This is a genomic window from Kitasatospora sp. NPDC058965, from assembly GCF_042741245.1.
In the GTDB taxonomy this organism is placed as follows: Bacteria; Actinomycetota; Actinomycetes; order Streptomycetales; family Streptomycetaceae; genus Kitasatospora.
Genome location: NZ_JBHYKG010000037.1, coordinates 1 through 40,381, shown reverse-complemented (window position 1 = coordinate 40,381; position 40,381 = coordinate 1). Strand labels below are relative to the sequence as shown.

Sequence of the window (40,381 nt, the reverse complement as noted above, 5' to 3'; positions counted from 1 at the left end):
GATGTGTATAAGAGACAGGTCCTGTCCTGTCCCACCTGCGGCGGCAGCGGGGTCGGTCAGCAGATCGGCCACGGCGCGGTCACCAGGGCGGAAGGCTCCGCGTCGGCCTGGGCGAGCAGCGCGGTGGAGACGCGCTCCCGGCTGCCGGCGGCGGCTCGTCCGCAGCCGGCTGTAGGTCCCGTTTCAGGAGCCGAACTGCTCGGGCAGGTCCGTCCACGGCGTCCCGGTGCGGTACGTGAACGCGATCGCGTGGATGACCCGCCGGTGATCACGCCGCCGCCCACGCTCCGACTGCGGTTCCGGGCGATCCTGCGGTTGGAGCGGCTGCCACCTAAGGGAACTGACGAGACGTCAGTTGATGAACATGGCAATGTCGTTGTTGTAGGCGGCTGCCGGCAGGCGGCCGGCGAAGCCCTGGTTGATCGGGATCCCGCAGCTCATGTTGGTCGGGGCCGGCGCAGGAACGCAGATGTTCCAGGAGTAGGAGGTGTTGTTCACGGCGGCGGCCGCGTTCTTGTAGACGGTCCGGCCGTAGCCCGAGCCGTTGTTGCCCCAGTTCCGGAAGGAGAACTGGCTCAAGTCGCTGTACGAACCGGGGCTCCAGTGCTCGAAGGACCCCCAGCCCAGGCTGGGCGAGTTGTAGTAGAGGCAGAACGACCCGCTGGGGCAGGCCTCGGCACCGGTCGGCGGTGCGTCGGCATTGGCGGGGCCGGCCAGGCTGAGTACGGTCGTTGCCGCGACGGCGCAGACCAGCCAGCCGGAGAGCTTGCGGTTCATCGGTCCTCCAAGGGGTTATCGGATGTGGCGCCAGGAGCCGGTGGTGGGGCGGGCAGTGGTGAATGCCGGTCAGCCCGCACGGGTGAGGGCGTTCTCGTGGGTGCGGACGGTGGCGGGCAAGGGGGTCGATCCGGTCTGGGGCGATGAGAGAGCAGGCCGGGCTGACGCGAACCGTCCTCGTGGAGTCCGGCTCGGTCAGCCGCGGTGGAAGGCGCCGCTCCCTCAGTTGCACATGCCGATCTGGCCCCGGGTGTCGGCGGGCTCGTAGATGAGGGCGCAGATCTTGTGCCCCGGACCGTCATACCACCAGTCGGAGCCGGCGCCGTTGGAGCTCCAGAGGAGCGCGCCGTTGTCCGTCAGGATGAACGTGCACTGGCCGTTGTCGGTAACGGTCGGGTTGAGCTCCTGCTCGTCGTGCCAGGCACCGTTGACCCACTTCAGTTGGATCTCCTGATCGGCGACGCAGTTCGGGGTGTGGAACCAGTGGTCGCCCTCGTTGGCGGCCAGAGCAGGCGTTGACGTGGAGATGGCGATGGCGAGGCCGAAACCGAGGACCGCCACGGCGGATCGTAGGGGCGAACGGCGAGGCGGTACGGGCATGGAGGGTTCCTTCCGGGGCGATGTTCCGACGGCATACGGGCGTGTCGCAGCGGCGCCGGCCAAGGCCGGAACACGGCCCGGCCGGTCGCTGCGCGCAGTGACAAGACCAGAGTTACTGTCTGTGCGTGTTGGTGCGAGTTTCCCGTACGAGCCCGTACACCCCGTCCGGGGAGCAGCGTCGGCACGTAGTGAGAAGTCGAAGCCGATCCCGGCACGGCCGAGGATCTGGCTGTCGACGTCGCCCGGGTCGGTCAGGGACCGCCGCCTCCGGCGTCCACTGCCACCATGTTCCGCGGGCTCACAACTCCACCGCCGGTCGGGGCGGGACCGAGTCCGCCCCCATGAAGGTCTTCGAACCACTCCCTCAACTCCCGGCCCGGCGGAACCGGGCCCGCGAACTGCGTTGGGAGGAGCAGGTCCTGGAGCTCCTGCATGGCCTGCCGCTCCGGGGCCGAGCCAGGCGCGGAACCACGGCCCGGATGCGAACGCGACCCGCTCAGGTGGCGGACTGCAGGTTCAGCACCAACCGTCATTCGGGGCGGCCCAGGAGGTGCCGGCGCCGTAGTACCAGTAGGTGCTCACCGCTCCGGACAGAGGGCACGGCGTGAGAGTCGCATCAGCTGTCCACGCGTCCGGACTGGCGTGGTGGATCTCGATCCCAGGAGAGGAGTAGGCATCCTTGGTCGCCTCGGAGTACCACTGGTCACCAGCGCGCTGGTAGTACGGGGAGAACACCGAGACATGAACCACCCAGCCCGAATAGTTCTGCTGGAAGCTGCCGGCCCACTGGAAGTGGGCACGGACGTTGGTGATACCCCCGCCACATGACTGGTACTGCTGCTCAACCTGCCCAACGTAGGTTTGCTTCGAGTTGATCCTGAGGTTGGCGGGCGAGCCGACGTCGTGCCAGGCAGCCCCGCAGTCACCGTCCGCGTGAGCCAGGGGCGCGACAGTCATGCCTGCCAACGCGGTACCCGCGACCACCACGGCGGACAGCGCCTTGCGTATGTTCATGGTTCCCCCGGTGAACGGGCCCCTGGGCTGGGCCAACTGGTGTAGACCGTAGAGTGGGGGTAGCGGGCTCGACAGGTCAGAACTGGCCATTCGGACACGATGCACCCGTGAACCTGAGCTCGGACGCGCTTGCGGAGATCTGACGCTTTTGGGTGGTCGAGTGACTCGTAGATCCCCGGTGCGCGACGCCGGCCCAGACGGTGAGGCTTTCCTGCATCCTCCTCGGCACTGCCGGTGCCGTCCGCCAACTCCCGGGCGAACGCGGCGATCAGGTCGTGGAATCGGTAGGTTCCCGCGGGGGAGTCGAGCAGGTGGACCGCCGCGTATCGCGCTTCGGTGTGCCCGAGGGCCTCGCGCGGCGTCAGGTCCAGCAGGACGTCAGCGGCCGACGTGGTCAGAAACTGCCCCGGCCATCGGGCCGGCCGACGGAAGCTACGGGCGGGGGAGCCGGAAGGCGGTCATCACTCATCGCGAATGCGGCGCGCACGCTCCGCTCCTCGACACCGAGTTCGTCCGGTCGCCGCTGCTGTGCTCACCATGCCTCGGCGAGGGTGCCCATCGTGCTACCCGGCTCGCAGACGAGCCGGCCGGCCTCGGCGGCAGGACCGGCCGGGACCAGGCCTACGCGTTGCCCCGCACGATGATCTTTCCGGTGTTCTCGCCGTGCAGCATGCCCACGAACGCGTCGACGATGTTCTCGAACCCGTCCACCACCGTCTCGTCCAGCGCGAGCCGGCCGCTCTGCAGATGGGGGACCGCGAACGCGTACAGCTCGTCCTGCAGGTCGCGGTAGTTGCGGACCAGGAAGCCCTCCATGCGCAGGCTCTTCTCCACGATGTCCGAGTAGTTGACGTTCGGCGCGGGCGCGTCCGGGGTGTTGTACTCGCTGATGGTGCCGACCCGGACGATGCGCCCGAACTCGCGCAGTGCGCCCACCGCGGCGGCCAGTTGCTCGCCGCCGACGTTGTCGACGAAGACGTCTATGCCGTCCGGTGCGGCCTCGGCGAGCAGGTCGGCGGCGGGGCCGTCGTGGTAGTCGAACGCCGCGTCGTAGCCCACCTCCCGGGTCAGGTGGTCGACCTTGGCCGCCGAGCCCGCGCTGCCCACGAGCCGGCCGGCGCCCAGCAACCGGGCGAACCGGCCGGTGGCCGTGCCGACGCCGCCGGCCGCGGCGGAGACGAAGAGGTCGTCGCCCTCCCGCAGCCGGGCGATGCGGGTGAGCCCCACGTAGGCGGTCAGTCCGGTGCCGCCGAGGACGCTCAGGTAGGCCGTCAGGGGGACCCCGTCGAAGCGGGGGAGTGCGCGGATCTCCTCGGGTCGGACCACGGCGTGCGTGCGCCAGCCCTTTCGGTGGAAGACGATCTCTCCCTCGGTCAGCTCCGGCGTCCGCGAGGCGACGACGCGCCCGAGGGTGCGGCCCTCCAGCGGCGCGTGGAGCGCGAAGCCGCCGGGCACGTCGTCCATCATCTCGCGGTGGTACGGGTCGACGGACCAGTAGAGGTTCTCCACGAGCGCGGTACCGATCGCAGGGCCCGGAATCGGGGATTCGACGAAGGCGAAGTCCCCGGTGGTGGGGAAGCCGTGGGGGCGGGCGGTCTGCTGGACGGTGATCGCGTTCTCGGTCATGGCGTGACCGTAGGACGGGAATGGGACCCTCGGGCAGGCGGTTGGGCTCATGTGACGCCCCGTTCCATGAATAGTTCTCATACCCCGAGGTGAGCGCCCTGTGACCCGCCCGACCGACACCGATCTCGCTCCGCACGAACTGCGCATCCTGGTCGCGGTCGCAGACGCCGGCGGCTTCTCGGCCGGGGCGGCGGCGCTCGGCCTCACGCAGTCCGCAGTCTCCCACTCGGTGCGCGGCAGCGAGCGCAAGATCGGCGCCGTCCTGTTCGAACGCGGTCGCAGCGGTGCGCGACCCACTGCGGCGGGGGAGAAGGCCGTGGCGCACGCGCGCCGCATCCTGCGCCTGCTGGACGTGCTCGTCGCCGAGGCGCGGGGAGCCGACCGGCCCGACGCGTCGCAGGGGCCGCAGGGCCCGCTGCGGATCGCGGCCTTCCGCAGCACCGCGCTGCACCTGCTGCCGCCGGTGCTGCAGCGGCTGTGCGCGAGGTATCCCGGGATCGAGCCGCAGGTGCGGATCGTGCGCGAGCTCGGGCGCGGCACGGCGGGCGAGGTCGCCGACGGGAGGGCCGATCTCGCCATCGCCACCTTGGACGGAGCGCAGCTGCCCGCGGGGCTGGTGGCGAGCGGGCTCTTCGAGGAGAGCTACTCCTTGGTGCATCCGGCCGGGCACCCGGCACCGCGCTCGCTGCCGCTCGTCGACTGGGCCGAGAACTGCGGCTCGTACACCCGCGCCTGGTGGGGCGCGCAGGACTGGATCCCGAGGGCCACGATCGAGGCCGAGGACGACGGCGCCGTGCTGTCGCTGGTGGGCAGCGGGCACGGCATGGCGATCATGCCCGCGCTCTCCCTGGTCGGGGCACCGGACTCGATCGAGATCACCGATCTCGGCCCGGAACGACCGACGCGCCGGGTCGGCTACGTGACCACCCCCGAACTGGCCGGCTCCGCCGTCGTGCGCGCGCTGGTGCGGGAACTGCGGGCGGCCGGCTCCGTCGGCTCCGCCGTCTGACGGGCAGTCGGCGCTCAGGGCGCGCTCGCGCAGGACGCGGACCACCACCCCGATCGCGTTGGCGCGGGCGGCGCATCCCCCGTGCGAGCTACCGGAGCTGTCCCTGCACGGGTGATCCACGGAGGTCGGCGGATTCCTAGCCTGGTCGTCAGGTCGCCGCAGGTAACGACCACGACAAGGGAGGCCACCATGGGTACGACATCCGTCACCCCGCAGGACACCGGCTCCGGCTCCGCGTCCGGCTTGGACAAGGACCGCGACGGACGCGACGGACGCGATGAGCGGGGCGGCCGGCTCGGGCGTCTCGCCCGCTCTCCGCTTGGCTGGATGCTGACGGGGATGGTCAGCGTCGGGCTGCTCTCGGCCCTGACGGCCACCGGCCCCGGCCCGGTGCCGGCGCTGGGTGCGGCGGCCGCGGTGGCCGCCTACTGGTGGGTCATGAACCGTGTGGCGCGGCGCCCCACCCCGGAGATCGCGCTGCGCGGGGCCGGCCGGGCGACGCTGCTCGGCAGCGGTGTCGGACTGGGCTTCGTCATCGTCTCGGTCCTGCTGATCACGGTGTTCGGGGGCTACTCGTTCTCCTGGGCGGGTCACAACGTCGTGCCGGTCGTCCTGAGCGCGGTCATGGTGCAGATCGGCGCCTCGGTCACCGAGGAGTTGCTGTTCCGCGCGCTCGCCCTCCAGGCCCTGGAGCAGCTGTGGGGCAGCCGGGCCGCCATCGTGATCACCTCGCTGTTCTTCGGCGTCGCCCACCTGGGCACCCCGGGAGCCAACGCGTGGAGCGCACCGGCGATCGCCCTGGAAGCGGGCGTCCTGCTCGGGGCCGCGTTCCTGTGGCGGCGTAGCATCTGGTTCGTCACGGGTCTGCACTTCACCTGGAACACCGCGGAGCAACTGCTCGGCGTCCCGGTCTCCGGACACGCCCCCGAGGGCCTGTTCACCGTCCGCACCCATGGTTCCGCCCTCCTGACCGGAGGCAGCTTCGGCCTGGAGGCGTCGTTGATACCCATCCTCATCGCGCTGGCCCTCGCCGCCCCGATGCTCGTCCTCGCGCACCGGAACGGCGGGATGAAGACCCGCCTGCGCGCGGCCCACTGAGACGGACCCACGGGAGGACACGGAAGTGACGGAACGTCAGGAGCCCGGGAGCCGTCCGCTGCTCCGGGCGCCGCTCGACCGGTGGCGGGATCGGGACGGGCTCCTGGGCAGCACTCTCCTCAGGAGCACCGTTCTCAGGAGCACCCTCCTCAGGAGCACCCTCCTCAGGGACGGGGTCCTCGCCCTGGTGCTCACCCTGGCGGCCCTCGTCCCGACCCTGTCCGGCATCGGTGCGCAGATCGGTGACCTGCCCGAGCGGCCGGCGAACCTGCTGAGCGCCGGGCTGGTCCTGGCCCACACCCTGCCGCTGGCCGTGCGCCGCCGGTGGCCCGCGGCCTGCCTGACCGTCGTCGCGGGCGCGTTCGCCGTGCACCAGGCGCTGGGCTTCGCGACGACCTTCGCGAGCATGGGGTTGTACCTGGCCCTGTACTCCGCCGGCGCCCATCAGGTCCGCTTCCGCCACGGCCTGGCCGCCGCGGCGAGTGCGGGCTTCGCCCTGCTGGCCGTCGTGCTGCACCGCTCCGGGTCGCCGCAGTCGGTGGCGGACTACCTCGCGTTCTTCCTCGTCCTGGCCGCGGTCTGGCTGTTCGGCAGCATGGTACGCACCCGGCGGGCGGCGGAGGAGCAGCGGCGGCGGCTGGTGGCCGCGGCGGCCACCGACGCCGAACGGGCGCGGATCGCCCGCGAGTTGCACGACGTGGTCACCCACCACGTGACCGCCATGGTGGTCCAGGCCGACGCGGCGCAGTTCCTGCTCGCGTCCGCGCCGGACCGCGTCGCAGAGGGGCTGACCGCCGTCAGCGACACCGGCCGCCGGGCGCTGACCGAACTGCGGTACCTGCTCGGCGTCCTGGAGGCGACCGGCGAGTCGGCGGCAGCGGACCCGGCACGTGCGGACCCGGCAGGTACGGACCGGGCACCCGCCCTGGGACGGGTGGCGGACCTGGTCGAGCGGGCCCGCAGGTCGGGCCAGCCGGTCGAGTTGAGCGAGCAGGGCGAGCGGCGGCCGCAGAGCGTGGACGCGGAGCTGGCCGCGTACCGGGTGGTGCAGGAGGCGCTCACCAACGCCATGAAGCACGCGGCCGGAGAGCCGACCCGGGTCCTGCTCCGGTACGGTGACTCGCACATCGGGATCGAGGTCGCCACGGACGGACCCGTCGCCGTACCGGCCGCGCGGAGAGCGGGCCCTGCGGGCGGGCGAGGCCTGGCCGGGCTGCGTGCCCGGGTGCGGATGCTCGATGGTGAACTGGAGGCCGGTCCCCGGCCCGAGGGCGGGTTCGAGGTCCGGGCCACGATTCCGTCCGAGCCCCTTCAGGAGTGACCCCGTGAGCGATGCACGGCCACCGATCCGCGTGCTCGTCTGCGACGACCAGGCGCTCGTGCGGACGGGCTACGTCACCATCTTCTCGGCGCAGCCCGACATGGAAGTCGTCGGCGAGGCCGAGAACGGCCACGAGGCGGTCCAGGCCGCCCGGCGGCTGCGCCCCGACGTGGTGGTGATGGACATTCGGATGCCCCTGCTCGACGGCATCCGGGCGACGCAGCAACTGGCCGGTCCCGATGTCGAGGACGCACCGAAGGTCCTGGTCGTCACCACCTTCAACGTCGACGCCTACGTCTACGACGCGCTGCGCGCCGGAGCGAGCGGCTTCCTCCTCAAGGACGCGCCTCCGGTGGAGCTGGTCAACGGCATCCGGACCGTCGCCCGGGGCGAGGCCCTGCTGGCACCTGCGGTCACCCGCCACCTCATCGGCCACTTCGCCGAGCACCTGCGGCCGGCCGACACCTCCCGGCCGGCCGGGCAGGACGTCGTACGCGTGCTGACCCCCCGTGAGCTGGAAGTGCTCCGGCTGATCGCCGAGGGACTGTCGAACGCGGAGATCGCCGCGGCGATGTTCATCATGCCCGAGACCGTCAAGACCTACGTGTCGCGCATCCTGGCGAAACTCGGCCTGCGCGACCGCGTCCAGGCGGTCGTCCTCGCCTACCGCGCCGGACTGGTGCCCGGCACGGCGTGAACCGACCTGGCCCGGGCTTGCTCGGTCAGGGTGCTGTGCATGCGACGCGGTGGTCCGGTGGCCCGCGTCGGCGGGCCATCGGACTCGCCTCACGGGCGAAGGACGCCGTCAGGATCGGCGAGCGCACTCTCGGCGAACTCGTGGAAGTCCACGTTCGCGATCGACAGGTTCGCATGCACGCCGTGCACCGCAGCCGGGGTGGAGCGGAACTCCCGGGCCGGTGGGGAGTCGATCAACTCCTGGTAGTACATCGGGTCGAGGTCCTCGTCCTCGTGGCAGAGATCGAGGGCGAGGAGGGCGTGGTGGGCGGACTTCATCGTGGTGTCGTCGGCGATGAAGACCACGCTGAGATCCTCGTCCCGCTTCACTGCGGCGATGACCGCCTCGGCCGTAGCCCCGGCCCAGACCGGATCGTCCACCAGGTGGATCTCGGCCTCGTAGTCCCCGCCGAGCCCCGACGGCCGGGATGCCTCCTCCACCACCGCCCGCCACGCGGCCGCGTCCTCGTAGTCGGTTCTGACGATCAGAACAGCGAACTCGTCCCGTCCGATGATCTCGGGCAGCTCGGTCATGTGTACCGCTCCTCACTTCGGCCTTCGGCCCGTGCTCAGGGATCAGCAGTCCTAGCGGTGGATCGTGGGCCAGTCGGGCCAGTCACGGCAGACGAAGACGTAGATGCCACCGCCGTCGCCCATGACCATCCCGTGGCTGTTCTCCTGCGGGGCTTCGGACACCTCCCGGCCGGAGTCGGGAGGTGTCCGTTCCTCCATCGGCAGCCATCGTCCGCACGACTCGCTCGCCGAGACCGTCAGAAGGTGCTCCATCCGTTCGCCGCAGACGCACTCGGGCCACCTTGGCTCCCGGGACCAGCCGGGATAACCGCCGACCTTGCTCTGCCGGGTGGTGAACGCGTCGAAGTAGGAGAGGCCTGTGCTTTCCTCAATCTCCTCGCTCCACTCGCCGACGCGCTCCGCCAGATCGTCCGGCAGGTCCCAGTTCGGGTACTCGTCGGCCTCGGTCGGGTGGACAACGCAGGGTCGGGGCAGGTACTCGTCGTCGCACTCGTACGGTTGCGGCACGTCTGCACGCAGTTGGCCGGACGCGGCTTCCGCGGCGGATCGCCAACGCAACGTAGGCACGGGCGACCAGTGGTCGTGCTCGGAGTGGATCAACGGGCACCAGAGCACCTGGAGCACGTCGGCGCCGGCCGGAAACTCCAGGGCCGGAACATCCTTGGCGAACAGTTGGACCACGGGAACCATGGCCACGGGGTCCGGCCCGACCGCCGCACGGCCGCGCGCAGGGTTGTAGTGGTCCGCCGCGGCACACATCGGCCACGGCTCGGCAGTCGGCCACAGGGGCGGCCCGCCGAGCGAGCTCTCCCACCGACCAGGGGTACCTGCACGCGGGTACAGCAGAGTGGTGGATCGGGCATGTGGCACCAGGTCCGGGAAGTGCTTCGCCGGATCGAGGGGCGGCGGCGGAACGGTGAAACTCATCAGGCCTCCAAACCGCCGCATGGTAGCGCGGGCCACGGACAGCACTTGGCGGAGGATCGGCCCTGGCCACTCACGGGCTGACGCTCACCGTCCCGAGCGGTGGCTCCACAGCCGTTGCATGCGTTGATCTCGCCTTCTCTGCTGCTCAGGGCCCGACGGTTGACGGGCTGCCGACCGGTGCGGTGCTGTCCCGGACGACCAGTTCGGGGCGGAGCAGGTGGAGCGAGTTGACCGGGATCTCCGAGCTGGTGAGGGAGCGCAGGAGCAACTGGACTGCCTCCCGGGCCATTTCCCGCCGGGGGACGGCCACGGTGGTGAGTGCCGGTCGGGCGAGGTCGATCTCCGGGCTGTCGTCGTGGCCGACGATCGACAGGTCCTGTGGGACGGAGCGTCCCGCGGTCCGGGCTGCCTCCAGGGCGCCCAGAGCCAGGACGTCGTGGGTGGCGAAGAGGGCGGTGGTGCCGGGGTCGGCCGCCAGGGCTGCGGTCGCGGCGGTGCAGCCGCCCGCGAGCGTGGGCTCGGGTGCCAGGTGGACGGCTGCCTCCGGAACGGTCAGGCCGTCGGCGGCGAAGGCGCGCCGGAAGCCCGCCACGCGCGGGGTGTGGTCGGGGCTGGCGAGCACGGCGACGCGCTCGTGGCCGAGCTCGCGCAGGTGGCGCCCGGCCAGGTAGCCGGCGCGCTCGTAGTCGATGGTGACCACCGGGAAGCGATCGGGGGCATCGGTCTCCCAGGCGCACAGGGCGACCGGGAAGGTCGCCTCGGCCAGCAGCGGCAGGTGGTCGATCAGGTCGCGGTCGCCGGCGATCAGCAGGGCGTCGACCGAGCGGCTGGTCAGGCTCGCCAGGTGGCGCCTGGCGCGCTCGCCGTCGAGGCGGGTGGTGCACAGCAGCAGGTGGTAGCCGTTCGCGTCGAGGACGTCCTCGGCCTCCTCGACGATGTCGGAGTAGAAGGCGCCGGTGACGGTGGGGACGAACAGCCCGACCATCCTGGTGGCTCCGGTGGCCAGGGAGCGGGCCACCAGGTTGGGGGTGTAACCCAGTTCCGCGATGGCGGCGCGCACCCGGTCCGCGGTTGCCGGGCTGACGGCGCCGCGGCTCCTGATGACGTTGGAGACCGTCTGCTTCGTGACGCCGGCGCGCTCGGCCACGTCCTGCATCGTCACCATGAGGGCGATCCTTCGCGTTTACCGGTCAACGTGCGCTCTCCGAAACGTAGATCACTGCCCCTGGGCCGTCAAGGCGGTCGATCGGCGGCACTTTGCGCCACGGGAAGTCAGGGGGCAGGTGTCGTGAGGCAGTGTTCGAGTGTGGTGGATTCTGATGGATCTCTCTTGATTTACCGGTCAACTGGGCTCTAGGGTTCCCCATCAGTCAGCAAGGCACCACCCCGGGGCTCCTGTTGACGGCTCGTCCGCGTGGCTCGTCGCACCTCCGGGCGGACCACTGGTCGGCCGGCTGACTCGGCAGTCCGCTCTCCCCCCCCGGGCGCCACACCCCACAGACCACTGCCCGAGATCCGCACTACCCCTACGGCGAGGGGTGCACGGCACCCCGCCACGGATAAGGATTCCCAGTGTCCGCTTCCCCCAGAAGGCTCGTCAGCGCCTTCACCGCCACCGCGCTCGCCGTCCTCGGCACCGGCGCGGTCACGGCCGCCCCCGCATCCGCCGCCACACCCCCTCCCAGCTACCGCGTCTCCCTCGGGTCCACCGGCTCGTTCGCCTACCCCGACGACACACCGGCCAACGGCTACACCGACAAGGACGGCACGTTCTACTTCCAGGAGGCGCTGGCCGGCTACGGCGCGAACGACTCGCGCCACTGGAGCTTCTTCTCCGGCAGCGACTTCGACACCGCCACCTTCAACAGCACGCTCAGCCACGCGGTGAACCCGGCCAACCCCCAGGACCGCAACGACGACACCACCTGGCGGTGCAACAACAGTCCGACCGGTCTGCAGGCCAGCTACGCGCCGGCGGGCTCGAGCTCCTCGCAGAAGAACTTCTGCGACCTGTCGAGCGTCTGGGTCGACCCGGACACCGGCAGCTGGTACGGCTTGGTGCACAACGAGTTCACCTCCCAGCCGTTCGGCGACGGCATCCACTACGACGCGATCGACTACGCGGTCTCCACCGACCAGGGCAGGACCTGGACCATCAAGGACCACGCGCTCACCTCGCCGTACAGCACCACCCGCGGCGACACCACCGCGTTCCCGCAGCAGACCTACTACTACGGCGACGGTGACCAGCGGCTCTTCGTCGACACCGCCTCCGGTTACTTCTACGTCTTCTACGGCTCCCGGATCGTCGACAAGGGCGGCAGCTGGGGCGACTTCCTGGAGCACGTGGCGCGGGCCCCGATCTCGGCCAAGATGGCGCCGGGCAGTTGGCAGAAGTGGTACGACGGCTCCTGGTCGCAGCCGGGTCAGGGGGGCCTGGAGAGCGACATGATGCCCGCCGACTCCGCCAACCCGACGGGGTACCTGCCGCCCGCCAAGGAGTACAACCCCGCGAACCCGGGCACCGTCAGCCAGCAGGTCGCGGCCGGCACGCTCGCCCCGACCTCGCCGCTGTTCGTCATGAACGTCAGCTACGACGCCTACCTGGGCCTGTACATCGGCACTCCGCAGGCTGTCGACCAGAGCGGCAACGCCCCGCAGCAGATCTACGCCACCAAGGACCTGACCACCCAGAAGTGGACCCTGCTCGGCGACACCGGCAGCTACCACACCGCCTCCTGGTACCGCTGGCTGGTCGACGGCGTCAACAAGACCGACTCCACCATCGTGGGCCGGACTTTCCGGACGTACTGCGCGGGCGCCTGTTCCAACGGCTCGGACGGCGAGTACGTGGACACCACCATCGGTTCGTCCGAGCCGGCCGCCGCGCCGGTCGACCTGGCGAAGACGTACCGGATCCGGAACACGGACGGGCGCGTCCTCGCCCAGGCGACCGGCGGTTCCGCGGCCACCTCCCTGGCGCACGGCACCCACTCCGCGCTGGAGTCGTGGAGCTTCCTGTCCGACGGCGACGGCTCCTACCGGATCGTCAACGCGGGCACCGGCCAACTGCTGGGCGTCGACTCCGGCTCGACGGCCGGCCGGGCCTGGGGCTCGGGCCTGACCGTCACCGGTACCGCAGGCGGGAACGCCGCGGTCGGCCAGCAGTGGTTCGTCCTCCCCGGCGCCGCGAAGCAGCACGGCGGCTATCAGCTGGTCAACCGCTACAGCGGCCTGGTGATCGGCATGTCCGGCGACTCGAGCCGGCTCGCCGAGACCACGCCCGCCCGGTCCTGGACCGACACGACCGGCACCGCGGTCGGCGGCGGGCGCACCGCCGCCGAGCAGACCCTCGAGTTCACCCCGACCGGGAAGGCCCCCGAGGCGGTCGTGGTCACCGGCCCCGGCGACCAGTCCGGTGCCGCCGGCAAGGCCGTCTCGGTGCAGCTGACCGCGACCGACAACACCGGCAAGCCGCTGACCTTCTCGGCGACCGGCCTGCCCGCCGGGCTGTCGATCAGCCCCTCGGGCCTGATCTCGGGCACGCCGACCGCGGTCGGCCCCGCCACCGTCACGGTCACCGCCTCGTCCGGCACGGCCGGCGCGTCGGTCACGTTCGGCTGGACCGTCGCCGCCGACCTCAGCGGGACCCACACGCTGACCACGGGCGGCAAGGCCCTTGACGACGCCGACCACAGCACCGCCGCCGGCCACCAGCTCATCACCTGGAGCGCGAACGGCGGCAGCAACCAGGCTTGGCAGTTCGTCCGGCAGACCGACGGCTCGTACGAGCTGGTCAACGGCCTGTCACAGATGTGCGCCGACGTCAGCGGCGGCTCCACCGACGCCGGTGCCCAGGTGATCCAGTGGCCGTGCAGCGGGGCCGCCAACCAGCACTGGACCGTCACGCAACTGCCGGACGGGTCCTACACCGTCACGTCGGCCAGGAGCGGACTGCTCCTCACCACCGCCTCGGCCTCCGACGGCGCCTTGGTGACGCAGCAGCCGGACACCGGCTCGCCGCTCCAGCGGTGGTCGCTCGGCTGAGCCGGACCCGGCGGCGCGGGGCGCGGGCCTGACACCGGGCCCCGGGCCCGCAGCCGGGACCCGGGCCGCTGACGGCCCGCCGCCTCGTCACAGCCGAAGGGCCGCACCGCTCCGGCGGGTGCGGCTCTTCGGCACGCTCGGGGACGGCCTGCGGGATCCCGCGGACCGGGAGCGTCGTGGGGGACCGCTCCCGGGCGGCGGGGTCCGGTCCGCTCAGTCGTGGAGGGTGATCGCGTACGCCTTGCGCAGGGTCTCGTGGACGGTCCAGGTCGTGCGGTCGCCCTCGTGCAGCACGCCCAGGTCGCCGGGGCCGACTTCGAGCGTCGGGCCGCCCTCGATCGCGATGGTGGCGCGGCCGCTGATCACGACGAACAGTTCGTCGGCCTCGGTGTCGGTGGCCGTGCCGGGGGTGATCTGCCAGATGCCGCGGATCCGGCGGCCGTCCTCGGACTCCCAGAGGACCTTGCCGGAGACCTCCGGGCGGCCGGCCAGGATCCGGTCGGGGTCGAGCGGGTCCGGCTCCAACTCGACGTCGGGTATGTGCAGGGCGAAGCTCTCGGTCATGTTCCGTTTCCCATCGCAATGGTGACTGTGTGTCAGCTGTCGAAGCCCAGGCCGAGGCGGTCCAGGGTCCTGAGCCAGAGGTTGCGGCGCCCGGCATTCGCGTCGGCGCGGGTGAGCGACCACTGGGTGATCCCGATCCCCACGGAGCGGATCGGCTCGGGCGGGAAGGGGAGCGGCTTGCGGCGGACCATCTCCAGCGCGGTGCGTTCGGTGCGCTCGCCGGCCAGGAGATCGAGCATCACCTCGGCGCCGAAGCGGGTCGCCCCCACGCCGAGGCCGGTGTACCCGGCGGCGTAGGCGACCCTGCCGCCGTGCGAGAGGTCGAAGAAGGCGCTGAAGCGGGTGCAGGTGTCGATGGCGCCGCCCCAGGCGTGACTGAAGCGCACACCCGCCAGCTGCGGGAACGTCTGGAAGAAGTGCCGCGCCAGGGTGGCGAAGGTCTCCGGCCGCTGGTCGCGTTCGGCCCGGACCCGGCCGCCGTAGCGGTAGTCGACGTCGTAGCCGCCCCAGAGGATGCGGTTGTCGGCCGACAGCCGCACGTAGTGGAAGTGGTTGGCGCTGTCGGCGAAGCCCTGGCGGTTGCGCCAGCCGATCGAGGCGAGCTGGGCGTCCGTGAGGGGTTCGGTCATCAGCGCGTAGTCGTAGACCGGGACGGTGTAGGGGCGGTGGCGGCGCAGCAGCGACGGGAAGGCGTTGGTGGCGAGGGCGACGTGTCGCGCCGTCACCCGCCCGTACGTGGTCCGGACCGCGATCCCGGCTCCGGCCCCGGTCCCGGACTCGGTGAGGCCGGTGGCCGCGGTGCGCTCGTGGATGCGCACGCCCAGGTCCAGGCAGGCCTGTTTGAGACCCCAGGCGAGACGGGCGGGGTTGACCATCGCGACGCCGTCCCGGTCCCAGGCTCCGCCGAGGAAGGTCGGTGAGTCGATCTCGGCGCGTACGGCCTCCGCGTCCAGCAGCGTCAACCCGCCGCCGTAGCGGGCGGCGAGAGCGGCCAGCTCGTGCAGGCCGTCGACCTGGTACGGCTCGGTGGCGACGACCAGGGAACCGGTGCGCTCCCAGTCGCAGGCGATGCGGTGGCGCTTGATGGTGTCCTCGATGGCCTGGAGGTTCAGCGCTCCGAGGCGCTCCAGGGTGGCGAGCTCGGCGGGCCAGCGCTGGTGGCCGTTGCCGAGGCCGTGCGTGAGGCTGGCCTCGCAGAAGCCTCCGTTGCGGCCGGACGCCGCCCAGCCGATCTCCTGCGCCTCGACCAGCAGGACGTCGAGGGAGGGGTCGCGTTCCTTGGCGATCAGGGCGGTCCACAGGCCGCTGTAGCCGCCGCCGACCACCAGGAGGTCGCACCGGGTGTCGCCGATCAGGGCGGAGGCGGCATCGGGGCGGCCGGGGTCGTCGAGCCAGAAGGGCGCGGGCTTGGCGTCCTGGAGCGAGCGAACGGGATCGACCATGGCGGGAGGGCTCCTTCGGTGCAGGGGGTGGGCCTCCGGGTGTCGTCATGAGACCTGCGGGTACCGAGGAACGTCAATGCTGTTGTCATAAGCGCTCGCGGTGCCGACGCTCTCGATCACCCGTTGCGGGGGAGGCGTCAGGAACCCTGCGGGCGGACACGAGCGGGTCGGCGGGGTGGGCGTCAGGCATCCTCGCCCGTCGCCTGCGGCAGGCGGGCGGCGATGGCGTCGAGCAGCAGCTCCAGCGCGAACGGGTAGCCGCTGCGGGGCATGTCGGCGGCGAGCAGGTGGGCGGTGGCCGCGATGTTGGGGTGGGTGCTGGGGTCGAGTCGTCCGTAACTGGCCAGCCACACCTGGTTGTCGGCGGCCTGCGCCGCGGCGGGCAGGGCCAGGGCGGCCGCGTCCAGGGCCGCGAACCCGAGGGCCTGGTCCACGAAGGCGTGGTAGATCCGGACCGCCTCGGGATCGGGGAGCCCCGTCGCGCGGAGCACCGCGAGGATCGCCTCGACGATGCGGGTCTCCTGGACGCGTCCGGTGGTCCGGTGGGCCGCGAGCAGGGCCGCCTGCGGGTGTGCCCGGTAGAGCGCGTGGACGCGCAGGCCGATGTCGCGCAGGTCCGCGCGCCAAGCGCCGGTGGGCCGCCAGCCCTGCTGGGCGCGTCCGATCAGCTCGTCGGTGAGGGCGAGGAGCAGGTCGTCGGAGCTGCGGAAGTACCGGTAGACCGCGCTCGGGTCGGCGCCGAGCGCTGCGCCCAGCCGCCGGACCGTGAGCGCCTCGGCGCCGTGCTGGCCCACCAGCCGCAGCGCGGTGTCGATGATCAACTGCTCGGAGAGCACGGTGCCTTGCTTGGTCGGTCGTCTGCGTCGGCGCTCGGACTCGGGGACCACGCGGTCGTTCATGGCGGGGACCTTATGACAACGCCATTGACGTGTAAAGCGCCGCGGGGCTTTCATGTCCGCCACGCCCCGGCCACTCGGCCGCATCCCCCACGAGCACGGCGGTGATCCTTTGGCAACCACGATCAAGGACCCTGGCAGAAGCCCCGGCGAGACCGTCGGAGCCAGTCCGGACTCGATGCACAAGTCGCTCGGAGTGGGCGGCGCGATGGTGATCGCCGCGTCGAGCACGGCGGCCACCACCAGCATCGGCATCGGCCTCGGGCTGATGGCCGGTGCGGTCGGCCTCCACCTGCCGGCGATCATGCTGGTGGCCTTCCTGCCGGTCCTGGGCATCGCCGGCGGGTACGGGCGACTCAACCGCGTCGAGCCCGACGCCGGGAGCAGCTACCGCTGGTGCCGGACCCTCAATCCCTGGTTGGGCTTCCTGACCGGCTGGGTCAACATCGTCGGCACCATCGTCTTCATGGCCTACACGACCACCGTGACCGGCTCGGCGATCATCCAGCTCCTCGGGGCGGCGACCGTCCACGGCGTCGCAGGCCTGGCCCTCGATCCGGACTCCACCGTCCAGTGCACCCTCATCGGCCTGGCCGTGCTGGTGGCTGCCGCTCTCGTCGCCGTCCGCGGGCTCGACCTGGCCGCCCGCCTCCAGAAGTACCTGCTGGTCTTCGAGTACGCCGTGCTCCTCGCCTTCTGCGGCTACGGCCTGTTCGCCGGTGACCAGCCCTTCTCGCTGGACTGGTTCAACCCCTTCGCCATCCCCTCCATGGCCGCCCTGGCCCAGGGCATGGTGCTCGCGGTGTTCTGCTACTGGGGCTTCGAGTCGGTCTTCAGCGTCGGCGAGGAGGTGCGCGACCCGCGCGACGCCACCCGGGGCGGGTACCTCGCCCTCACGGTCATGATGCTGCTCTTCGTCTTCGCCGGAACGGCCTTCCAGCGGGTCCTCCCGCTGGGCGAACTGGCCGACAACGGCGCCCAGGGACTGACCTACTTCGCCGGGAAGCTGGCCCGTCAGCCGCTGGCCGCGCTGCCGCTGGTCGCCCTGATGTTCTCGGCGGCCGCCTCGCTGCAGGCAGCCGTCATCCCCACCGCACGCGCGATGTTCGCCATGGGCCGCGACGGCACCTTCGGTCCGGTGTGGACCCGGCTGCACCCCCGCCACCGGACCCCCGCCGCGGGTACGCTGCTGATCGCCGCGTTCGCCATCGTCCTCGCCGTGCTGTCCATGGTCATCCCCACCGTGAGCCAGCTGATCTCCGGCACCGTCAACGCCATCGGCGTCGTGGTCGCCCTCTACTACGCCGTCACCGCCGTCGCCGCGGTCGTGCGCTTCCGCCAGCTGCTGCGCACGGCACCCGTCGAGGCGTTGGCAGCGGTCGTCGCACCGCTGTTGGGCGCTCTCGTCCTGCTCGCCGTCGGCGGCTACCTCGCCTGGACCTTCTACCGGTCGGCCGACCACTTCGAACTCGCTGCCGACAACGGCTGGTTCGAGCTGGCGATGGTCGTGCTGATGATCGCCTCCGGTCTGGTCGCCGCTGCCTGGGCGCGCTGGCACCGCCACGCGCCCTACTTCACGAAGCACCTCGGCCCCGATCCGGCAGGTGAGGTGCCGGCTGCCGCCTGACCCACCGTCAGGACGGCATCCCGGAAGCCCCAGTCCCCCCGGACCCCGACCCACCTGGAGCACACGCCATGACCAAGGCCGACCTGGTCTTCACCAACGGGCCGATCCACACCGGCGATCCCGCCCGCACCAGGGCGAGCAGCCTGGCCGTCGTCGGCGAGCGGATCGCCGCCGTCGGACACGACGAGGTCCGGGAGTTGACCGGGCCTGCCACCGAAGTGGTCGACCTGGCCGGCAAGCTGCTGCTGCCGGGGTTCCAGGACTCGCACATCCACGCCGTCTTCGGCGGCATGGAGCTGGCCGAGTGCGACCTGTCCGGCACGGTGGGCGTCGACGACTACCTGCGCCGGGTGCGCGAGTTCGCCGACGCGCACCCCGAGCGGACCTGGATCACCGGCGGCGGCTGGTCGCTGGAGAGCTTCGAAGGCGGGCTGCCGACGCGCCAGTTGCTGGACACTGTGGTGCCCGACCGCCCGGTCTACCTGCCGAACCGCGACCACCACGGAGCCTGGGTCAACTCCCGCGCGCTCGAACTGGCGGGCCTCACCAGGGACACGCCGGACCCGGCCGACGGCCGGATCGAGCGGGAGGGCGACGGCACGCCGAGCGGCGTGCTCCAGGAGGGCGCCACCGCCCTGGTCGCCCGGCTGGTACCGGCGAGCACGGCCACCGACCGCCTGGCCGGCCTGCTCCGGGCCCAGCAACTGCTGCACTCCCTCGGCATCACCGGCTGGCAGGACGCCCTGCTCGGCGTCTTCAACGGCCAGGCCGACCCGTCGGACGCCTACCTGGCCGCGGCCCGCGAGGGCACGCTGACCGCGCGCGTCACCGGCGCGCTCTGGTGGGACCGGAACCGCGGCGCCGAGCAGATCGCCGAACTGGTCAGCAGGCGAGCCGAGTTGAGTCACGGCCGGTTCCGCGCCGGGTCGGTCAAGATCATGCAGGACGGCATCGCGGAGAACTTCACCGCAGCCATGACCAGCCCCTACCTGGACGGCTGCGGCTGCGCGGGCACCAACAGCGGCCTGAGCTTCGTCGATCCCCAGGCGCTGTGCTCGTACGTCACCCAGCTCGACGCGCTGGACTTCCAGGTGCACTTCCACGCCCTCGGCGACCGCGCGGTGCGCGAGGCGCTGGACGCCGTGGAGGCAGCCCGCGCGGCCAACGGCCGCCGGGCCGCCCGGCACCACCTCGCCCACCTGCAGGTGGTCCACCCCGACGACCTGCCGCGCTTCGCCCGGCTCGGTGCCGTCGCCAACATCCAGCCGCTGTGGGCCGCCCACGAACCCCAGATGGACGAGCTGACCATTCCCTTCCTCGGTCCCGAGCGCGCCGCCCGGCAGTACCCGTTCGGCTCGCTGCTGCGGGCCGGCGCCACCCTAGCCGCCGGCAGCGACTGGCCGGTCAGCAGCCCCGACCCGCTCGCCGGCCTCCACGTCGCGGTCAACCGGATCCAACCCGGCGCCGCCGACAGCCGGGTCTTCCTCCCCGACCAGCGGCTCGACCTCGCCACCGCCGTCGCCGCGTACACGGCCGGCTCGGCCCACGTCAACGGCCTGGACGACACCGGGGAGCTCCGGGCGGGCCACCTCGCCGACCTGGTGCTCCTGGACCGCGACATCTTCACCGCCCCGCCGGAGGAGATCGCCGAGGCCCGCGTGCTCCAGACCTTCGTCGGCGGTGCGCGGGTGTACGCAGCCGGCTGACGCGCAGGCCCCCGCGGTGGACGTGCGGCAGTGGCCCGGGCCGGTTCGGGCCAATGCCGCATCGTTCGTCCTGTCGCGGTAGTAGGTTGTCACGATGACCGGATCCCTGCCGCCAGGCGGCGTCGTCCTCACCGAGGACGAACTGGAGGCCCGATGGGCGGACGCGTGGCGACCGGACCAGGTCGCGGTGCGGTTGAGCGGGGTCGGTACGACGTGGTGCGTCGCGGCAGGGTGGGCGCTGGACCTCTTCCGCGGGAGGCAGACGCGGCCGCACAGTGATCTGGAGATCGCGGTGCCCGCGGCGGGGTTCCCGGAGGTTCGCGCCCGTTTCCCCGAGTACGTGTTCGATGCGGCGGGTTCGGGACGGGTCTGGCCGGGGGCGGGAGCGGAGGCGCTGGCAGCCACGCACCAGACCTGGCTGCGGGATCCGGCGAGCGGTCAGTTCCTCTTCGACGTCTTCCGCGAGCCGCACGAGGGCGGGACCTGGATCTGTCGACGGGACGAGGGCCTGCGGCTGCCGTACGACGCGATCATTGCGCGGACGCCGGGTGGAATCCCGTATCTCGTACCGGAGTTGGTCCTGCTGTTCAAGGCGAAGGCGCTGCGGCCCAAGGACCAGGCGGACTTCGACAATGTGATGCCCCTGCTGACCCGGGCGCGGCGGGACGTCCTCGCCGGGTGGCTGGAGCGCGTCCACCCCGGTCATCCGTGGCTGGCTGCGCTGGCGGGTCAGCACCGCCCGGGTGCGGGGCGTCGCTGACGTGTGCGGCCGCGACCGGGCCGGGCGGCGATGGGTGGCGCCCGGCCGGGCAGGTGGTGACCTACCGGAGGCGGGTCGCCGTCCGGACGAGGTCGGCGACGGTCCTGGAGCGGCTGTGCGGGGGCCAGGCGATCACGGTGGTGACTTCCGGCGCGTCCAGGACGGGCACCGCGGCGAGGTCGGCGTTCAGTTGGGCGCGGCACGACTCCGGTGAGACGGCGCACGCCCGGCCGAGGGCGACGAGCTGCAACAGTTGGGCGTGGTCGCGGACCCGGGGGCCGGGGCCGGGTCGGTAGCTGCCGTCGGCGGCGGGCCAGCGGGGCATCGGCAGACCCGGCAGGTCGGCGAGGTCGGCCAGGTGCACGTGGGACCGGGCCGCGAGCGGGTGCCCGGCCGGGAGGACGGCCACCTGGCCCTCCACGCTGAGCACTTCGGTGTGGAGCCCGTCCGTCGAGTCGAACGGGCGGTGCAGCAGCGCCACGTCCGCCCGGCCCTCGCGCAGCATGGGTCCCTGCTCGGCCGGGCCGCACAGGATGACGTCGACGGGGACGGCGCCGGGTTCCGCGGCGTACGCGGTGAGCAGTCCGGCCAGCAGCGCGCTGGACGCGCCGGCCTTGGTGACCAGGACCAGGCCGGGTCGACCGGTGGCGGAGCGGGCGGCGCGGCGCGTCCGGCGCTCGGCGGCGTCCACCGCCTCCAGCGCCGCCCGGCCCTCGGCGAGCAGCACCGAGCCGGCCTCGGTCAGCGTGACGGTCCGGCTGGTCCGATCCAACAGCGCTGCCCCGAGCCGCCGTTCGAGCTGCTGGATGGTCCGCGACAGCGGCGGCTGGGCGATCCCGAGCCGTTGCGCGGCGCGCCCGAAGTGCAGTTCCTCGGCGACGGCGACGAAGTAGCGCAGTTCCCGGGTCTCCATCCGGCTACCGTACTCCGGATCCATACCCTGACGGTATCGATGCCGCACCGATCGGTCTTGGACCCCGGCCGGGGACCGGGGGCAGCATGGCTCGCATGAGCGAACGAACGATTGCGCTGGTCACCGGCGCGAACAAGGGCATCGGCTACGAGATCGCCGCGGGGCTGGGCGCCCTCGGTTGGAGCGTCGGCGTCGGCGCCCGCGACGACGGGCGCCGCGAGGCCGCGGTGGAGAAGCTGCGGGCGGCCGGCGTCGACGCCTTCGGGGTGCCGCTGGACGTGACCGACGCCGCGAGCGCGACCGCCGCCGCGCAGCTGATCGAGGGACGGGCCGGGCGCCTCGACGTGCTGGTCAACAACGCCGCCATCAGCGGCGGCATGCCGCAGGAGCCCACCCGGGTGGATCCGGCCACCGTCCGAACGGTCCTGGAGACCAACGTGATCGGCGTCATCCACGTCACCAACGCCATGATGCCGCTGCTGCGCCGCTCCGCCTCGCCACGGATCGTCAACATGTCCAGCGGCGTCGGCTCCCTCACCCGGCAGTCGGGCAGCGCCACCGAGCAGACGGCGGGTCCGATCGCCGTGGCGTACGCGCCGTCGAAGACGCTGCTGAACGCCGTGACCCTCCAGTACGCCCGGGAACTGAGCGGCACGAACATCCTGATCAACGTCGGCTGCCCGGGCTACGTGGCGACCGACCTCAACGGGTTCCGCGGCGTGCGCACCCCCGAACAGGGCGCCGCGATCGCCCTCAAGCTCGCGACCCTGCCCGACGACGGCCCGACCGGCCAGTTCTTCGAGGACGCCGGCGTCGTGCCCTGGTGAGGCGTGCGGGCGGCGTCCGATCCGGCCGCCGCCCCGGGGTGCGGGACCGTCAGTTCCGGGCGTCGAACCGGATGTCCTCGATGCCCTCGTCCAGGAAGGCGGCCAGCTCCCGGGCCTCCGCGTGGACGGCTTCCTGTTCCGCGCAGGTGAGGGGGCGCAGCGGGCTGACGCGGAGTCGGCCGTCCCGCGCGGTCCAGGTGGCGGCGACGCGGCCGTCGACGAGGACGGCGCGGTGTCCGGCGACGGACAGGCCGAGGTGGGGCCGGTCGATGATGCGGCTGCGGTCGTCGTACCCGAGGATCGCATTGTCGAAGGCCGGCAGGAACCGCACGGGCGCGGGCGTGTCCGGGTGCGGGCGGGGAGCGTCGGGCAGGTCGAGGAGTTCGCGGCCGCGCTCGTCGCGGAAGGAGACGAGCTCCTCGCGCACCGCCTTGACGGCGGCGGGAAGGCCGGCGAGGCCGCACCAGGCGCGCAGGTCGGCGCCGGCGGCGGGGCCGTAGGCGGCGAGGTAGCGCCGCACCAGGTGCTGCCCGACCGGATCGCCGTCAGCCATGGGCGCGGGCGCGGGCTCGGGCTCGGGATCGGGGTCCTGGTCCAGCCAGGTGGCCAGCGGCAGGTTGCGCACCCCGGCCTTGCGCTGCCAGAGCCCGCGCGGCGGGAGCTGGACCATCGGGACGAGGGCCGCGACGAGGAGCTCGCCCAGCGCGCGGCGCGGTGGGCCGGGCCAGCGGTCCTCGACCGCCCGGACCAGCTCGGTCATGGTGCGGGGCTGTTGGTCGGCCATGACCGCGCGCCCGGCCGCGGCGACCTCCTCCGGATCGACGCCGGCGAGTTCGCGGCGGTAGGTGCTGAGGACCCGCTGGCGCAGCATCGCGTCGTGGCGGGGCCGCCAGGCGAGTGCGTCGGCGGCGGTGACGAGGTGGACGGTGCGGCGCATCAGGTGCGTGCGCACCACCTGGCGGCCTGTCAGGGCATCGTCGAGCTGCCCGGGCCGGAAGCCGGCCAGGCGGGACCACAGGCCGATGAACGGCTCCTGGGGCTCCTGCGCCTGCAGGCCGCACAGCTGCGCCACGGCATCCGGGACGGTGGCGGCGCCGCGTTCGAGCAGGGACTGGCGGGCGAGGGTCGCACGGTTGAGCGCGCGTGCGTCGAGGACGGTCATCGCGTCTCGGTGGTCGCCGTGACGGACATGGGCCTGCTCCTTCGGTGCGTCAGGACGGCGGCGCTCCGCCGGAACCCCCGGCACGGCCGCCGTGGCCGGCCACGGTGTCCCGGGCGGCTCGGCAGCCACGGTGCCACCGTCACCGGACAGGTTCTGTCCTGTGGCGGCCTCGGGACCAGCTGATCGCCCCAGTTTGACTTCCTCCTCGTCCTGAAGGACGGGGATTCCCCTCAGCCTCGCGGCTGAGCCGCTGCGCGTGACGCAACGGTCGGGACGACTTCCTGCTTCACCGACGACTGCCCGCCCGGAGTACTCCGTTGAGGTCTTACACCGTCTCCACAGGCTGCAACCGCCAGTCCGGCGGCCAGGATGGTGCGGGCCGCGTTCACGTCCCGGTCATGGGACGTCCCGCAGCCGCACGTCCACTCACGGACGTTCAGCGGCATCCTGCGGCGCAAGGCGCCGCAGGTCGAGCACAACTTGGAGGAGGGGAACCAGCGGTCCACGACCACCAGGTCCCGCCCGTACCAGGCGCTCTTGTACTCCAGCATGGACCGCAACTCGGACCAGGACGCATCGGAGACGGCGCGGGCGAGCCTGCGGTTCCTGACCATGTTGCGGACCGACAGATCCTCGATCACGACCGCTTGGTTCTCACGGACGAGCCGAGTGGTGAGCTTGTGCAGGAAGTCCCTGCGCCGGTCGGCGATCCGCGCGTGCACCCGGGCGACCTTGAGTCGGGCCTTGGCGCGGTTGTTGGAGCCCCGGGCCTTGCGGGACAGCTCCCGCTGTGCCCTGGCCAGGCGCTCCCGGTCCTTGCGCTCGTGCTTCGGGTTGGCGACCTTCTCACCGGTGGAAAGAGTCACCAGGCTGGTGATCCCGGCGTCGATCCCGACAGCCGCACGGATCGGCTCGGGCACGGTCGGCCGGTCCTCGCACAGCATGGAGACGAACCAGCGGCCCGCGCTGTCCTGCGACACCGTGACCGTGGAGGGCGAGGAACCCTCCGGGAGCGGACGCGACCAGACGATGGCCAGCGGCCGGTCCATCTTCGCCAGCGTGAGCCGACCGTCCCGGAACCGGAACGCCGAGCTGGTGTACTCGGCGGACCTGCGGGACTTCTTCCGGCTCTTGAACGTCGGGTACTTCGCCCGCTTCTGCCAGAAGTTGGCGAACGCCCCTTGCAGATGCCGCAGCGTCTGCTGCAACGGAACCGACGACACCTCCGAGAGGTAGGCCAGCTCCTCGGTCTTCTTCCACACCGTCAGCATCGCCGACGTGGCACTGTAGTTGACCCGCTCCCGGCGCAGCGTCCAGGCCTCGGTACGGGCCTGCAACGCCATGTTGTACACCTTCCGCACGCACCCGAACGTGCGCGACAGCTCAGCCGCCTGCGCATCGGTCGGGTAGAAGCGGTACTTGAACGCCCGCTTCACGTGGGTGGCCACCATGGATCACACACTAACACCACTCCTTGTGACCATCTGACGGCTAATCACCTACCGCAACGCCGTACCGCCTCGACGGCGTTCCGCCTGTGCCTGACCCGCTACGCGGGAGATCCAATTCCTCCCTGGCCTGAAGGCCGGGGTTTCCTTGGAGGTATCCGATGAACGGCTGCGGCGGGCGCCGGGCGGCCGTCCGCCGCAGTCGGCGCGCCTGCCTCCGGGCACCGCGCCGCCGCCGATGCCACGGTCAGGGCTCGCCGTCCTCGCGACGCCCGGGCTCGGGGAGGCCGCCCTCGGCTGTGGTCGGGCGCCTGCCCTAGCATGCGGGGATGGAGGAGAGACGGATCGGCGGCAGTCCGCGCGATCGGCGCATCGGTTTCATCGCGCTGACGGTCGGTCTGGTCATCGCGGGCGGGCTGGGGCTGTGGGCGTGGCTGGCGGGAGACCCGTGGACCGCGCATGACCTCCGGCCGCTGGTGGCGCTGGTCGGGTCCATCCTTGCCGGGTGTTCGCTCTTGATGGCGGGTCTGTCCTTCGGCTACTCGGTCTGCGGTGCGACCCACCTGGAGACCCGGTCGGTCCTGAGGCGTCGTTCGATTCCCTGGCACGAGATCGCCGCGGTGGAAGTCGCCAGTGAGTCCGGCCGGGGCGGCACGGTGTACATGGTCCGCGTCCGCATGACGGGTGGACGAGGGTCCTTCATCGTTCCCGGCTCGCGGTCGGGGGGCGCCTCGGAGGCAGTCGCGTCGGCCCACCGCGAGACCATCGAGGCGTACCGGACCGGTGCTGCCACCGGCACGGGCACGCCCGGGGCAGGGGCCTGACAACCCTCCTAGGCCGGCCGGACGAGGCGGCTCTCGTAGGCGAAGACCACGGCCTGGATCCGGTCGCGGAGTTCGAGCTTCTGCAGGATCCGCCCGAGGTGGGACTTCACGGTCGCCTCCGCGAGGTGGAGCGTGGCCGCGATCTCGGCGTTGGACAGGCCGCAGCCCACCTGGACGAGCACCTCGCGTTCCCGGGTGCTGAGCCGGCCCAGTCGGGCGAGCCGCTCGTCGCCGTCGGTGCTGCTGCCGTCGGGGAGGTGCGGGCGCAGGTGCTCCAGCAGGCGGCGGGTGATCCGCGGCGAGACCACGGCGTCGCCCGCCGCGACGGTGCGGATCGCGGTGAGCAACTCCTCGGGCCTGGTGTTCTTCAGCAGGAAGCCCGAGGCCCCGGCGCCGAGTCCGGCGAAGGCGTACTCGTCCAGGTCGAAGGTGGTGAGGATCAGCACTCGGCTCTGCGGGGAGGTCCGGACGACCTCGCGGGTCGCCTCGATCCCGTCGATCCCGGGCATTCGGACGTCCATCAGGACGACATCGGGACGCAGTTCGCGGGCGAGGCGGACGGCCTGGACGCCGTCCTCGGCCTCGGCGACCGGTGCCATGTCGGGCTGGGCCTCCAGGACCGTGGTGAAGGCCATCCGGAGCAACGCTTCGTCGTCGGCGATCAGGATGCGGATCGTCATGCGGACGCCGCTCCGTTGCTGTCGAGGAAGAGCCGGGTGTGGACTCCCCAGCCGCCGCCCGGGAGCGGTCCGGCCCGCAACGTCCCCCCGTAGGCGGCCGCACGCTCGCGCATGCCGGGGAGGCCGTGGCCGGACGGCGCGGTGGCGGGAGGTGGCGGGCATGGGCCGCTGTCGGTGACGTCCACCGTGACGGACTCGGTCGAGCACCGGATCCGGACCGTCGCGTGCGTGCCGGCGGGGGCGTGCTTGAGGGTGTTGGTCAAGGCTTCCTGCACCAGCCTGTAGACGGTGAGTTGGGCGGTGGCGGGCACGTGGGCGCGGCCGCCGTCGAGGTGGAGGCGGGTCGGCAGCCCGGCGGCGCACATCTGGTCGGTGAGGGCCTGCAGTTGGGCGATGCCGGGCAACGGGTGGCGCTGTGCGTCCGGTTCGTCGGTCCGCAGGATGCCCAACGAGCGCCGCATGTCGGTCAGGGCCTGCCGGCCGGTCTCGGAGATCTGGAGCATGGCGGTGGTGGTCCTGGCGGGCGACCGGTGCTGCGCGTAGACGGCGGCGTCGGTGAGCGCGACCATGACGGACAGGTTGTGCGTGACGATGTCGTGCATCTCCCGGGTGATCCGGGTCCGTTCCTCGGCGACGGCCAGTCGCGCCTGCTGGTCCTGCTGCTGCTCCAGACGTGCGGCCCGCTCCTCCACGGCCGCGAGGTAGGCGCGGGTGGTCCGCACGTTCACGCCCAGCACGGCGGCGGTGACGACCAGTGCGGTCACCGCGACGAAGGGCGCCAGGAACGCACCGTCGGTCGCCCAGCGCAGGCAGGCCAGCAGGGCGCCGGCCTCCGCGACGGCCGCGGCGACGAGCGCGGCGCGCCGGCCCGCGTGTGCGGCGACCGTGTGGAGAGCCACCAACAGGGCGATGTCGGCGGGTAGTTGGACGTTCGCCAGCCACTGGGCGAAGGCCGCGGCCGCCACGGCGCCGAACACCGCGCGCGGGGCCCGGCGCCGCCACACCAGCGGCAGTGCGAGGGCAGTGGTGAGGGCCAGGGCCACCGGGAGCTCCGGCGGCGTGCGGGTGAGCACGGTGCCGAACAGGAGCAGCGCCGGCAGCAGCGACGCCCGCACCACGGGCGGCAGTCGGCGGCCCCGACGCCGGGTGGTGCCCACCGTGCGCGCCGCGTGTGCGGAGGCCGGGCCGGCGTCCCTCGTCAGTCGGAAGGCCGACCTCGCCCACCGCGGACGGTCCCGGTCCCGTACCCGGCGGGCGAGATCGGGTTCCGCGGCCGCCTCGGTCATGCCATGTCCTTGTCGATAAAGCGTCGTGGTGACCCCGGCCGGGGCCACCTCAGCCCTGCCACCGTAGGCCGTGGGTCCCACGCGGCACATGAGTCCACCGTCTGACGGCACCGGCACCGGCATGCGACTCCAGGAGGAGTCCGCCACCTCCCGTGGTCGCAGCGCGGCCGCCGGTCCGGCGCGCCCGACTGCCACTGCGGTGGCACAGGACCCTGCCTCGGCCTGCGCTCCCGGTCGGCCGCGACGGCGACCCGGGACCGATGCGGCAGCGCACGCCCGGTGCCGAGGATGAGCGGGTGACCGAGATCATCCCGGGGCTGTTCATGTCCCCCCTCGAAATCCTCGTCCTGCTGGGTGCCGTGGCACTGGTGGTGGCACGCTGGCTTCCCCCCGCCGCCCGACCGCGCGTCACCATCGCGGCGGGGGCGGTGCTCGCGATGTCCGCGTTCCCGCTGGGCCTGGCGGGGATCCGCTGGCAGCTGCTGCCGGTGCTGGCCGGCGCTGCCCTCGCGGTGCCGTTCGCCCTCGCTCCGCTGCTGCGCCGCCGCACCGGCCGGCCGGCGTGGCGGGCCCGCTGGTGGCTGGCGCTGCCGGGATCGGCGGCCTGTGCCGGCCTGATCGCCGCGGGCCCGGTGGCCGCCTGGGCCTTCCCCGTGCCCGAGTTCCCCGCGCCGACCGGCGCGTTCGCGGTCGGCACCCGGGTGGTGCAGTGGACCGATCCGCTCCGCCCCGAGACCTTCACCGCCGATCCGAACGACCGGCGCACCGTCGTGGTCCAGCTCTGGTACCCCGCGCAGCGGAGTCCTGCGGGCGCGCAGCGGGCCCAGTACCTCGGACGTACGCAGGCCGAGGCGCGCACCGTCGCCGCGGCCCTCGCCCACGGTGTCGGCCTGCCGGGCTTCCTGGTCGACGGTGTCCCGCAGGCCCGCAGCCACGCGGTCTTCGACGCCCCGGTGGCCGGCGGGGGCGAGCGGTTCCCGGTCGTGCTGTTCTCGCCCGGGTCGGGCGGCGTGCGCACCCAGAACACCGCCTGGGCCGAGGAGTTGGCCAGCCACGGCTATCTGGTCGCCGCCCTGGACCACCCGTACGACTCCGCTGCGGTCGTCCTCGCCGACGGCCGGGTGATCACCAGTGAGACCGCCTCCACCGGCGACCCGGACCAGGACGAGAAGCTGGCGGCCGACTGGACGGCCGTCCGTGCCGCCGACCTCAGCTTCGTCCTCACCCGACTGACCGGCCTGGACCGGGGCGAGACCGCCGACCCGCTGACCGGCCGCCTGGACACCGGCCGGGCCGCGGTGACCGGCCACTCCATGGGCGGCGCCGCCGCCCTGCAGGCTGCCCGGCAGGACCGCCGGTTCGCCGCCGTCATCGATCTGGACGGCTTTCCGCACGGCCCCGCCTCACCCGCCCTCGACCGGCCGACGCTCGCGCTCACCCAGGCCGTCACCCCGGCGACCGACCCGCGCTACCTGCCCCGGCTGACGGCGGCGCTCAAGGCCAACTCCGCGACGAGCTACCGGGTCACCGTCCCCGGCGCCGCACACCTCACCTTCATGGACGGCCCGCTGTACCTGCCGCCGGTGCCCTCGATCGTCGGCACCCTGGGCCGCACCGGGAGCCCGTGCGTGGTCGCCGCCGCCACCCTCGCCTTCCTGGACGCCGTCCTGCGGGGCGGGCCCGGTGACCCGGCCGGCGTTCTACCGGCGTACGGCCGGCTCACCGTCTACCCGCCGGACACCGGCCGCTGATCAGCTGCGCGGGCCAGGTGTCGGGGCCGGGGGAGGAGGTGCCGGTCAGACCAGGAGCAGGGTCTTGCCCAGCGCGGTTCGGCCCTCGATCGCGGCGTGCGCGTCCGCGGCCCGCTCCAGCGGGAAGGTCTGTCCGACGACCGGCCGCACCCGGCCCGCGACCGCCTCGGCCATCACCTGCGCGGCCCAGTCGTGCATCCGCGGCCGGAACCCGTACAGCTGCTGGATGCCGATCACCTCGACTCCGCGCTCCTGCGCCTCCTCGGGCCCGATCGCCGTCGGCCCACCGCTGGAGGCGCCGTGCACGGAGAACCGGCCGTGACGGGCGGTCAGTTCGAACGCGGCCCGGCCGATCTCCCCGCCCACGCCGTCGAACACGACGTCGACTCCCGCGCCGCCGGTCACCCGGCGGACCTGCTCGGTCCAGTCCGGGTCGGAGTAGTCGATCGCGGCCTCGGCCCCCAGGCTGCGGATCAGGTCGAGCTTGCGCGCCCCGCGGGCGATCCCGATGACCCGGGCCCCGGCCGTCCGCGCCAGCTGGACCAGCAGGCTGCCGACCCTGCCGGCCGCCGCCTCGACCAGCACCCACTCCCCGGGGGCGATCCGGGCCCCCTCGACCAGGCCGGTGGCGGTACTGCCGTCCGGGTGCAGGGCTGCGGCCTCGCGCAGGCCCAGCCCCTCGGGCACCGGGACCAGGCTCTCCGCATCGGCCGACAGCCGCTCGGCGAAGGCACCCGTCCCCCCGGCGTCGGCCAGCACGGGCCGACCGATCCAGCTCGGATCCACCGCTTCGCCGACCGCGCTCACCCGGCCGGCGACCGTGCCGCCCGGCACGTACGGCAGGTCGGGCCTGGCATGCCACTGGTCGGTCCCGCGGCGGATCTGCGTCCCGACGAACGTGAGGCCGACCACGGACACCTCGACCCTCACCTGTCCCGGTCCGACGACCGGCTCCGCCGCCTCGTGTGGAACCAGAACCTCCGGGCCCCCGAAACGCACTGCCTGCACCGTCCGCATGCTGATCACTCCCCTGTTCAGGTGGCTGCGCCTCCGACAGCACGAATCCTTCAACCTCAACCGACGTTGAGGTCAACCCGTCATCGGCGCAGCTCACGCGGGCCCCGGCGGCCTGGCCCCCGTGGGCCGGTCCGGCGTCGGCGACGGTCACGGGCCCGACGCAGCGGCTCGGCCCGCCTCGGAGCCGGGCGGCGGCGCATGGGACGATTCCGATCATGGTCATCCCGGTCGCGGAACTCACCGTCGGCGAACTCGCCGCCCGCAGCGGCGTCGCGGTGTCCGCCCTGCACTTCTACGAGGCCAAGGGCCTGATCTCCAGCCGCCGGACGGCCGGCAACCAGCGCCGGTACCGGCGTGATGCCCTGCGCAGGGTGGCGTTCGTCCGGGCTTCGCAGAACCTGGGCATCCCGCTCGCCGACATCGCTGCGGCGCTCGCCTCGTTGCCCCAGGAGCGCACACCCACCAAAGCCGACTGGGCGCGCCTGTCGGCCACCTGGCGGGAGCGGCTGAGCGCCCGGATCGAGCAGCTGGAGCGGTTGCGCGACAACCTCGACGGCTGCATCGGCTGTGGCTGCCTGTCCCTGCAGAAGTGCCGGCTGTCGAACCCCGGCGACGAACTCGGTCGCAACGGCCCCGGTCCCCGCCGCCTGCTGGGAGAGGCGTGCCGGGGTGTGCCGGGCCCGGGCCGTGCACCTGCCTGAAGGTGCTCGCATACAATCCGCGCTGGATGCCGTCATTGCTGGTCGTGCTGGAAGGAGCGCCGTGCCGCTCGTGTCTGTCGTGATGCCCGTGCACAACTCCGCGGCGACGCTCGGTGCGTCGGTGCGCTCCGTGCTCGCGCAGACCCATGCCGACGTGGAACTGCTGGTCACCGACGACGCGTCCACCGACGGCTCGATGGACCTGCTGCAGGAGCTGGCCTGCCAGGACGAGCGCGTGCGCCCGCAGGCGGCGCCCGAGCAGGGCGGCGCGGCCAGGGCCCGCAACCTGGCCATGGCGCGGGCCCAGGGGGAGTGGGTGGCGTTCCTGGACAGCGACGACATGTGGCTGCCCGGCAAGGTGGAGCAGCAGCTCGCGTTCGCCGCCGAGGGCGATGCTCCGCTGACGTTCACCTCCTACTACAAGGTCCCCGGCGACTACACGGGCGAGGCCTGCGACTTCACGCCCAACGGGCGGGTGGTCGCGGCACGCGAGCGGGTGACGTACCGCGACATGCTGGTGCAGGACCACATCGGGGCGCTGACCGCGATGTACGACCGGACGGTGCTGGGCACCCGGCTGATGCCGGACATGCCCAAGCGGCAGGACTACGCGCTGTGGTTGTCGATCATGAGGGACGGGCACCCCGCCCGGGGCCTGCAGGAACCGCTGGCGGTCTACCGGTCCGGCCGGGCGGGGTCGCTGTCCTCCAACAAGCTGTCGCTGGTGAAGCACAACTGGGCGCTGTACCGCGAGCACGAGCAACTGCCGCTGCTGCGGTCGACGTTGGCCCTGGCCGGGGCGACCGTGCACTCGGTGCGGAAGTCGCGCATCTAGGACGCGTCCGACGGACGGGGCGTCAGCGCAGGCCGCCGGACGCGAGGATGACGTCCCCGGTGACCCAGCGGGCGTCGTCGGACGCCAGGAAGGCGACCAGCGGGCCGTAGTCGTCCGGAGTGCCCGTGCGGCCCAGCGGGGTACCGGCGATCGCCTCGGCCTCCTGGGCCGAGCCGGGGAACCCCATGGCCCTGGTCCCCTCGGTGTCCGACGGTCCGGGCATGATTGCGTTGACCCGGATGCCGCGCGCGCCGAGCTCCTTGGCCGCCACGACGGTGAACGCGTTGACGGCGCTCTTGGACGCGACGTAGAGCGAGGCGTACAGCGGGTGGGTGAGCGTGCCGGCCGTCGAGACGTTGACGACCGACGCGGCGGCGATGTCGTCCTGCGCGGCCAGGGCCTGCGTGGTGAGGATCGTCCCCAGCACGTTCGTGGTCATCTCGCGCTGGAACTCCTCCTCGGTGATGGCCGAGAGCGGCGCGAAGACGGCGACGGCCGCGTTGTTCACGAGCACGTCGACCGGTCCGAACTCCTCGCGCGCACGATCGAACAGATGCCGCACGTCCTCGCTGCGCGATACGTCCGCCCGGACCGCCACCGCCCGGCCGCCCTTGGCGGTGATGCCCGCGACGACCCGCTCGGCGCCCTGCGCGTCCTCCCGGTAGTTCACCACGACGGCCGCGCCGGTCCCGGCCAGCGCCTCGGCGATCCCCGCACCGATGCCCTTCGACGCGCCCGTGACGATCGCCGTACGTGCGTTGTTCTTGCTGCTCACAGTGGCTCCTCGAACGTTGGTGCTTCCGGAACTCACCGTAGGAGAGCCGATTACTAGTTGGAAGTACCTACTTTTTTGTAAGCTCCTGCCGTGATGGAAACTCAGCACCTCGCGACGGCCGCCCGGCTCCTGGCCCACGACACCTTCGACAACAAGTGCGCGCTCCGGCCGATCATGGACCGGACGACGAGCCGCTGGGCGACACTGATCATCTCGGCCCTCGTCGCCGGCCCGCACCGGTTCGCGCAGCTGCACCAGCGCGTCGGTGGCATCAGCCAGAAGATGCTGTCGCAGAACCTCAAGGACCTGGCCCGGGCCGGGCTCGTCGACCGCCGGGTCACGCCCACCGTCCCGCCCCAGGTCACCTACGACCTGACCGACCTCGGGGTCAGCCTGGCCGGCCCGCTGACCGAACTCATCCAGTGGTTCGGCCGCCACGGAGCCGAACTCCTCGCCGCCCAGGAGCAGTACGACAGCCAGCAGGCGCCACGGCACGCGTAACGGTCCGCTCCCACGGGCCGGTTCGGGAGGCCGGGGGTGTCGGCGGCGTTCAGGCGGACACGGCGCCGGGTGCGCGGCGGCTCAGTGCAGCAGCCACGAGGCGATCGGCGGTGCGTCCGTCGACGTGCCGCCGCTGGTGTGCAGTTGGGCGACGGCCGAGGCCGGCAGCGCCCGGTCCCAGAGCTGGACGTCGCCGATGGCGCCGTTCCAGGTGTCGACCCAGGCGGAGTGGTAGCGGGTGCGGCCGATCTCCAGTGGTCCGGAGGTGTCCCAGATGCCGCTCACCTTGGACGTCTGGGCCAGGGCGCCGTCGACGTAGAGCGAGATGGTCTTCGCCTGGGCGTCGTAGACGCCGGTGAGCAGGGTCCACTGCCCGACCGTGGCGTTGGCGGGGGAGAACGCCTCCCGGGTGTTGTTGTCCGCATCACCGGCCGCGGTCTGCACCTTGAACGCCCACTGGTTGTGCGCGCCCCAGTAGTCGCGGCCCAGGTTGAAGGAGTAGTACGAACCGCTGCCCTGACTGACCGCCGAACGCGACCCGGCCGGCGCGTCGTTGCGCACCACGGCCGAGACGGTGAAGCTCCGGCGGGTGTCGACGACGGCGGCCGGGGTCTGCGCGAACGCCGCCGGGCTGCCGCCGAGGACGAGCGTCGGACCGCTGTGGCCGTCGCTCTGTCCGACGGCGGCCGAGCTCTCGACCGTCAACGGGTTCGCGCCCTGGCCGTCGGGGAGCTGCTGCGGGCCGGCGGGCGAGGCCGAGGTCGCCGGCGAGGGGGTGCCGGCGGTGCCGGCCCCCGTCGCGGTGGACGGGACGCCACCGGCCGCCGCCGCGGGCCGCGTTCCCGGGGTGGCCGATCCCCGCAGTGCCACGGCTGCGGCCGCGACGCCGCCGACTGCCACCACGGCCACCGCGCCCAGCCCGATCTTCAGCAGCCGTGACCGCTTCTGCGCCCGCTCGTGCTCCGCCGCCATGGCGTTCCAGTCAGGACCGCCGCCGCCGAACTGCACCGGCCCTGCCGCACCGCCGTACGGCCCTTCCCCCGAATAGCTCATGGGGCGAGATGCTAACGCGTCGCACCTGCGCCGGGGCCACCCCGGGCCGCCCGGGGCCGTCGCCGCTGCACGGGGCGCCCGCGGCCCACCCGCTCCACCGCGATCCGCACGGGCACGCCGTCGGGCCTGTGCAGCTCGATGCGGTCGGCGAGTCCGCGGGGCGCACCGCGTTCCCAGGCCCGCCGTTGCCTGGCGATCGCCGCGCACCGGGCCCGCCGGCTCAGCTCCTCGTCGCGCTCGCGTTCCCGTTCCTGCTGCAGGGCCGCGGTCCGTTCGGCCCTGCGGGCGGTGCGCTCCGCGCTGGGCCTCATGCGGCCAGCCAGCCCTTCTGAGCCGCCTTGATGCCGGCCTCGAAACGGCTGCTGGCGCCGAGGCGTTCCATGACCGAGGCGATCAGGCGGCTGACGGTGCGCGGGGAGACGCCCAGGCGCTGGCCGGCCGCGGTATCGGTGAGGCCGGAGCCGAGCAGGCGCAGCAGGTGCCGCTCGATGTCGGTCAGTCCGGTCTCGGGGTCGTCGGCGCGGACGGCGCCGAGCGGGACGGCGGTGGCCCAGGCCTGGTCGAACAGGTCGAGCAGGGCGTTGACGATGCCGGGTTCGCTGACGTGCAGGGCGCCCTTGCGGGTGTCGGCCGGGTCGATCGGGACCAGCGCGTGGGTGCGGTCGAAGACGACCAGGCGCTGGGGGAGGACGGGGGCGGTGCGCACCTCGCTGCCCTGGCTGAGCAGCCAGTGGGCGTGGGCGGTGGTGTGCGGGTCGTTGCGGGTGCTGTCCTGGTAGAGGGTCTTCATGACGACCCCGCGGGCCAGCGGGCCCCGGTCGGCCGCGCGGGCGGCGGCCAGGTCCTCGGGGCGGTGGTGGGCGCCGGGGTGCACGCCCAGGCACTCGGTGGTCATGGCGCCGGCGAGTTGCTCGATGCGCCGGTGGATCGCGTCCATCCCGAGCAGGCGCTCGCCGTTGGCGTCGCGGGAGTCGGCACGCTGGGCGACCAGGCGGGCCACCGCCGCGCGGGAGGTGGCGAGCTGGGCCTGACGGGCAGCCAGCTCCGCCTCCTCGCGGGCGATCGCGTCGGCCAGGCCGATCTCCGGGGCGACCACCCGCAGCCGACCGGGGTGCTCGCTGGAGGACCGCACGAGCATCAGCCGGCCCAGCTCGTCCAGGCAGTCGTGCACCTGGGCGGCAGTGGCGGCGCACGCCTCGGCCAAGCGCTCGACCTCGAAGTCGGGATGGTCGAGCATCGCCTGGTAGACCGCACTGGCGAGCGGACTCAGCCCCAGCGCTTCCAACATCGTTCTTCCCCCGTCGTCTCTTGTTCTGTTCGTGCCCCTGCGCGGGGCTGATCCGGTGCACGGCTGCCGACGCCGCCGGTCGGGCCCGCCGTGCGGGCGCCCGGCGGGCGACGCGGCCCAGCACGCCGGACCGGCGCCGGTCGTCGTCCCGGTCGTCGTCCCGTGGGTCGTCCGTCGTGCCGCGCCGTGCCCTCCCGATCGCGCCCCCCGATGATCAGTCTCCGGGTTTTGGCTGGTCAGCCACCACGCCAGGGACCCGCCACATATGGCGGGAGGCCTACTGGCGGCCCGCCACGGCCCACGTAGACTGCCTGCTGGGGGAGGGCAGAGCAGTGATACGACTGGGCACGTCCAGGTGAGTGGCCGCTTCGGCGTCCCGCTTCGAACGCTGCGCCTGGAGGCGGGGCTGACGCAGGAGCAGCTGGCCGAGCTCGCGGGGCTGGGGGTGCGGACGGTCCAACGGCTGGAGGCCGGCAGGTCCGGGGACATGCGGACCGGAACGGTGCGTCAGATCGCCCACGCCTTGGCCGACGCGCTGGACCGCGACCGCGACGACGTCCTGCAGGAGCTGCTGGCCGGGCACCGCGACGAAGGGTCGACCGCGCCGTCCGACGCCGTGTTCCCCGAACCCCCCGGCGGGTGGCCGAGTCCGGCGGGACCGGACGGTGCGCCAGGAGCGGGCGGACCCGCGGTCGAGGGCACCGGGCCGTCGGCGGCAGCCACCCCGGCACCCGGGCCCAGAGGGGGGCCGCACGCGCCGGTCCGGGAGCCGCGCGAGCCCGCTGCCCCGCCGGCGCCCCGTCGCCGTCCGGCCGTCACGCTGCTGCCGCGGGCCGACCTGGAGTACGCCGCCGAGTCGCTGGCCCGGAGCGAGTACGGCCGCTGGATCCGGGAGGAGGAGCAGCGGCGCATCCACGACCCGTTCCCGCTGCCGGTCCGCTGGCACCCGGCTCCGGCCGGCCTGCTGGACCACTGGGACAACGTCGACGGCGCACCCCCCGGCGCCGGTGCGCAGCCCGTGCCCCTGGCGGGCAGTCTGCCCCAGGTCGCGCAGGTCTACCGGCTCGTCAACTCCGGGCGGCTGGTGGTGCTGGGCCGAGCCGGCTCCGGCAAGACGGTCCTGATGCTGCGGTTCGTCCTGGACTACCTCACCGCCCGCACCGCCGAGGACCCCGTACCGGTGGTCTTCACCGTCGGCGGATGGGACCCGAGCGCCGCCACGCTGCGGGACTGGCTGGTCGGGCGGCTGCTGCGCGACCACCCCGACCTGGCCGCCCGCACGCCCGGCCGCTCGACCCTGGCCGCCGCCCTGGTGGACGCGGGCTGGATCCTGCCCGTGCTCGACGGCTTCGACGAGATCGCCACCGGCCTGCAGCCCGCTGCACTGCGCGAGCTCAACGACACGTCACTGCCCTTGGTGCTGACCAGCCGCACCGAGCAGTTCGCGGCCGCGACCGCCGGTGAGGTGCTGCGCAGGGCGGCCGGCATCGAGCTGGACGACCTGACGCCGGACGACGTCGCGCACTACCTGCCGCGCACCGCCCGCCCCGCCGCCTCCGGTGGGCGGACCGCCGGCCCGGCCAGCGTGTGGGACCCCGTCCTGGACCGGTTGCGCGCCCGGCCGCAGGACCCGGCCTGCGCCAACCTCGCGGCTGTGCTCCGCACTCCGCTGATGGTGCTGCTGGCCCGGACCCGCTACAGCGACGCCCCGGGCCAGGACCCGGCCGACCTGCTGGACACCGCCCGCTTCCCCACCCGGGCGGCCGTCGAGGAACACCTGCTGGCCGGCTTCGTCCCCGCCGTGTACCGGCACCACCCCGCCGCCGCTGCCGGTCGGCGCCCTCGCCGCTGCTGGGAGCCGGACCGCGCGCACCACTACCTGGCCCAGCTCGCCCACCAGCTCGACCGTCCCGAGCACCGCGACCGTCAGGACCTGGCCTGGTGGCGGCTGGGCGGGGCGCTGAGCACGCCCGCCCGGCTGCTGGCGATCGCGCTGGCCTGCAGCACGGTCACGGCGGTGTGCATGGTGGCCGTGTACGTGGTCGCGAGACTGGCGGTGCCGGGTTCGCCGCCGCCCGGTCTGCTGCCCGGTGTGCCCGTGCAGAGCCTCACCATCGGCGTGGTCTTCGCCCTCGTCTACTGGAGCGCCGTCGCCTTCCGGCGGGAACCGTTCAAACCGTCCCGGGTGCGGCTCCGCCGGCCCCGCCGCGGCGGGCCGGGCCCCGCCGTTCCCGTGCGCCGGGTGGTGGCCTCGGCGCGGTCCGGCCTGCTGGCCGGTGCCGGCTTCGCGGTGCTGCAGAGCCCCCTGCTGCCGTTCCTGCCCGATCCCGGGTACCGGGTGCTGATCGAGACCACCTCGCCGGTGCCGGCCGCGCTGATCGACACGCTCAGGCTCGCGCTCGTCTACGGACTCGCCGGCGGTGCCGCCCTGGGCGGCATGGCGGCGATGGAGGCGCCGGTCGACGTCGGCACCGCCGCCACCCCGGCAGTCCTCCTGGCCGTCAACCGTGCCACCGTCGTGCGGCGGGCGCTGTTCCTGGCGCCCGCCATCACCCTCGCCGTCGCCGGCGTCCTCCAGGTGCTGCAGGGGCCGCTCGCGCCCTACTGGCTCGGCAGGGCGCACGCGTTCCGACCGTGGGCGCCGCTCCTGGACGGCGCGGAGTGCGGCCTGGTGACCGCCCTCTGCTACGTCCTCGTCGCCACCGCCTGGGGGCAGTGGCTGCTCTTCGCCCGCCTCTGCCTCCCGCTGAGCGGCCGGCTCCCGTGGGCGGGCATGGCGTTCCTGGAGGACGCCTACCGCCGCGGGGTGCTGCGCCAGGCCGGCGCGGTCTACCAGTTCCGCCACGCGCGCCTGCAGCACCACCTCGACGCGTCCCCGCCGCCGTAGGACCGGCGGGGACGCCCGCGCGGAGCCGCGCCGGCAGCCCGCTGCCCGTGCCCGTGCTGATGCCCGGCACGATCGTGCGGACTGAATTGTCATGGGCATGCTTCTCGGGCGGCCCGATGCCAGGCGAGCGGCCGCCAGCCGTAACACCTTCCGGTGGCCTGGTGCCGCGGGCCAAGCTGTTCATCGCCGGCAGGGAAACCCGCCGGACGCCGGATCACCTGGGCGAGCGTCAACCGCGGGACGCGACACAGGACTCCGCAGCACCGTCACAGCCATCACCGTCAACAGCCGACACCAGAGGACCGATCACCATGACCCGCTCCCGTCTCGTCCTGTCCGCCGCGGTCGCCACCCTCGCCGCCGGGCTGCTCGCCCTGCTGCCCGTCGGAGCGGGCAGCGCCACCGTCGCCGACACCGCTCCCGTCGCTCCCGTCGCCGCCGTCTCCCCGACCGGGAACGCCCCGGCCGACAACGCCCAGTGGGGATGACCCGCCGTGGACATCGTCTACGCGAGCCTGCGGCGCCGGCCTACCGCGCCGGTGCACGTGACGGGCGAGGTGGCCGAGGTCCTGGGGATCCTGTGGGCGCACGCCAGGCCTGACGACGGTCTGGAGCACATCTGCGGCGCCCCCGTGCACGACCGGCTCGACCTCCTGCTGTACCTGCTGCCCTCCGCAGCGGTCGGCTCCGCAGCGCCGGACTCCGTCCGCCGGACCGTCGCGCTACTGGCCCGCTGCCACCTGGCCTCCCCGACGCTGCGCAGGCGCTACCTGCCGCCGCTGGACACGACCGGCCGGGAGGCCGAGGAGCCGGGTTCGTCCCCCTCCTGAGTACCCGTCACCACTCCGCCTCGGAGTCCGGCCCGTCCGGCGGGCCGTCCGCACCGCCGTGGGCCGACCACCGCCGGCCCGGACACCACGGGCCACCAGCCGTACCCCGTCCTGCCGCCGCGAGCCCCCGTGCCGCCGGCCGCAGCACCCGACTGCCCGGACACCCCGGGACCCGACCCGACCATTCCTGGTCTTCTTCCACTCCACACCTAAGGAACACCCATGTTCACCTCGCTCCGCCGCTCCTCCGTCGCCGGCATCTCGACCCTGCTGCTCACCTCCGCCCTCGGCCTGCTCGCCGCCCCGTCGGCCCACGCCTCGACGCTCGGCGACGCCATCGCCGGCACCGCGACCGGCCAGGTCACCAGCCCGGCGAAGGGCCCGTGCGGCAACGGCGGCGCCGGCTACTACGCCCCCGGCACCGGCCAGGGCTCCAGCTGCTCGGGCACCCAGGCGGCGCACGCCTGGTGCGCGGACTTCGCCGGCTGGGTCTGGGCCCAGGAGGGCGTGCAGAACCTCGGGCCCCTCAGCGACCTCGCGAACAGCTTCGAGTCGTACGGCCCGCTGTCCTCCACCCCGCACGTCGGGGACGCCGTCTTCTTCCATCCGAACGGCTACTCCGGCACCGAGGACGACCACGTCGCCATCGTCACCTCCGTCAACTCGAACGGCACCATCGACTGGACCGGCGGCAACCAGAGCGGCGGCTACGTGACCACCGACGCCAACATGCCCGCGGCGGTCGGCACCGGCGAGTGGACCGCCAAGGACGGGCGCACCGTCAACCTGCAGGGCTACATCAGCCCGGTCGGCGGCACCGTCACTCCGCCGCCGGTGCCGGGTGCGCAGTCGGGTCAGACGGCTTCGGTGATGATCAACGGGACGGCGCACGTGTTCGAGGTGACGTCGGACGGGCACCT

The 40,381-nt window shown here is 72.9% G+C and carries 38 protein-coding genes and 1 pseudogene; 18 read left to right on the top strand and 21 right to left on the bottom strand.

Translation table 11 applies throughout. The features are described 5' to 3' along the window. Nucleotides 1-183: 183 nt before the first annotated feature. From ACFW1A_RS09405 to ACFW1A_RS09385, 5 genes and pseudogenes are all read right to left on the bottom strand, one after another. Nucleotides 184-318: pseudogene (locus ACFW1A_RS09405) on the bottom strand (transposase); the annotation flags it as partial. A 33-nt stretch (nucleotides 319-351) separates the two neighbouring features. Then, nucleotides 352-777, bottom strand: a complete 426-nt coding sequence (locus tag ACFW1A_RS09400; protein WP_380406757.1) for a hypothetical protein — start codon at nucleotides 775-777, stop codon at nucleotides 352-354. Nucleotides 778-999: 222 nt separating this feature from the next. Beyond that, on the bottom strand, nucleotides 1,000-1,377 hold the full coding sequence (locus ACFW1A_RS09395; protein ID WP_380406755.1) for a hypothetical protein: 378 nt from the start codon (nucleotides 1,375-1,377) through the stop codon (nucleotides 1,000-1,002). A 516-nt stretch (nucleotides 1,378-1,893) separates the two neighbouring features. Then, nucleotides 1,894-2,391, bottom strand: coding sequence for a hypothetical protein (locus ACFW1A_RS09390; protein WP_380406753.1), 498 nt, complete (start codon nucleotides 2,389-2,391; stop codon nucleotides 1,894-1,896). A gap of 621 nt (nucleotides 2,392-3,012) precedes the next feature. After that, nucleotides 3,013-4,017: an NADP-dependent oxidoreductase gene (locus ACFW1A_RS09385; RefSeq protein ID WP_380406751.1), complete on the bottom strand. Its 1,005-nt coding sequence runs from the start codon at nucleotides 4,015-4,017 to the stop codon at nucleotides 3,013-3,015. Between the two features lie 100 nt (nucleotides 4,018-4,117). Here ACFW1A_RS09385 and ACFW1A_RS09380 point away from each other — a divergent pair, with 100 nt between their 5' ends. The 4 genes from ACFW1A_RS09380 to ACFW1A_RS09365 all read left to right on the top strand — a co-directional run bounded on the left by ACFW1A_RS09380 (nucleotide 4,118) and on the right by ACFW1A_RS09365 (nucleotide 8,142). Then, nucleotides 4,118-5,026 (top strand): LysR family transcriptional regulator, encoded by a 909-nt coding sequence (locus tag ACFW1A_RS09380; RefSeq protein ID WP_380406749.1) that lies wholly within the window; start codon nucleotides 4,118-4,120, stop codon nucleotides 5,024-5,026. A gap of 189 nt (nucleotides 5,027-5,215) precedes the next feature. After that, nucleotides 5,216-6,124: a CPBP family intramembrane glutamic endopeptidase gene (locus ACFW1A_RS09375; RefSeq protein ID WP_380406747.1), complete on the top strand. Its 909-nt coding sequence runs from the start codon at nucleotides 5,216-5,218 to the stop codon at nucleotides 6,122-6,124. Nucleotides 6,125-6,149: 25 nt separating this feature from the next. Continuing rightward, on the top strand, nucleotides 6,150-7,445 hold the full coding sequence (locus ACFW1A_RS09370) for a sensor histidine kinase (protein ID WP_380406745.1): 1,296 nt from the start codon (nucleotides 6,150-6,152) through the stop codon (nucleotides 7,443-7,445). 4 nt (nucleotides 7,446-7,449) lie between these two features. Beyond that, nucleotides 7,450-8,142, top strand: a complete 693-nt coding sequence (locus tag ACFW1A_RS09365; protein WP_380406743.1) for a response regulator — start codon at nucleotides 7,450-7,452, stop codon at nucleotides 8,140-8,142. An 89-nt stretch (nucleotides 8,143-8,231) separates the two neighbouring features. Here the strand turns inward: ACFW1A_RS09365 and ACFW1A_RS09360 are convergent, their stop codons facing one another. From ACFW1A_RS09360 to ACFW1A_RS09350, 3 genes are all read right to left on the bottom strand, one after another. Then, nucleotides 8,232-8,714: a DUF6924 domain-containing protein gene (locus ACFW1A_RS09360; protein ID WP_380406741.1), complete on the bottom strand. Its 483-nt coding sequence runs from the start codon at nucleotides 8,712-8,714 to the stop codon at nucleotides 8,232-8,234. Between the two features lie 51 nt (nucleotides 8,715-8,765). After that, nucleotides 8,766-9,641 carry a hypothetical protein gene (locus ACFW1A_RS09355; RefSeq protein ID WP_380406739.1) on the bottom strand — a complete coding sequence of 292 codons (876 nt, stop codon included), beginning with the start codon at nucleotides 9,639-9,641 and terminating at the stop codon, nucleotides 8,766-8,768. Between the two features lie 145 nt (nucleotides 9,642-9,786). Then, complete coding sequence (locus ACFW1A_RS09350) at nucleotides 9,787-10,815, bottom strand: LacI family DNA-binding transcriptional regulator (RefSeq protein ID WP_380406761.1); 1,029 nt, start codon at nucleotides 10,813-10,815, stop codon at nucleotides 9,787-9,789. A 398-nt stretch (nucleotides 10,816-11,213) separates the two neighbouring features. Between ACFW1A_RS09350 and ACFW1A_RS09345 the strand changes: the two genes are divergently transcribed. Continuing rightward, a complete protein-coding gene (locus tag ACFW1A_RS09345) occupies nucleotides 11,214-13,688 on the top strand; it encodes an RICIN domain-containing protein (RefSeq protein ID WP_380406737.1) in 2,475 nt (824 codons plus the stop codon). A gap of 213 nt (nucleotides 13,689-13,901) precedes the next feature. On the opposite strand, the gene ACFW1A_RS09340 is transcribed toward ACFW1A_RS09345, so the two are convergent. From ACFW1A_RS09340 to ACFW1A_RS09330, 3 genes are all read right to left on the bottom strand, one after another. After that, on the bottom strand, nucleotides 13,902-14,252 hold the full coding sequence (locus tag ACFW1A_RS09340; protein WP_380406735.1) for a cupin domain-containing protein: 351 nt from the start codon (nucleotides 14,250-14,252) through the stop codon (nucleotides 13,902-13,904). Nucleotides 14,253-14,284: 32 nt separating this feature from the next. Then, nucleotides 14,285-15,694: an NAD(P)/FAD-dependent oxidoreductase gene (locus ACFW1A_RS09335; RefSeq protein WP_380406733.1), complete on the bottom strand. Its 1,410-nt coding sequence runs from the start codon at nucleotides 15,692-15,694 to the stop codon at nucleotides 14,285-14,287. 182 nt (nucleotides 15,695-15,876) lie between these two features. After that, nucleotides 15,877-16,593 (bottom strand): TetR/AcrR family transcriptional regulator, encoded by a 717-nt coding sequence (locus tag ACFW1A_RS09330; RefSeq protein WP_380406731.1) that lies wholly within the window; start codon nucleotides 16,591-16,593, stop codon nucleotides 15,877-15,879. 175 nt (nucleotides 16,594-16,768) lie between these two features. On the opposite strand from ACFW1A_RS09330, the gene ACFW1A_RS09325 reads away from it, so the two are divergent. The 3 genes from ACFW1A_RS09325 (at nucleotide 16,769) to ACFW1A_RS09315 (ending at nucleotide 20,683) form a co-directional block, all read left to right on the top strand. Then, nucleotides 16,769-18,217 (top strand): APC family permease, encoded by a 1,449-nt coding sequence (locus ACFW1A_RS09325; RefSeq protein WP_380406729.1) that lies wholly within the window; start codon nucleotides 16,769-16,771, stop codon nucleotides 18,215-18,217. A 68-nt stretch (nucleotides 18,218-18,285) separates the two neighbouring features. Beyond that, nucleotides 18,286-19,923, top strand: a complete 1,638-nt coding sequence (locus ACFW1A_RS09320) for an amidohydrolase (protein WP_380406727.1) — start codon at nucleotides 18,286-18,288, stop codon at nucleotides 19,921-19,923. 94 nt (nucleotides 19,924-20,017) lie between these two features. Beyond that, nucleotides 20,018-20,683 carry a nucleotidyltransferase domain-containing protein gene (locus tag ACFW1A_RS09315; RefSeq protein ID WP_380406725.1) on the top strand — a complete coding sequence of 222 codons (666 nt, stop codon included), beginning with the start codon at nucleotides 20,018-20,020 and terminating at the stop codon, nucleotides 20,681-20,683. 61 nt (nucleotides 20,684-20,744) lie between these two features. On the opposite strand, the gene ACFW1A_RS09310 is transcribed toward ACFW1A_RS09315, so the two are convergent. Continuing rightward, nucleotides 20,745-21,596 carry a LysR family transcriptional regulator gene (locus ACFW1A_RS09310; RefSeq protein WP_380406723.1) on the bottom strand — a complete coding sequence of 284 codons (852 nt, stop codon included), beginning with the start codon at nucleotides 21,594-21,596 and terminating at the stop codon, nucleotides 20,745-20,747. A 95-nt stretch (nucleotides 21,597-21,691) separates the two neighbouring features. Between ACFW1A_RS09310 and ACFW1A_RS09305 the strand changes: the two genes are divergently transcribed. Beyond that, the gene (locus ACFW1A_RS09305) at nucleotides 21,692-22,423 is read left to right on the top strand and encodes an SDR family NAD(P)-dependent oxidoreductase (protein WP_380406721.1); all 732 of its coding nucleotides are present in this window, start codon (nucleotides 21,692-21,694) and stop codon (nucleotides 22,421-22,423) included. A 49-nt stretch (nucleotides 22,424-22,472) separates the two neighbouring features. Here ACFW1A_RS09305 and ACFW1A_RS09300 read toward each other — a convergent pair whose 3' ends face one another. Further along, a complete protein-coding gene (locus ACFW1A_RS09300; protein ID WP_380406719.1) occupies nucleotides 22,473-23,585 on the bottom strand; it encodes a winged helix DNA-binding domain-containing protein in 1,113 nt (370 codons plus the stop codon). Between the two features lie 230 nt (nucleotides 23,586-23,815). After that, on the bottom strand, nucleotides 23,816-25,036 hold the full coding sequence (locus ACFW1A_RS09295; RefSeq protein ID WP_380406717.1) for an RNA-guided endonuclease InsQ/TnpB family protein: 1,221 nt from the start codon (nucleotides 25,034-25,036) through the stop codon (nucleotides 23,816-23,818). Nucleotides 25,037-25,362: 326 nt separating this feature from the next. On the opposite strand from ACFW1A_RS09295, the gene ACFW1A_RS09290 reads away from it, so the two are divergent. Further along, a complete protein-coding gene (locus ACFW1A_RS09290) occupies nucleotides 25,363-25,857 on the top strand; it encodes a PH domain-containing protein (RefSeq protein WP_380406715.1) in 495 nt (164 codons plus the stop codon). A gap of 8 nt (nucleotides 25,858-25,865) precedes the next feature. Here ACFW1A_RS09290 and ACFW1A_RS09285 read toward each other — a convergent pair whose 3' ends face one another. Then, complete coding sequence (locus ACFW1A_RS09285) at nucleotides 25,866-26,537, bottom strand: response regulator (protein ID WP_380406713.1); 672 nt, start codon at nucleotides 26,535-26,537, stop codon at nucleotides 25,866-25,868. Continuing rightward, a complete protein-coding gene (locus ACFW1A_RS09280; RefSeq protein WP_380406711.1) occupies nucleotides 26,534-27,823 on the bottom strand; it encodes a sensor histidine kinase in 1,290 nt (429 codons plus the stop codon). The genes ACFW1A_RS09285 and ACFW1A_RS09280 overlap by 4 nt, the downstream gene beginning before the upstream one ends. A 260-nt stretch (nucleotides 27,824-28,083) precedes the next feature. Between ACFW1A_RS09280 and ACFW1A_RS09275 the strand changes: the two genes are divergently transcribed. After that, nucleotides 28,084-29,574 carry an alpha/beta hydrolase family protein gene (locus ACFW1A_RS09275; protein ID WP_380406709.1) on the top strand — a complete coding sequence of 497 codons (1,491 nt, stop codon included), beginning with the start codon at nucleotides 28,084-28,086 and terminating at the stop codon, nucleotides 29,572-29,574. A gap of 45 nt (nucleotides 29,575-29,619) precedes the next feature. Here ACFW1A_RS09275 and ACFW1A_RS09270 read toward each other — a convergent pair whose 3' ends face one another. Beyond that, complete coding sequence (locus ACFW1A_RS09270; protein ID WP_380406707.1) at nucleotides 29,620-30,591, bottom strand: zinc-binding dehydrogenase; 972 nt, start codon at nucleotides 30,589-30,591, stop codon at nucleotides 29,620-29,622. 215 nt (nucleotides 30,592-30,806) lie between these two features. Between ACFW1A_RS09270 and soxR the strand changes: the two genes are divergently transcribed. Beyond that, nucleotides 30,807-31,292, top strand: a complete 486-nt coding sequence (gene soxR, locus ACFW1A_RS09265; protein ID WP_380406705.1) for a redox-sensitive transcriptional activator SoxR — start codon at nucleotides 30,807-30,809, stop codon at nucleotides 31,290-31,292. 61 nt (nucleotides 31,293-31,353) lie between these two features. Further along, complete coding sequence (locus ACFW1A_RS09260; RefSeq protein ID WP_380406703.1) at nucleotides 31,354-32,127, top strand: glycosyltransferase family 2 protein; 774 nt, start codon at nucleotides 31,354-31,356, stop codon at nucleotides 32,125-32,127. 22 nt (nucleotides 32,128-32,149) lie between these two features. Here the strand turns inward: ACFW1A_RS09260 and ACFW1A_RS09255 are convergent, their stop codons facing one another. Then, nucleotides 32,150-32,902 (bottom strand): SDR family NAD(P)-dependent oxidoreductase, encoded by a 753-nt coding sequence (locus ACFW1A_RS09255; protein WP_380406701.1) that lies wholly within the window; start codon nucleotides 32,900-32,902, stop codon nucleotides 32,150-32,152. Between the two features lie 93 nt (nucleotides 32,903-32,995). Between ACFW1A_RS09255 and ACFW1A_RS09250 the strand changes: the two genes are divergently transcribed. Then, nucleotides 32,996-33,403 carry a winged helix-turn-helix transcriptional regulator gene (locus tag ACFW1A_RS09250; protein WP_380406759.1) on the top strand — a complete coding sequence of 136 codons (408 nt, stop codon included), beginning with the start codon at nucleotides 32,996-32,998 and terminating at the stop codon, nucleotides 33,401-33,403. Between the two features lie 81 nt (nucleotides 33,404-33,484). Here the strand turns inward: ACFW1A_RS09250 and ACFW1A_RS09245 are convergent, their stop codons facing one another. From ACFW1A_RS09245 to ACFW1A_RS09235, 3 genes are read right to left on the bottom strand one after another with little or no spacing between them, the layout of a single operon-like run. Next, nucleotides 33,485-34,456: a LamG domain-containing protein gene (locus ACFW1A_RS09245; RefSeq protein WP_380406699.1), complete on the bottom strand. Its 972-nt coding sequence runs from the start codon at nucleotides 34,454-34,456 to the stop codon at nucleotides 33,485-33,487. Between the two features lie 11 nt (nucleotides 34,457-34,467). Then, nucleotides 34,468-34,767 (bottom strand): hypothetical protein, encoded by a 300-nt coding sequence (locus tag ACFW1A_RS09240; protein WP_380406698.1) that lies wholly within the window; start codon nucleotides 34,765-34,767, stop codon nucleotides 34,468-34,470. Then, complete coding sequence (locus ACFW1A_RS09235; protein WP_380406697.1) at nucleotides 34,764-35,744, bottom strand: LuxR C-terminal-related transcriptional regulator; 981 nt, start codon at nucleotides 35,742-35,744, stop codon at nucleotides 34,764-34,766. The genes ACFW1A_RS09240 and ACFW1A_RS09235 overlap by 4 nt, the downstream gene beginning before the upstream one ends. A 355-nt stretch (nucleotides 35,745-36,099) precedes the next feature. Between ACFW1A_RS09235 and ACFW1A_RS09230 the strand changes: the two genes are divergently transcribed. The 4 genes from ACFW1A_RS09230 to ACFW1A_RS09215 form a co-directional block, all read left to right on the top strand. Further along, a complete protein-coding gene (locus tag ACFW1A_RS09230; RefSeq protein WP_380406695.1) occupies nucleotides 36,100-38,631 on the top strand; it encodes a helix-turn-helix domain-containing protein in 2,532 nt (843 codons plus the stop codon). Nucleotides 38,632-38,942: 311 nt separating this feature from the next. Further along, nucleotides 38,943-39,119 carry a hypothetical protein gene (locus ACFW1A_RS09225; protein ID WP_380406693.1) on the top strand — a complete coding sequence of 59 codons (177 nt, stop codon included), beginning with the start codon at nucleotides 38,943-38,945 and terminating at the stop codon, nucleotides 39,117-39,119. Nucleotides 39,120-39,125: 6 nt separating this feature from the next. Beyond that, nucleotides 39,126-39,461 carry a hypothetical protein gene (locus tag ACFW1A_RS09220; protein ID WP_380406691.1) on the top strand — a complete coding sequence of 112 codons (336 nt, stop codon included), beginning with the start codon at nucleotides 39,126-39,128 and terminating at the stop codon, nucleotides 39,459-39,461. 222 nt (nucleotides 39,462-39,683) lie between these two features. Then, nucleotides 39,684-40,381, top strand: a 698-nt coding sequence (locus tag ACFW1A_RS09215; RefSeq protein WP_380406689.1) for a CHAP domain-containing protein, incomplete at its 3' end; no start/stop codon positions are given.

What these genes read in the sequence shown, in the direction of transcription:
- ACFW1A_RS09360 (WP_380406741.1), bottom strand. Translation starts at nt 8,714, where the DNA reads ATGACCGAGCTGCCCGAGATCATCGGACGGGACGAGTTCGCTGTTCTG.
- ACFW1A_RS09300 (WP_380406719.1), bottom strand. Translation starts at nt 23,585, where the DNA reads ATGACCGTCCTCGACGCACGCGCGCTCAACCGTGCGACCCTCGCCCGC.
- soxR (WP_380406705.1), top strand. Translation starts at nt 30,807, where the DNA reads ATGGTCATCCCGGTCGCGGAACTCACCGTCGGCGAACTCGCCGCCCGC.
- ACFW1A_RS09385 (WP_380406751.1), bottom strand. Translation starts at nt 4,017, where the DNA reads ATGACCGAGAACGCGATCACCGTCCAGCAGACCGCCCGCCCCCACGGC.
- ACFW1A_RS09355 (WP_380406739.1), bottom strand. Translation starts at nt 9,641, where the DNA reads ATGAGTTTCACCGTTCCGCCGCCGCCCCTCGATCCGGCGAAGCACTTC.
- ACFW1A_RS09390 (WP_380406753.1), bottom strand. Translation starts at nt 2,391, where the DNA reads ATGAACATACGCAAGGCGCTGTCCGCCGTGGTGGTCGCGGGTACCGCG.
- ACFW1A_RS09250 (WP_380406759.1), top strand. Translation starts at nt 32,996, where the DNA reads ATGGAAACTCAGCACCTCGCGACGGCCGCCCGGCTCCTGGCCCACGAC.
- ACFW1A_RS09235 (WP_380406697.1), bottom strand. Translation starts at nt 35,744, where the DNA reads ATGTTGGAAGCGCTGGGGCTGAGTCCGCTCGCCAGTGCGGTCTACCAG.
- ACFW1A_RS09245 (WP_380406699.1), bottom strand. Translation starts at nt 34,456, where the DNA reads ATGAGCTATTCGGGGGAAGGGCCGTACGGCGGTGCGGCAGGGCCGGTG.
- ACFW1A_RS09400 (WP_380406757.1), bottom strand. Translation starts at nt 777, where the DNA reads ATGAACCGCAAGCTCTCCGGCTGGCTGGTCTGCGCCGTCGCGGCAACG.
- ACFW1A_RS09315 (WP_380406725.1), top strand. Translation starts at nt 20,018, where the DNA reads ATGACCGGATCCCTGCCGCCAGGCGGCGTCGTCCTCACCGAGGACGAA.
- ACFW1A_RS09330 (WP_380406731.1), bottom strand. Translation starts at nt 16,593, where the DNA reads ATGAACGACCGCGTGGTCCCCGAGTCCGAGCGCCGACGCAGACGACCG.
- ACFW1A_RS09295 (WP_380406717.1), bottom strand. Translation starts at nt 25,036, where the DNA reads ATGGTGGCCACCCACGTGAAGCGGGCGTTCAAGTACCGCTTCTACCCG.
- ACFW1A_RS09340 (WP_380406735.1), bottom strand. Translation starts at nt 14,252, where the DNA reads ATGACCGAGAGCTTCGCCCTGCACATACCCGACGTCGAGTTGGAGCCG.
- ACFW1A_RS09375 (WP_380406747.1), top strand. Translation starts at nt 5,216, where the DNA reads ATGGGTACGACATCCGTCACCCCGCAGGACACCGGCTCCGGCTCCGCG.
- ACFW1A_RS09270 (WP_380406707.1), bottom strand. Translation starts at nt 30,591, where the DNA reads ATGCGGACGGTGCAGGCAGTGCGTTTCGGGGGCCCGGAGGTTCTGGTT.
- ACFW1A_RS09225 (WP_380406693.1), top strand. Translation starts at nt 38,943, where the DNA reads ATGACCCGCTCCCGTCTCGTCCTGTCCGCCGCGGTCGCCACCCTCGCC.
- ACFW1A_RS09240 (WP_380406698.1), bottom strand. Translation starts at nt 34,767, where the DNA reads ATGAGGCCCAGCGCGGAGCGCACCGCCCGCAGGGCCGAACGGACCGCG.
- ACFW1A_RS09395 (WP_380406755.1), bottom strand. Translation starts at nt 1,377, where the DNA reads ATGCCCGTACCGCCTCGCCGTTCGCCCCTACGATCCGCCGTGGCGGTC.
- ACFW1A_RS09310 (WP_380406723.1), bottom strand. Translation starts at nt 21,596, where the DNA reads ATGGAGACCCGGGAACTGCGCTACTTCGTCGCCGTCGCCGAGGAACTG.
- ACFW1A_RS09285 (WP_380406713.1), bottom strand. Translation starts at nt 26,537, where the DNA reads ATGACGATCCGCATCCTGATCGCCGACGACGAAGCGTTGCTCCGGATG.
- ACFW1A_RS09335 (WP_380406733.1), bottom strand. Translation starts at nt 15,694, where the DNA reads ATGGTCGATCCCGTTCGCTCGCTCCAGGACGCCAAGCCCGCGCCCTTC.
- ACFW1A_RS09275 (WP_380406709.1), top strand. Translation starts at nt 28,084, where the DNA reads ATGCGGCAGCGCACGCCCGGTGCCGAGGATGAGCGGGTGACCGAGATC.
- ACFW1A_RS09325 (WP_380406729.1), top strand. Translation starts at nt 16,769, where the DNA reads ATGCACAAGTCGCTCGGAGTGGGCGGCGCGATGGTGATCGCCGCGTCG.
- ACFW1A_RS09280 (WP_380406711.1), bottom strand. Translation starts at nt 27,823, where the DNA reads ATGACCGAGGCGGCCGCGGAACCCGATCTCGCCCGCCGGGTACGGGAC.
- ACFW1A_RS09305 (WP_380406721.1), top strand. Translation starts at nt 21,692, where the DNA reads ATGAGCGAACGAACGATTGCGCTGGTCACCGGCGCGAACAAGGGCATC.
- ACFW1A_RS09290 (WP_380406715.1), top strand. Translation starts at nt 25,363, where the DNA reads ATGGAGGAGAGACGGATCGGCGGCAGTCCGCGCGATCGGCGCATCGGT.
- ACFW1A_RS09320 (WP_380406727.1), top strand. Translation starts at nt 18,286, where the DNA reads ATGACCAAGGCCGACCTGGTCTTCACCAACGGGCCGATCCACACCGGC.